Source organism: Flavobacterium panici (genome assembly GCF_903819335.1).
Lineage (GTDB): Bacteria > Bacteroidota > Bacteroidia > Flavobacteriales > Flavobacteriaceae > Flavobacterium > Flavobacterium panici.
On sequence record NZ_CAIJDE010000034.1, the window covers coordinates 288,358 to 346,028 of the forward strand.

Annotated in this window: 50 protein-coding genes and 1 tRNA gene (1 of these 51 running past the window's edge); 27 read left to right on the plus strand and 24 right to left on the minus strand. The window is 33.1% G+C overall.

The window, feature by feature from the left end; genetic code table 11:
* Both FLAPXU55_RS07490 and FLAPXU55_RS07495 read left to right on the plus strand, forming a co-directional pair.
* On the plus strand, nucleotides 1–318 hold the 3' portion of the coding sequence (locus FLAPXU55_RS07490; protein ID WP_180857163.1) for a hypothetical protein. Its footprint begins 234 nt before the window's first position; only the last 318 of its 552 coding nucleotides appear in the window; the start codon falls outside the window, past its left edge; its stop codon occupies nucleotides 316–318.
* 62 nt (nucleotides 319–380) lie between these two features.
* Nucleotides 381–776: a hypothetical protein gene (locus tag FLAPXU55_RS07495; RefSeq protein WP_180857164.1), complete on the plus strand. Its 396-nt coding sequence runs from the start codon at nucleotides 381–383 to the stop codon at nucleotides 774–776.
* Nucleotides 777–823: 47 nt separating this feature from the next.
* Here the strand turns inward: FLAPXU55_RS07495 and FLAPXU55_RS07500 are convergent, their stop codons facing one another.
* Both FLAPXU55_RS07500 and FLAPXU55_RS07505 read right to left on the minus strand, forming a co-directional pair.
* A complete protein-coding gene (locus tag FLAPXU55_RS07500) occupies nucleotides 824–1,177 on the minus strand; it encodes a hypothetical protein (protein ID WP_053471534.1) in 354 nt (117 codons plus the stop codon).
* 41 nt (nucleotides 1,178–1,218) lie between these two features.
* Entirely contained in the window at nucleotides 1,219–2,244 is a 1,026-nt protein-coding gene (locus FLAPXU55_RS07505; protein WP_180857165.1) for a LacI family DNA-binding transcriptional regulator, read from the minus strand.
* Nucleotides 2,245–2,410: 166 nt separating this feature from the next.
* On the opposite strand from FLAPXU55_RS07505, the gene FLAPXU55_RS07510 reads away from it, so the two are divergent.
* The 3 genes from FLAPXU55_RS07510 (at nucleotide 2,411) to FLAPXU55_RS07520 (ending at nucleotide 8,429) form a co-directional block, all read left to right on the plus strand.
* Entirely contained in the window at nucleotides 2,411–5,050 is a 2,640-nt protein-coding gene (locus FLAPXU55_RS07510) for a TonB-dependent receptor (RefSeq protein ID WP_180857166.1), read from the plus strand.
* 300 nt (nucleotides 5,051–5,350) lie between these two features.
* Nucleotides 5,351–6,571, plus strand: coding sequence for an MFS transporter (locus tag FLAPXU55_RS07515; protein ID WP_180857167.1), 1,221 nt, complete (start codon nucleotides 5,351–5,353; stop codon nucleotides 6,569–6,571).
* On the plus strand, nucleotides 6,561–8,429 hold the full coding sequence (locus FLAPXU55_RS07520; protein ID WP_180857168.1) for an alpha,alpha-trehalase: 1,869 nt from the start codon (nucleotides 6,561–6,563) through the stop codon (nucleotides 8,427–8,429). Before FLAPXU55_RS07515 ends, FLAPXU55_RS07520 begins: the two co-directional genes overlap by 11 nt.
* 294 nt (nucleotides 8,430–8,723) lie before the next feature.
* Here the strand turns inward: FLAPXU55_RS07520 and FLAPXU55_RS07525 are convergent, their stop codons facing one another.
* Nucleotides 8,724–9,698, minus strand: coding sequence for a polyprenyl synthetase family protein (locus FLAPXU55_RS07525; protein WP_053471572.1), 975 nt, complete (start codon nucleotides 9,696–9,698; stop codon nucleotides 8,724–8,726).
* A gap of 267 nt (nucleotides 9,699–9,965) precedes the next feature.
* Here FLAPXU55_RS07525 and FLAPXU55_RS07530 point away from each other — a divergent pair, with 267 nt between their 5' ends.
* From FLAPXU55_RS07530 to FLAPXU55_RS07550, 5 genes are all read left to right on the plus strand, one after another.
* Complete coding sequence (locus FLAPXU55_RS07530) at nucleotides 9,966–10,487, plus strand: YceI family protein (RefSeq protein WP_053471529.1); 522 nt, start codon at nucleotides 9,966–9,968, stop codon at nucleotides 10,485–10,487.
* 108 nt (nucleotides 10,488–10,595) lie between these two features.
* Complete coding sequence (locus FLAPXU55_RS07535; RefSeq protein WP_180857169.1) at nucleotides 10,596–11,195, plus strand: TetR/AcrR family transcriptional regulator; 600 nt, start codon at nucleotides 10,596–10,598, stop codon at nucleotides 11,193–11,195.
* A 37-nt stretch (nucleotides 11,196–11,232) separates the two neighbouring features.
* Nucleotides 11,233–12,567 carry a TolC family protein gene (locus FLAPXU55_RS07540; protein ID WP_180857170.1) on the plus strand — a complete coding sequence of 445 codons (1,335 nt, stop codon included), beginning with the start codon at nucleotides 11,233–11,235 and terminating at the stop codon, nucleotides 12,565–12,567.
* A 9-nt stretch (nucleotides 12,568–12,576) separates the two neighbouring features.
* Complete coding sequence (locus FLAPXU55_RS07545; RefSeq protein WP_053471526.1) at nucleotides 12,577–13,644, plus strand: efflux RND transporter periplasmic adaptor subunit; 1,068 nt, start codon at nucleotides 12,577–12,579, stop codon at nucleotides 13,642–13,644.
* Nucleotides 13,645–13,735: 91 nt separating this feature from the next.
* Nucleotides 13,736–16,912, plus strand: a complete 3,177-nt coding sequence (locus FLAPXU55_RS07550; protein WP_180857171.1) for an efflux RND transporter permease subunit — start codon at nucleotides 13,736–13,738, stop codon at nucleotides 16,910–16,912.
* 150 nt (nucleotides 16,913–17,062) lie between these two features.
* Here FLAPXU55_RS07550 and FLAPXU55_RS07555 read toward each other — a convergent pair whose 3' ends face one another.
* The 5 genes from FLAPXU55_RS07555 to FLAPXU55_RS07575 form a co-directional block, all read right to left on the minus strand.
* Nucleotides 17,063–17,500, minus strand: coding sequence for a retropepsin-like aspartic protease (locus FLAPXU55_RS07555; RefSeq protein ID WP_180857172.1), 438 nt, complete (start codon nucleotides 17,498–17,500; stop codon nucleotides 17,063–17,065).
* Nucleotides 17,452–20,112: a CHAT domain-containing protein gene (locus tag FLAPXU55_RS07560; RefSeq protein ID WP_180857173.1), complete on the minus strand. Its 2,661-nt coding sequence runs from the start codon at nucleotides 20,110–20,112 to the stop codon at nucleotides 17,452–17,454. The genes FLAPXU55_RS07555 and FLAPXU55_RS07560 overlap by 49 nt, the downstream gene beginning before the upstream one ends.
* 273 nt (nucleotides 20,113–20,385) lie before the next feature.
* A complete protein-coding gene (locus tag FLAPXU55_RS07565; RefSeq protein WP_180857174.1) occupies nucleotides 20,386–22,338 on the minus strand; it encodes a PKD domain-containing protein in 1,953 nt (650 codons plus the stop codon).
* A 111-nt stretch (nucleotides 22,339–22,449) separates the two neighbouring features.
* Nucleotides 22,450–23,427 carry a hypothetical protein gene (locus tag FLAPXU55_RS07570; RefSeq protein WP_180857175.1) on the minus strand — a complete coding sequence of 326 codons (978 nt, stop codon included), beginning with the start codon at nucleotides 23,425–23,427 and terminating at the stop codon, nucleotides 22,450–22,452.
* 189 nt (nucleotides 23,428–23,616) lie between these two features.
* Entirely contained in the window at nucleotides 23,617–23,916 is a 300-nt protein-coding gene (locus tag FLAPXU55_RS07575) for a hypothetical protein (RefSeq protein WP_053471516.1), read from the minus strand.
* Between the two features lie 129 nt (nucleotides 23,917–24,045).
* Between FLAPXU55_RS07575 and FLAPXU55_RS07580 the strand changes: the two genes are divergently transcribed.
* The 5 genes from FLAPXU55_RS07580 (at nucleotide 24,046) to FLAPXU55_RS07600 (ending at nucleotide 28,557) form a co-directional block, all read left to right on the plus strand.
* A complete protein-coding gene (locus FLAPXU55_RS07580) occupies nucleotides 24,046–24,630 on the plus strand; it encodes an RNA polymerase sigma factor (protein WP_180857176.1) in 585 nt (194 codons plus the stop codon).
* Between the two features lie 2 nt (nucleotides 24,631–24,632).
* Nucleotides 24,633–25,355: a tetratricopeptide repeat protein gene (locus FLAPXU55_RS07585; RefSeq protein ID WP_180857177.1), complete on the plus strand. Its 723-nt coding sequence runs from the start codon at nucleotides 24,633–24,635 to the stop codon at nucleotides 25,353–25,355.
* A gap of 200 nt (nucleotides 25,356–25,555) precedes the next feature.
* Nucleotides 25,556–26,335 carry a TatD family hydrolase gene (locus tag FLAPXU55_RS07590; protein ID WP_180857178.1) on the plus strand — a complete coding sequence of 260 codons (780 nt, stop codon included), beginning with the start codon at nucleotides 25,556–25,558 and terminating at the stop codon, nucleotides 26,333–26,335.
* Between the two features lie 64 nt (nucleotides 26,336–26,399).
* Nucleotides 26,400–27,536, plus strand: a complete 1,137-nt coding sequence (locus tag FLAPXU55_RS07595; RefSeq protein WP_053471512.1) for a 1-acyl-sn-glycerol-3-phosphate acyltransferase — start codon at nucleotides 26,400–26,402, stop codon at nucleotides 27,534–27,536.
* Entirely contained in the window at nucleotides 27,526–28,557 is a 1,032-nt protein-coding gene (locus FLAPXU55_RS07600; protein WP_180857179.1) for an asparaginase, read from the plus strand. Before FLAPXU55_RS07595 ends, FLAPXU55_RS07600 begins: the two co-directional genes overlap by 11 nt.
* Before the next feature lie 188 nt (nucleotides 28,558–28,745).
* Here FLAPXU55_RS07600 and FLAPXU55_RS07605 read toward each other — a convergent pair whose 3' ends face one another.
* Nucleotides 28,746–29,987: an MFS transporter gene (locus FLAPXU55_RS07605; protein WP_180857180.1), complete on the minus strand. Its 1,242-nt coding sequence runs from the start codon at nucleotides 29,985–29,987 to the stop codon at nucleotides 28,746–28,748.
* Between the two features lie 90 nt (nucleotides 29,988–30,077).
* Between FLAPXU55_RS07605 and FLAPXU55_RS07610 the strand changes: the two genes are divergently transcribed.
* From FLAPXU55_RS07610 to FLAPXU55_RS07630, 5 genes are all read left to right on the plus strand, one after another.
* Complete coding sequence (locus FLAPXU55_RS07610) at nucleotides 30,078–30,947, plus strand: LysR substrate-binding domain-containing protein (RefSeq protein WP_053471509.1); 870 nt, start codon at nucleotides 30,078–30,080, stop codon at nucleotides 30,945–30,947.
* Between the two features lie 62 nt (nucleotides 30,948–31,009).
* Nucleotides 31,010–31,096, plus strand: a tRNA-Ser gene (locus FLAPXU55_RS07615).
* 283 nt (nucleotides 31,097–31,379) lie between these two features.
* Entirely contained in the window at nucleotides 31,380–32,579 is a 1,200-nt protein-coding gene (locus tag FLAPXU55_RS07620; RefSeq protein ID WP_180857181.1) for a DUF262 domain-containing protein, read from the plus strand.
* Nucleotides 32,563–33,687, plus strand: a complete 1,125-nt coding sequence (locus tag FLAPXU55_RS07625) for an AAA family ATPase (protein ID WP_180857182.1) — start codon at nucleotides 32,563–32,565, stop codon at nucleotides 33,685–33,687. Before FLAPXU55_RS07620 ends, FLAPXU55_RS07625 begins: the two co-directional genes overlap by 17 nt.
* A gap of 4 nt (nucleotides 33,688–33,691) precedes the next feature.
* Nucleotides 33,692–34,645, plus strand: coding sequence for a hypothetical protein (locus FLAPXU55_RS07630; RefSeq protein ID WP_180857183.1), 954 nt, complete (start codon nucleotides 33,692–33,694; stop codon nucleotides 34,643–34,645).
* Between the two features lie 21 nt (nucleotides 34,646–34,666).
* Here the strand turns inward: FLAPXU55_RS07630 and FLAPXU55_RS07635 are convergent, their stop codons facing one another.
* From FLAPXU55_RS07635 to FLAPXU55_RS07665, 7 genes are all read right to left on the minus strand, one after another.
* Nucleotides 34,667–35,053, minus strand: coding sequence for a GNAT family N-acetyltransferase (locus FLAPXU55_RS07635; RefSeq protein WP_317169647.1), 387 nt, complete (start codon nucleotides 35,051–35,053; stop codon nucleotides 34,667–34,669).
* Nucleotides 35,054–35,246: 193 nt separating this feature from the next.
* Nucleotides 35,247–36,212 carry a nitrilase family protein gene (locus FLAPXU55_RS07640; protein ID WP_180857184.1) on the minus strand — a complete coding sequence of 322 codons (966 nt, stop codon included), beginning with the start codon at nucleotides 36,210–36,212 and terminating at the stop codon, nucleotides 35,247–35,249.
* Between the two features lie 69 nt (nucleotides 36,213–36,281).
* Nucleotides 36,282–37,106, minus strand: coding sequence for an AraC family transcriptional regulator (locus FLAPXU55_RS07645; RefSeq protein WP_180857185.1), 825 nt, complete (start codon nucleotides 37,104–37,106; stop codon nucleotides 36,282–36,284).
* 159 nt (nucleotides 37,107–37,265) lie between these two features.
* Nucleotides 37,266–37,649: a helix-turn-helix domain-containing protein gene (locus FLAPXU55_RS07650; protein ID WP_180857186.1), complete on the minus strand. Its 384-nt coding sequence runs from the start codon at nucleotides 37,647–37,649 to the stop codon at nucleotides 37,266–37,268.
* Nucleotides 37,650–37,938: 289 nt separating this feature from the next.
* Nucleotides 37,939–38,706 (minus strand): SGNH/GDSL hydrolase family protein, encoded by a 768-nt coding sequence (locus FLAPXU55_RS07655; RefSeq protein WP_180857187.1) that lies wholly within the window; start codon nucleotides 38,704–38,706, stop codon nucleotides 37,939–37,941.
* A gap of 64 nt (nucleotides 38,707–38,770) precedes the next feature.
* A complete protein-coding gene (locus FLAPXU55_RS07660; RefSeq protein ID WP_180857188.1) occupies nucleotides 38,771–39,553 on the minus strand; it encodes a DUF3050 domain-containing protein in 783 nt (260 codons plus the stop codon).
* 86 nt (nucleotides 39,554–39,639) lie between these two features.
* Nucleotides 39,640–40,821 carry an acyl-CoA dehydrogenase family protein gene (locus FLAPXU55_RS07665; protein WP_180857189.1) on the minus strand — a complete coding sequence of 394 codons (1,182 nt, stop codon included), beginning with the start codon at nucleotides 40,819–40,821 and terminating at the stop codon, nucleotides 39,640–39,642.
* Between the two features lie 170 nt (nucleotides 40,822–40,991).
* Between FLAPXU55_RS07665 and FLAPXU55_RS07670 the strand changes: the two genes are divergently transcribed.
* A complete protein-coding gene (locus FLAPXU55_RS07670) occupies nucleotides 40,992–42,752 on the plus strand; it encodes an AraC family transcriptional regulator (RefSeq protein WP_180857190.1) in 1,761 nt (586 codons plus the stop codon).
* A gap of 44 nt (nucleotides 42,753–42,796) precedes the next feature.
* On the opposite strand, the gene FLAPXU55_RS07675 is transcribed toward FLAPXU55_RS07670, so the two are convergent.
* A complete protein-coding gene (locus FLAPXU55_RS07675; RefSeq protein WP_180857191.1) occupies nucleotides 42,797–42,934 on the minus strand; it encodes an rSAM-modified peptide in 138 nt (45 codons plus the stop codon).
* A 259-nt stretch (nucleotides 42,935–43,193) separates the two neighbouring features.
* On the opposite strand from FLAPXU55_RS07675, the gene FLAPXU55_RS07680 reads away from it, so the two are divergent.
* From FLAPXU55_RS07680 to FLAPXU55_RS07695, 4 genes are all read left to right on the plus strand, one after another.
* Nucleotides 43,194–44,756: a vitamin K epoxide reductase family protein gene (locus tag FLAPXU55_RS07680; protein WP_053471502.1), complete on the plus strand. Its 1,563-nt coding sequence runs from the start codon at nucleotides 43,194–43,196 to the stop codon at nucleotides 44,754–44,756.
* A gap of 43 nt (nucleotides 44,757–44,799) precedes the next feature.
* Complete coding sequence (locus FLAPXU55_RS07685) at nucleotides 44,800–44,961, plus strand: hypothetical protein (RefSeq protein ID WP_165590685.1); 162 nt, start codon at nucleotides 44,800–44,802, stop codon at nucleotides 44,959–44,961.
* Between the two features lie 472 nt (nucleotides 44,962–45,433).
* The gene (locus tag FLAPXU55_RS07690) at nucleotides 45,434–47,626 is read left to right on the plus strand and encodes a peptidase domain-containing ABC transporter (RefSeq protein WP_180857192.1); all 2,193 of its coding nucleotides are present in this window, start codon (nucleotides 45,434–45,436) and stop codon (nucleotides 47,624–47,626) included.
* A 2-nt stretch (nucleotides 47,627–47,628) separates the two neighbouring features.
* Nucleotides 47,629–48,924 carry an HlyD family secretion protein gene (locus tag FLAPXU55_RS07695; protein ID WP_053471500.1) on the plus strand — a complete coding sequence of 432 codons (1,296 nt, stop codon included), beginning with the start codon at nucleotides 47,629–47,631 and terminating at the stop codon, nucleotides 48,922–48,924.
* Here the strand turns inward: FLAPXU55_RS07695 and FLAPXU55_RS07700 are convergent.
* The 3 genes from FLAPXU55_RS07700 to FLAPXU55_RS07710 form a co-directional block, all read right to left on the minus strand.
* Nucleotides 48,921–49,634, minus strand: a complete 714-nt coding sequence (locus FLAPXU55_RS07700) for a tRNA1(Val) (adenine(37)-N6)-methyltransferase (protein WP_180857193.1) — start codon at nucleotides 49,632–49,634, stop codon at nucleotides 48,921–48,923. The genes FLAPXU55_RS07695 and FLAPXU55_RS07700 overlap by 4 nt on opposite strands.
* 70 nt (nucleotides 49,635–49,704) lie before the next feature.
* A complete protein-coding gene (gene rimM / locus FLAPXU55_RS07705; protein WP_180857194.1) occupies nucleotides 49,705–50,229 on the minus strand; it encodes a ribosome maturation factor RimM in 525 nt (174 codons plus the stop codon).
* 15 nt (nucleotides 50,230–50,244) lie between these two features.
* Nucleotides 50,245–50,817, minus strand: coding sequence for a 30S ribosomal protein S16 (locus FLAPXU55_RS07710; RefSeq protein ID WP_073483667.1), 573 nt, complete (start codon nucleotides 50,815–50,817; stop codon nucleotides 50,245–50,247).
* A gap of 190 nt (nucleotides 50,818–51,007) precedes the next feature.
* On the opposite strand from FLAPXU55_RS07710, the gene FLAPXU55_RS07715 reads away from it, so the two are divergent.
* Together FLAPXU55_RS07715 and FLAPXU55_RS07720 are read left to right on the plus strand one after the other, a co-directional pair.
* Nucleotides 51,008–51,511 (plus strand): DUF6252 family protein, encoded by a 504-nt coding sequence (locus FLAPXU55_RS07715; RefSeq protein WP_180857195.1) that lies wholly within the window; start codon nucleotides 51,008–51,010, stop codon nucleotides 51,509–51,511.
* A 120-nt stretch (nucleotides 51,512–51,631) separates the two neighbouring features.
* Entirely contained in the window at nucleotides 51,632–51,991 is a 360-nt protein-coding gene (locus FLAPXU55_RS07720) for an RNA recognition motif domain-containing protein (protein ID WP_053471494.1), read from the plus strand.
* Between the two features lie 137 nt (nucleotides 51,992–52,128).
* On the opposite strand, the gene leuB is transcribed toward FLAPXU55_RS07720, so the two are convergent.
* The 4 genes from leuB to leuC all read right to left on the minus strand — a co-directional run bounded on the left by leuB (nucleotide 52,129) and on the right by leuC (nucleotide 57,300).
* Nucleotides 52,129–53,190 (minus strand): 3-isopropylmalate dehydrogenase, encoded by a 1,062-nt coding sequence (gene leuB, locus FLAPXU55_RS07725; RefSeq protein WP_053471493.1) that lies wholly within the window; start codon nucleotides 53,188–53,190, stop codon nucleotides 52,129–52,131.
* Between the two features lie 176 nt (nucleotides 53,191–53,366).
* The gene (locus FLAPXU55_RS07730) at nucleotides 53,367–54,887 is read right to left on the minus strand and encodes an alpha-isopropylmalate synthase regulatory domain-containing protein (RefSeq protein ID WP_180857196.1); all 1,521 of its coding nucleotides are present in this window, start codon (nucleotides 54,885–54,887) and stop codon (nucleotides 53,367–53,369) included.
* 256 nt (nucleotides 54,888–55,143) lie between these two features.
* Nucleotides 55,144–55,740 (minus strand): 3-isopropylmalate dehydratase small subunit, encoded by a 597-nt coding sequence (gene leuD, locus FLAPXU55_RS07735; protein WP_053471491.1) that lies wholly within the window; start codon nucleotides 55,738–55,740, stop codon nucleotides 55,144–55,146.
* A 165-nt stretch (nucleotides 55,741–55,905) separates the two neighbouring features.
* Complete coding sequence (leuC, locus tag FLAPXU55_RS07740; protein ID WP_180857197.1) at nucleotides 55,906–57,300, minus strand: 3-isopropylmalate dehydratase large subunit; 1,395 nt, start codon at nucleotides 57,298–57,300, stop codon at nucleotides 55,906–55,908.
* Between the last annotated feature and the right edge of the window lie 371 nt (nucleotides 57,301–57,671).

Below are 57,671 nucleotides of genomic sequence, written 5' to 3' on the forward strand. Positions count from 1 at the left end.
GGTTTACAATTTGGTTACTTAAACTCAAAGGACTATTATGAATCGTATGTTTATGGCGGAAGTTTAATTACGCTTGTAAACCCAATTCCCGAAGTTCAATTATCTGCCGAATTAGAGCAGGTAAGAGTAGATACAAGATATGAAGCCAACATCAACAGACCCGCTTTTTCTGATAGTTATTGGAACACCGCTTTATATCTTGGAGCTGGTTACAGAACCGGAAATGTAACTATTGGCGCCCGTTACGATGTTTTATATGATCCTGATAAAAGTCTTTACGGATCTGGATTTATGCCTTTTGTGAGGGTTTATTTCTAGAAGTTGCTAAGGTTCTGAGATGCTAAGTTTTTAAGTTTTGAATTGCGAATAAAAATACTCAAATGAATCAAGCTTTATATTCTGAAATAACTTTAAAATATTTAAAAAAAAATCACCCTGAATTTTTAGAAAATGTTGATTTCAAAGAAGATCATTCTTTTGATTGTTCTATTAAAAGTGTAAGTGGAAACAGATTTTTGTGGATAGCGACTTACGATTTAGAAATAACAATTGGTTTAGAAAACTATAAAAAAGAATGTGATTGGCATTTTCACATAGGAGCTTCAGGAGGAAATAATCAAACAGAAGAATTAAAAGAATTAACCAAACAGCTGAATGAAATTTTAAATAATGAACAAGTTTTTATTTTAGAAAATGATAAATATATTCCATTTGATAAAAATGATGAGCCAGTTGTAAAAGGTGATGAAAAGTTTTTTATGTGGAATGAAATATAAGTTTCAAAATCTTAGAATCTCAGAACCTTAGCATCTCAGCATCTTTTTTACTTGTAATGATTTCTAAACCAAACCTTCTGCCATTCTCTCTTTAAAATTAAAAAAGCAACCTGTTCAGCTAAAATTACTAAATCCGAACCATCGAGTTTTTTGATTTCGATTTCAGAAACATCAATAATATAAAGAAGGTTCAGATATTCAGCAAATTTGTACTGAATCATTCGGTAAATTTTTTCGTGAAGCTGGATTTTTAGTTCTTCGGGAGAAATGCTAAGCGGAAAATCAATTCCTTCATTGGCCAGATTAAAATCTTTATTGATTTGCTCAATCAGACTTAAATATAAATTTTCTCTTTCGGCATCAGCCAATAAAAAATCGGTATTTTCAGGAATTGGAAACATTGATGCTCTTTAAGAATTGAGGCAAAGTTAAAACTAAAAAATCATTTAACCGTTGATTCTCTTTCAATGATTCTAGTTGGAAGTTCTATAATTTGGTGCACTACAGGTTTATGTTCTTTTATGTCGGCAATTTCATCAATTAAAATAGAAACCGCGGTATGGCCCATTTCAAATCCGGGCTGATCAATTGTCGTTAATTTAGGCGAAATCACCGTACTCATAAACCAATTACTAAAACCAAAAACCGCCACCTGATCCGGCGTTTTTATTCCCGCTTCATTAAAATATTTAATAATCCCGATAGCGACTAAATCTGTAATCGCAAAAATGGCATCGATATCCGGATGTTCGTTCATGATTTTTTGAGCATTTTCGTAACCGTCTTCAAAATCAGTATTATTGTCACAAACATAAACCAATTTCGAATCGTACTCAATTCCGTGAGCTTCGAGTGCGCGTTTATACCCTAAAAAACGATCAATAGAATTTTGAGGAACATACGAACCTCTAAAATGAGCGATTTTTTTATACCCTTTATTAATAAGATATGTAACAGCATCATAAGCTGCTTTGGCATCATTAATAACCACTTTAGAACATTCTACTCTTTTGGCAATTTTATCAAACAAAACAACAGGAGTATTTTTTCGAATCGCTTCATTAATATGAGAGAAATCATCTGTTTCGTTGGAGAGCGACATCAAAACGCCGTCAACCCGCTTTTGGATCAATAAAGCAAGCTGTTTTTTCTCCATTTCATATTTTTCGTTTGATTGCAGAATGATAACTAAATAACCTCTTTTTTCGGCTTCTTCTAAAATGCCATTTAATACGCTCGAAAAAAAGTGATGAACCGTTGCAGGGATAATGACACCAATGGTTTTGGTTTCGTTGGTTCTTAAATTAACCGCTACAGAATTAGGCATATAGTTCATCGTTTCGGCCATTTCGATAACTTTGGCGCGCGTCGATTTGCTAATGTCTGTATATCCTTTTAATGCCTTTGAAACCGTTGTGACTGATATTCCTAAGGCCGAGGCTATATCTATTAATTTTGTATCATTCATGAAATAAATGTACTAAAAAATAAACTTCATTGATAAAAAATATATTTCCGAAAACGTTTTAGGTGATTTCGAAAACGTTTTCGATTTAGAATTGCTAAATTGTGTTTAATTAGTGTTTTAAGTTTACAGTACAAATGAAAAATTTACTAACTAAACCAAAAAAATCATGAAACAGAAACACTCTTATTTAGGTATATTATTTTTGATAATGTGCCTAATTACTGTTCCAAATAATTTATTTGCCCAGGCAAAAAACACGGTGTCTGGAAAAGTATTAGACGAAACTGGACAATCTATTCCGGGAGCAAATGTATCTTTAAAAGACACGGGAAAAAATACGATAACAGATGAAAACGGACGCTATGTTTTCACGGATGTTATTGCCGGAAATTATGTTGTAGAAGCAACAAATGTAGGTTACAAAACATACAGCAAAGAAATTTCGGTAAAAGAAGGAGAATCTGTAGTGGCAGATTTACTTTTAGAAACCGAATCTCAAAGCTTGAAAGAAGTTGTAGTAACAGGTTCATCTGCCCCAAGATCAAAACTTGAATCGAGCGTTGCCATTACCACAATGGGAGCAAAAGCAATCGAAGACAGAGCGCCATCAAGCACGGCGGCTTTATTGCAGACAATTCCGGGATTTGTGGTTGAAGCATCTGGAGGAGAAATTGGAAACAACCTTTTTGCAAGAGGAATTCCGTCTGCGGGAGCTTATGAATATGTACAAATTCAGGAAGACGGATTACCGGTTTTTGAAGATGGTGCGTTACAATTTGCCAACGCCGATACTTTTTACAGATTGGACGAAACGGTGAGTAAAATGGAAGCTGTTCGTGGAGGTTCTGCCTCAATTTTCGCTAACAATGCTCCTGGGGGAATCATCAACTTTATTTCTAAAACAGGTCAAAATGATTTTCAGGGAAGAGCAAAATTCACTACTTCAGATTACGGAATGTTCAGAACTGACCTTAATTTGTCTGGCGCTTTAATTCAGGATAAATTATTTTTTAATGTCGGCGGATTTTACAGAGCTGACAATGGTGTAAGAAATACTGGTTTTACAGCTAATAAAGGCGGACAAATCAAAGGAAATATTACTTATAAATTTGATGACAGCGATTATTTAAGAGTTAACTTCAAACATCTTGACGACAGAAACACATTCTATTTGCCAATTCCTTTAAAAAGCAATAACGGAAAAATCGAAGGTATCGACGGATTTAATCCAAATTACGGAACGTTGACTTCAGTAAATTTCAGTCATTTAAATGTTCCTCAATATGGAGGCGGAACTTTCAGCGCAGATTTAGAAGATGGTTCTCATCCTGTAATCAACTCAATTGGAGCTGAATTCAAAAAGAAAATATCAGATAAAGTAACTTTCAAAAATGCTTTCAAACAAACCAGTATCGATTTAAATTACAATGCGATTTTCCCTAATGGCGGACCGTGGACACAAGATGCTTATGCAACTAGCGTTCAAAACACAACGGCCAGTAATTTGACGTACAGTTATGTAGATAACGGAGCTACTCTTGACCCAAATGCTTTAATCATGAGAGCTGACCTTTGGCATATTGAAAAGAAAATGAACAATTTTGCAAATAATTTCTCTTTTTCTTTTGATTTAGATCCTGTGAAATTAACAGCTGGTTACTACTATTCTAACTGGAAATCAAATCAATACTGGAACTGGAATTCGTATTTAGTAGGCGTTTCAGACAATCCAAGATTGTTAAACGTAAAAGATAATACAACCGGAGTTGACCATACCTGGAATGGTGTAGAAAGAATTACTTGGTTAGAAAGAGATGCACAAACAAAAGGTTTATTGAATGATATTTATGCTGACGCAGAAATTAAAGCGACAGATAATTTGACTTTTAACGCAGGTTTAAGATATAACAAAGACAAATATTCAGGATACAGAGACAACGCTAGATTTTTCTCTGAAGATTTAGGAATTTTAGACAACAACACGGCCGATGATGCAGTAACAACTGTAAAAGGAAATCCGTATACCTATTGGAGATATGATGTAAGCGAATGGTCGTATACTGCCGCTGGAAACTACAAATTCAACGACAATATGGCTTCATACGTTCGTTACAGCCACGGATTTAGATCTCCAATTGAAGAATCATTTTATGATAATGCAGCCAATTTAAGTAAACTGGAAAATACAGAAGTAAATCAGTTTGAATTGGGTTATAAATACTCAAGTTCTTTCTTCTCTGTAAATGCGAATTTATTTCATATGAATTTGAAAAATGTTGCTTTCACGGATATTTTATCTGATGGATCTTCAGAAAATAAATTTGCCGACGTAAACAACATTGGTCTTGAAGTAGAAACTAATGCGAGATATGAATTCGTAAAACTGAACTTTACATTCACGGTTCAAAAACCAGAGTATGATAATTTCACTGGAACAAATGCCGACGGTTCTACTTTTGATTTCAACGGAAATACAGCAAGAAGAATCCCTAAATTTTTCTGTAACCTAAGACCAGAAGTTGATATCACAAAAGATTTTACAGCTTACGTTCAGTTTTCTTATTATGATAAAAAATTCACGAATCAGGATAACAAACAAGTTTTACCAGCTTATAAAGAAGTTGGTGCAGGTTTAAATTACACATACAAAAATCTTCGTTTTGCAGTCGATGCTTCGAATTTATTCAACGAAATTGGTTTAACAGAAGGAGATCCAAGACAAACAACATCTGCAGCAAGCGATGTGTTCATGGCAAGACCTATTTTAGGACGCGCCTTCAGATTTTCTGTAGCCGTTAATTTCTAAATCTAATATACGCAAAGCTACTGTAGAGGCGCACAGCAGTGCGTCTCCACACAGTAACCACAACGAATAAAAAAATATTAAACACATAGAAACATAGATTTTTATACGCTAAAAAAAGAGCAAAAAAGAAACTAGTTTCCACACATAGCTATGTGAATTAATGCAAGTGAAACGCCTTTTGAGTTCAATCTAAGCTATGTTTCAATGTGTTAAATTTAATACACGTACAGTTACTGTAGAGGCGCACAGCAGTGCGTCTCCGTACAGTAACCACAAAGCATAGACAAAACAAACAGAAAAATGAAAAACATAGGAATTAAAATCTCACTTTACCTCAATTATTTTGTCTTCGCTATTTTATTAAACAGCGTAGGAATTGTGATTTTAAAATCGCAAAGAAATTACGGAGTAGATGAAGTTCAGGCGAGTATTTTAGAGGCTTTTAAAGACATGCCAATTGCTATTGTATCCTTTTTTATAGCCTCTTTTTTGCCCCGAATAGGCTATAGAAAAGCGATGTTAATAGGATTGGCTTTGGTCACTTTAGCCTGTATTTCTATGTATTTTGGAAACTCATTTGACAATGCTAAAATCCTTTTTGCAACCGTTGGAGTTTCATTTGCTTTGATAAAAGTTTCGGTTTATTCATTAATAGGAACTGTAACCGAAACCAAAAAAGAACACAACGCTTTAATGAGCAGTATCGAAGGTTTTTTTATGGTAGGAATTGCGCTGGCTTATTTTTTATTTCCGGCTTTTAATAATGAAAATGATCCAAATTCATGGTTAAATGTATATTGGTTATTAGCGGGATTATCGTTTTTATCGTTTCTTTTTTTACTCTTTATAAAATTTGAAGAAACCGAAGTTGCGGCAGGAGCAAACCTCAAAGATGATTTTCTGCAGATGTTCAAATTAATGGCAAAACTGCTGACGGTTATTTTTGTAATCAGTGTGTTTTTATTTGTAATGATTGAACAGGGAATACTTTCGTGGCTGCCAACATTCAATACAAAAGTGCTTCATCTGCCGGAAAATATTAGTATTATGATGGCCAGTATTCTGGCAATTTCACTAGCAATAGGAAGATTGATTGCAGGAATTGTAACCAAAAAAGTAAACTGGATTTATGTTTTAAGTGTCTGTATTATTTCAGCCATGTTGATTGTTGTTTTTGTACTTCCAAAAACAGTTGGATTAGAAGTAAAAAACATTAATACGCTATCAGATATTCCATTAATTGGATTTGCATTTCCTCTAATCGGATTATTTATTGCACCTATTTATCCGTTATTAAATTCGATTGTATTAAGTGCTTTACCAAAGAATTTACAAAGTTCCATGACTGGATTAATTGTAATTTTTTCTGCTCTCGGCGGAACATTAGGATCCAGAATAACAGGTTGGCTTTTTAAAAACGAAGGACCGGAAAAAGCTTTTTATTTTACTTTAATCCCAATGACTTTATTACTGATCTCATTTTTTATTCTTAAAAAAATAACTGCAAAAGATGAAATTTAAATTACATATAACCCAAACCATCGAAAAATTATTGGCTCAGGAAGATACTGATGGCGATAAAAAAATTACGATTGATGATAACGGCCCAAAAAAGTTTTTGCTGTACGATCTAGATGGAAATCCCGCAGATATTAAAGGAACTTATCAGCTTTCGAATTTATTGCAGGAATTGGCTTTGGCTAAAAAAAACAATACTGAATTTGCAGTAATCGATTTAAATGAAATTACCGAAGATCCTGTAAAACGTATTTCAAGAAAAATAAAAGACTTGTACTGGAACGGTCTTACGCGAACAATTGATGCAACGGGCGTAAAGAAAATTCTGGAAGACGATAAAATCGAAAATGAATTTGCATACTTATATGTGCCTTTTGGCGACGAAATTGTTTTTGATTATTTCAAGAAATTAGAAGCCACAATTCCAAAGTTAAAAGTGGTGCAACTGCCTAAAAATATTACTCCGGATTATGTTTTATCGCTGAATAAAAAGCCGGGAATTCTGGCTTTGGCACTTCAAATAAAAAACAACGAAATTTCGGGAGTTCCGTTTGTTGTTCCGGGCGGAAGATTCAACGAAATGTACGGCTGGGACAGTTATTTTATTGCCAAAGGACTTTTGATTGATGATAAAGTTGACCTTGCTTTAGGCATTGCCGAAAACTTCAAATATCAAATTGATCATTACGGAAAAATTCTAAACGCGAACCGAAGCTATTATTTAACTCGCACACAGCCGCCGCTTTATACGTCTTTAATTATGGATGTTTTAGAAAAGTCAAATCCTGATATTTTTTGGATTGAAAGACATTTAAAAACTGCTATAAAAGAATATCTAACGGTTTGGATGGAAGAAGGAAAAAGGCTTACAGCAAATGGTTTAAATCGGTATAAAGCAGAAGGAATTGGGCTTCCATTTGAAGTTGAAGAAGGACATTTTGATGATATTCTGGAACAATATGCACTAAAATATAATCTCTCAACCCGCGAATTCGAAAAGAAATATCTCGAAAGAGAAATTGTCGATACGGAACTCGATAAATATTTTACACACGATCGAAGTATGCGCGAAAGCGGTCATGATACAACACATCGATTGGTTGGAGTCTGTGCTAATTTAAATACCGTCGCAATAAATAGTTTACTTTATAAATACGAAACTGATATTGCTTTTTTGATTAAGAAATACTTTAAAAATGAATTTCAATACTTTGAAGATAAATCTTTTTCAAGCGATTATTGGATTTTAAAAGCATCAGAGAGAAGAGAAAAAATAAACAAATTGTTATGGAATCCTGAAAACGGAATTTATTTCGATTATGATTTTGTAAACGAAAAACAGCACGTTTTTGACGCCGCGACCACTTTTTATCCGCTTTGGGCAAAAATAAGCACACAGGAACAAGCTGATATTTTGGTTAAAAAAACGCTTCCAAAGTTTAAAATGAAAGGCGGAATTGCCGGAAGCACCAAGGAATCAATTGCCGGTTTTGATGATAATTCGCCAACACGACAATGGGATTATCCGTTTGGCTGGGCACCGCATCAAATGCTTTTGTGGGAAGGTCTGCTGAATTATAATTTTAATGAAGAAGCACAGGAAATGGTGTATCGCTGGCTTTGGCTGATTACCCGAAATGCGGTTGATTACAACGGAACCATTCCTGAAAAGTTTGATTTATCAATAAGCTCACATAAAATTTTCGCCGAATACGGAAACGTAGGCACCGAATTTAATTATATAACCGAAGAAGGTTTTGGATGGATGAACGCTTCATATCAATTTGGTTTAACGATTTTAGAAGATGATTTAAAACAAAAATTATCAGATTTGGTTGATCCTGATGAACTTTTTAGTTAAAATAGCCTTCGACTTCGCTCAGGATGACACTCAGTTCTATAATAACGTTTGTCCGGCTGAGCGAAGTCGAAGCCCTTTTAGATGATGCTGTAAATGACAAACCCGACAGGTTTTTAAAACTTGTCGGGTTTACTATGTGTAGATTTTTTCGCCACGAATTACACGAATTTTCACTAATTTAATTACAATGAATAATTCGTGGAAATTAGTGTAATTGCTTCGCCTATTCGCTATCGCTCGGGTCGTGGCAAACAAAAAAAATCTATATAATCCTTTTAATCTGTGGCAAAAAAACTAAACTTTTCTTCCCATTAAATTCTCCCCAAAAGTTCTTAAAATATCTTTCTTTTCAGCGTTAATGTCCATTTTTTCTAAAGTATCAAAAGCCTTAAAAGTATACATTTCAATCGCTTCCTGAGTTGCTTTTGAAGCTCCAGATTCGTTAAAAATAGCTTTTGCAGTTTCTATTTTTTCTGAATTATCTTCTAATTGTAAGCTGAATAATTGCTCTAATTCTGAAGCTTTTTCAGCAGAAGAAAATTCTAAAGCTTTTAAGTATAAATATGTTTTTTTGTTTTCGATAATATCGCCGCCAACCTGTTTTCCAAAAGTTTCCGGATCACCAAAAGCATCTAAATAATCATCTTGTAATTGAAAAGCCAGACCTAAGTTTAATCCGAAATCATAGATTAAATCGCCGTCTTTTTCAGAAGATTTGGCCACAATTGCACCCATTTTCATGGCAGCAGCAACCAAAACAGCAGTTTTATATTCTATCATTTTTAAGTATTCAGGAATCGTAACATCTTTGCGTGTTTCAAAATCAACATCCCATTGTTGTCCTTCACAAACTTCAAGAGCTGTTTTGCTAAAAAGTTTTGCTAAATCTCTAAAAACTGCCGGTTCGTATTGTTCAAAATATTGATACGCCAAAATAAGCATGGTATCACCAGAAAGAATTCCGGTGTTTAAATTCCATTTTTCATGAACCGTAACCTGACCTCTTCGCAAAGGCGCATCATCCATAATATCATCATGAACAAGCGAAAAATTATGAAAAACTTCAACTGCCATTGCCGCCGGAAGTGCCACTTTATAATCAGTATTAAAGACTTCTGCGGCCATTAAAGTAAGTACCGGACGCATGCGTTTTCCGCCAAGCCCTAAAATGTATTCAATAGGTTCGTAAAGATTTTTAGGTTCTTTATGTATGTCTTGTTTATTTAAATATTCAATAAAAAAATCCTGGTACTGACTAATATCGTGCATAAAATGAAATTCTGATTTACGAAGCCCAAAGATACGATTCATAATGAATTATTTCTTTCTTAAAATTAAAAGATAGTTTCCGCTTAAAATTGTCATTAAATCAACTAAATCTTAAGAAGTTAAAATTATTTTGAAAAAAACTTGGAAACTTTTTTGGTGTTTAGAGTTTCCTTTCTATATTTGCGCCATTAAATGGAAACTTAGAACACTAAAAAAGTTTCCGTGAAGAGTTTGAAAAATTTATAAACTCATTAAAATTAGGTATTTATGAAAACAACATGGACTATAGATTCTACTCAATCTGATGTTTTAATCAAAATGAGACATTCTATAATTGCTTATTTAGGAGGAACAACAAATAAATTTGACGGTTATGTGAATATTGAAGACAATGAAATTGAAGATGCATCGGTTGAATTTTCATTGGATATTAATAATAAAAAAGAAAGCTTTCAGCAAATCGATACGAATTTACAGCTTCAGGATTTCTTTGATGTAGACGAACATCCAATTATTAGTTTTAAATCGACTTCATTTCAAAAAATAAACAATAACATCAATTTCTTTAAAGGCGATTTAACGATAAAAGATGTAACAAGAGTGGTAGAACTTGATGCAGAATTTATTGGTGTCAACACTTACAACGGAGAAAAAAAGGTTGCTTTTGAAATTAAAGGAGATATCAAACGTCAGGATTTTGGTCTGGACTACAATTCTTTCCATCATAATGGAGGTTTAGCTCTTGGAAAAGATATTAAACTGATAGCCAATCTGGAATTTAGTATATAAATCTTACATAATGAATAATTTAATGTAAAATTATTACAAAAATGACGGAAACTATTTTTTTGATTTTAGTTTCCTAATTATATTTGTAATGCAATTGGAAAAATTAAAATGAAAGAGAAAATTATATCAAAAGCAAGTGAGTTGTTTTTAAGACTTGGTTTTAAGAGTGTTACAATGGACGATATTGCTGGAGAAATGTGTATCTCAAAAAAAACGATCTATAAATATTTTTGTAATAAAGAAGTTTTGATCGAAGAGAGCACCTCATCAGTTCACAGACAAGTACACGAAGTTATTGATACCATCGTAGCTAAAAACTACAACGCAATTCATGAGAATTTTGAGATTAGAGAAATGTTTCGCGATATGTTTAAAAACAGCACCGACACCTCTCCTTTATACCAGTTAAAAAAGCATTATCCTGAAATTTATCAAAATGTAATGACACACGAAATCGAACAGTGCAACCATTATTTTAGAGATAATATTTTAAAAGGCATTCGTGAAAATTTATATCGACCAGACATCAATATAGATTTGTATGTGAAATTTTATTACACCTTGATTTTTCACATTAATGAAACAACCATTTCTGAAAGAGAAGCGCAAAAAATAGAATTAGAAGCTTTAGAATATCATACCAGAGCGATGGCGACAGAAAAAGGTATAATCGAACTCGAAAAGCAGCTTGAAAAAATTAAAGAATAATCATAATCATCAATCTCTAAATAATATTTAACTACATATGAAACGAATAGTTCTTATATTTTTGTGCACAATTGGTCTGTCGGCCAACGCACAGGTAACCACCTTAACCTTAAAAGACGCCATAAACTACGCGCTTCAAAATAAAGCCGATGCTAAAAAAGCAAAACTGGAGGTTGAAAACAGCGAATATAAAATTCAGGAAGTGCGTTCAAGAGCATTACCTCAAATTAGTGCAAACGGAAATATTACATACAATCCGGTTATTCAAACAACAGTAATTGACGGAGCAGGATTTGGTGCACCAGGAACTACAATCCAGGCAGCATTTGGTCAAAAATGGACTTCAAATGCAGGGCTTTCTTTAACTCAGGCAATCTTTGACCAATCTGTTTTTACAGGTTTAAGAGCTGCAAGATCGACTCGTGAATTTTATCAAATAAACGATCAGTTAACAGAAGAACAAGTTATTGAAAGAGTTGCAAATAACTACTATTCTGTATATGTACAAAAAGAAAGATTGGTTTTGTTAGACAGCAATTATGTAAACACAACAAAAGTTCGTGATATCGTAAAAGGCCAGTTCGATAATGGTTTAGCAAAAAAAATCGACCTGGATCGTATCATTGTAAAAATGTCAAATATTGACACGGAACGTCAGCAGATTAAAAACCAAATTACTTTACAGGAAAATGCATTGAAGTTTTATATGGGAATGCCTATCGAAACTGTAATTGATATGCCAAAAGAAGAATTTGATGTTGTTCCTGCTGCCTTAACAGAACAGCCAAATGTTGAAAACAGAACAGAATATCTGCTTTTGAAAAAGCAAGAAGAGCTTTTAGTATACAACAAAAAAGCAGTTGAAGCAGGATATTATCCTACACTTTCATTAACAGCTGGTTACAATTATATTGGTCAGGGACCTCAATTTCCTTGGTTTGCAAAACCAAAAGATGGAGTGTATTGGTCAGATTACTCTGCAATTGGATTAAACTTACATGTACCAATCTTTACAGGTTTTGGAACTCGTGCCAAAGTAAGACAAGCAGATGTTCAAATCAGATCACTTCAGGAAGACATCAAAGACACTAAACTTTCTCTTGATTTAGATTACAGAAATGCAATTGCTCAAATCGAAAACAATCTTGTAACGATCGAGAATCAAAAAGAAAACATGCGTTTGGCAACTGAAATCTTAAGCAATACAAAAAACAATTACCTTCAGGGGTTAGCATCTTTAACAGATTTGTTAGATGCTGAAAATGCATCACTTGAAGCACAAAATAATTATACAAGAGCAGTTTTAAATTATAAAATTGCCGAAATATCTTTAATCAAATCAAAAGGCGAACTAAAATCTCTTATTAAATAACTAATTACAATGAAGAAAACTATTACAACAATCGTAATCATAATTGCAGCCCTGGGTGTAATTGGATATGTCTTAAATAATAATAAGAAAAAGAACAAGGCAAAAACTGATATCGTAGCAGAGAAAAATGCTGCAGTTTCAGTAAAAATATCTCCGGTAAAAACAGAAGAAGTTTCATTAGATTTCGTTGCAAACGGAAACTTTCAGCCAATTCAGGAGTTAACTTTCTCTGCAGAAAAATCTGGAAAAGTAATCAGCGTTTTAGCTAAAGAAGGGGACTACGTAAGAGTAGGACAGACATTATTAACTGTAAGAGGAGACGTTATTAATGTAAGTGCACAACAAGCTCAGGCAGCTTTTCAAAATGCAAAATCAGATTACAGCAGATACGAAAACGCATTTAAAACAGGCGGTGTTACAAAACAACAATTAGATCAGGCAAAATTAGCTTTAACAAATGCAGAGTCTAATTTAAAACAAGCGAACATCAATGTTGGAGATACTAAAGTAAAAGCGCCAATCAATGGTTTTATCAATAAAAAATACATTGAGCCGGGATCTATTTTAGCAGGAATGCCAGCTACAGCTTTATTTGATATCGTAAACGTTTCTAAATTAAAATTAGTAGTTACAGTAAACGAAAATCAGGTTGCAAGCTTAAAAGTAGGAAACCATATTAATGTAACGGCTAGTGTTTATCCTGATAAAAATTTCTCTGGAAAAATTACGTTTATCGCTTCAAAAGCAGATGAGTCTTTAAATTTCCCGGTTGAAATTGAAATCCAAAACAATGCAAACAACGACCTAAAAGCAGGTATGTACGGAACTGCAAACTTTGCATCAAACCAACAAAAACAAAACCTGATGGTTGTACCTAGAAATGCTTTCGTAGGAAGTGTAAACAGTAACGAAATCTTTGTTGCTGAAAACGGTGTTGCAAAATTAAGAAAAGTTGTTGCTGGAAGAATTTTGGGAGATAAAGTAGAAGTTATCAAAGGATTATCTGATGGTGAAAAAGTAATCGTTACAGGTCAGATTAACTTACAAGACGGAAACACAGTAGAAATTATTAAATAATTATTTGGCTATAAGCCGTAAGCTATAGGCTATAAGCAAATTCAAAGCTTAAAGTCTACTGCCTACTGCCTAAAGCATAAAGAAAAAATATATGAAATTAGCCGAAATATCCATAAAACGTCCGTCGTTGGTAATTGTATTGTTTACAATTCTGACACTTGGTGGATTGTTCAGCTACAGCCAGTTAGGTTATGAGCTGATCCCAAAATTTGAACAGAACGTTATTACAATTTCTACTATTTATCCGGGAGCTTCTCCAAGTGAGGTAGAAAATACAGTGACAAAGAAAATTGAAGATGCGATTGCCTCTTTAGAAAATGTCAAGAAAATCGATTCGAAATCATACGAAAGTTTATCTATTGTTTCGATTACACTGACATCAAATGCAAAAGTCGATTTCTCTTTAAATGATGCACAGCGTAAAATCAACGCGATTATTAGTGATTTGCCAGAAGATGTTAAAACACCGGCATTAACTAAATTCTCGCTGAGTGATTTACCAATTATGACGCTTGGTGCAAACGGAAAAATGGACGAAGCGGAGTTTTATGACTTAATTGACAAAAAAATTGCTCCTATTTTATCTCGTGTACAAGGTGTTGCTCAGGTAAATATTATTGGTGGTTCTGAGCGTGAAATTCAGGTAAATCTTGACGCTGTAAAAATGCAGGGTTACAACTTATCTGTTCCTCAGGTGCAACAAAACATTTTGACTTCGAACTTAGATTTCCCAACAGGAAACATTCAGACTCGTAATCAAAAAATATTAATTCGTTTAGCGGGTAAATATAAAAGTGTTGAAGAATTAAGAAACCTTGTAGTTTCTTCTCAAAACGGAATCCAAATACGTTTAGGTGAAATCGCCGACGTTCAGGATACACAAAAAATTGCCGAGAAAATCTCTCGTGTAGATCAAAAAAGTGCGATTGTTTTACAAATCATCAAACAATCTGATGCTAATGCGGTTGCGGTAAGTGAGCAGTTATTAAAAACAATTGCACAGCTTGAAAAAGATTATAAAGTAAATCAGTTAAAACTTGAAGTTGCAAAAGATAGTACCATTTTTACTCTTGAAGCAGCAGATTCTGTAGTACACGATTTATTGATTGCGGTAATTCTGGTAGCATTTGTAATGTTGTTCTTCCTTCACAGTATTAGAAACTCATTGATTGTAATGGTTTCGATTCCTGCATCGTTGATTGCAACTTTTATCGGGATTTATTTAATGGGATATACATTAAACTTGATGAGTTTATTAGGATTATCTCTGGTAGTAGGTATTCTTGTGGATGACGCGATTGTGGTACTGGAGAATATTTACAGGCACATGGAAATGGGTAAAAGCCGAATTCGTGCATCGTATGACGGTACAGCAGAAATTGGTGGAACGGTAACTTCGATTACATTAGTAATTGTGGTTGTATTCCTTCCAATCGCGATGAGTTCTGGATTGGTATCTAACATCATTACACAATTCTGTGTTACGGTAATTATCTCAACAATGTTGTCACTTTTGGCTTCATTTACAATTATTCCTTGGTTATCTTCTCGTTTCGGAAAATTAGAGCATATTGAAGGAAAGAATTTATTTGGAAGAATCATTCTTGGTTTCGAAAGCTATTTAACACGTTTCACTGACTGGGTTTCTCATTTATTGACTTGGTGTTTAGATCATTATATTAAAACTTTTGTTGTCGTAATTATATTATTCTTTGCTTCAACAATTGGATTAATGGGTGGAGGTTTCATTGGAGGAGAGTTCTTTGCTTCTTCTGATAGTGGAGAGTTCTTAGTTCAAATTGAGATGCCAAAAGATGCTTCGTTAGAGCAAACTAACTTTATGACGCAAAAAGCAGAAGCTTTCTTAAAATCTCAGGAATATGTTCACAGTCAAATTACAACAGTAGGACAAACCAGTGAAGGTTTTGGAGCATCGCAAGCTACGGCTTATAAAGCAGAGATTGACGTAAAAATGATCGAACAAAAAGATCGTACAGATGATGCGAATGTTTATGCAGCAAAAATCAAACGTAAACTTGAAAAAGTATTAGTTGGAGCAAAAGTAAAAACAGTTCCGGTTGGTATTTTAGGAACTGCAGAAGATGCTACATTAGGATTAATCGTAACAGGACCTTCAACAGATGCAGCGATGGCTTTTGCTAAAAAAGCGGAAGCTGAATTACGTACAATTCCTGGAACAACAGAGATTAAATTAACGGTTGAAGACGGAAACCCGGAGATTAACGTAAAAGTAGACCGTGATAAAATGGCTGCTTTAGGATTAACACTTCAAACAGTTGGTTTAACCATGCAGACTGCTTTTAGTGGAAATACAGACGGTAAGTACAGAGCTGGTGAATATGAGTACGATATCAACATTAGATATAATGCTTTTGACAGAAAAAGTATTACCGACGTAAGTAACCTAATTTTTGTAAACTCAGCCGGACAGCAAATTAAATTGTCTCAGTTTGCAGATATTACAGAAGGATCTGGACCTAGCCAGTTAGAGCGTAGAGATAAATCTGCATCTGTAACTGTAAAAGGACAAAATGTTGGGGTACCATCAGGAACAATCGTGCAGCAATGGCAGGCTAAACTTGATAAATTAGATAAGCCAGCCGGAGTAAATTATATTTGGGGAGGTGACCAGGAAAATCAATCTGAAGGATTTGGTACTTTAGGAATCGCTTTACTTGCCGCTATTATTTTGGTTTACCTTGTAATGGTGAGTTTGTATGACAGTTTCGTTCACCCATTCGTAGTATTATTTGCAATTCCGCTTTCGTTTATAGGAGCGATGTTAGCACTGGCATTAACAAACAACTCATTAAACATCTTTACCATTTTAGGTATCATCATGTTGATTGGTCTGGTGTGTAAAAATGCGATCATGCTTGTCGATTATACCAACCAAAGAAGAGCTGCGGGAGAATCAATCAGAACGGCATTAATTCAGGCAAACCACGCTCGTTTACGTCCAATCTTGATGACAACAATTGCGATGGTATTTGGTATGTTCCCAATTGCATTAGCAAAAGGAGCTGGAGCAGAATGGAAAAACGGTTTGGCTTGGGTAATTATCGGAGGATTAATTTCTTCTTTATTCCTAACGTTGATTGTAGTTCCTGTAATTTATAATATCATGGAGAAAATCATTCATAAATTCTCTAAAGGAGAAAAAATCGATTACGAAGCTGAAATGGTTGCTGATTATGAGCACACAGAATTAAGCGAGGACGGTTTTAACCCTAAACATACCCATTAATTTTTGATTTAATTTTAGACGAAAAAATCCCAAATTCCGAAAGGAGTTTGGGATTTTTTAATTTTAGATTTATGAGTTTAGATTTTAGATTTTTTTATTCCGTTTGGAATTTGGAATTTGGAATTTGGAATTTGGAATTTGGAATTTTCCTTATTTAAGGTACAAATAATGATTATAATAATCAATAATAGCCTTTCCTTGAAGCAAAACATCAGCACCAATAATACCATGAACAGGCTTAGCTTTATAGGATTGTAAAGCCTCATTTACATGCGAAAGATCAAAAATTACGATAGTGAAACCTTTGTTTTTCCAGCTTCCTAATTGTAAAGTATTCTGTGAAGATATCTGGGTTAACATTCCCGTTCCGCCCGCTCCGGAAGCTTTTGTTTTAGATTTTTTTGCAGATAATTCAAAACGCTCGATGCTTTCAAAACCAATGCAGGTATTTGATGCGCCCGTATCTAAAATAAAATTTCCCGAAACGCCGTTTATTTTTGCTTTTATAGAAAGATGCTGTGTTTTTGTAACCTTGAATTTTATTTTTTTGTATTTCTCTTTTTTGAGAACCTCGTGAAGATTTTCCATTTTCGATAGGGATTGAATATCAAAAATAAACCAATTACAATCAAAAAGCTAATTACATAATAGATATAATTTCCGGATTTTTCTTCTGCCGAAATCGAGCCATAATACACAAATGAACTCCAATAATAAGGTGATTTCTTAGCATTAGGAATTGATTTATCGTTTAAATATTCTAATTTGGCGTTTGAATTCGCCTCAAAATAAGAAACATCATTTTTGATATTTTTATAAAAATCAGACATAAAAACCGAAGTCGTAAAATCGTTTACTTTCCATAATGAAAACAATAAATTCTGCGCGCCCGCAAACTGAAAACCTCTCGCAATACTCATCGCACCTTCGGCTTTATATAATTTCGCAATTCCGGTTTCGCAGGCACTTAAAACCACTAAATCAGGATTTATATGCAGATTATACAATTCAGAATATAAGATTTCCTGATCGTAAAATTTAATACTTGCCGGAGTTTCAATATCGCCCGATGACGCGTGTGTACTCAAATGCAAAACAGAATAATGGGAAGCATTATTTTTAAAATTAGAAAAACTCGCACTCGAATTTTCTAAATATTTGCCGCTAAAATTACTCCGAATCGATTCTAATTCTTTCTTAGAATAACTCAATTCAAAAGCCGTCTTTTCGAAAACCGGAAAAACTCCTAAAACCGTTTTCTCTGATTTTGAAACAGGTCTTGAATTCAGATAAATATTGGCTGAGGTATTATAAGCAATCCTGAAATCGTTCAATAAATAATGCATTTTAGCAAAATTCGTTGTTTTTGATTCCTGAGTAATTAATGCTTCAAAAGGAAGGAAATTTAAAATTCCGTCAGGAACAATTATTAGATTTTGATAAACCGAATTAGTTGGCAGGCTTAATAAATCGTAAGCCGCTTTTCCAGAACGATTATATCCTGTAATATCGTTTGTAATTGAACTGGCGTCATTAAAATAATTTATAAAAAAAAGAATATTCACTATTTTTCCATCTCCAATAGGAACTTGATTTAATGAAATTCGATTGTGTTGTAAAGTAAAATAATACAATTTTTCAGAACCCATAAAATAATAAACCATCATCGCTTTATCATTTTCTAATTTTGAAAACATAGCTTTTAAATCGCAATTCTCCGAAAGATAATTTTGATTTTCAGACTGAATTTTTTTCAGCGAAAGCATCAATTCATTTTGCTTTTTTATAAGATTATTTATTTCTGAAATATCCGCTAAATCTCCTTTTTGCTGTTCTTTTAAAATCGCATTATTTAGATTTTGAAGTTTTTGTAAAAGTTGTTTTTCTTCCGCGGATGCGTTTTTAATATTCGAACGATAACGTTGCAAAATTCCCGATTTTGTTCTTTCAGATAATTGAAAAGCTTCTTCCAGATATTGAACTTTTCTTTCCGTTTCATATAAATTACTGTAAATCGAAATACATTTTTCGGTACGATTACGAGATCGTAATTGAGAGATGATTTTTGAGTTTTCATAAATCAATGAATTCATCAATAAATCTTCAATATAAAAAGAAAGGTCAAAAGCCTTTAAAGCTTTTTTAGGCTGCTTCAACTGCAGAATTTCTGCTTGCAAATCAATTGCGTCGATTAAAACGGTTTCGGCATACAATTGGTTTTGATTTGGAAGAATATCTTCAGAATTGAAATTTGGAATCAGGATTTTAAAAACATCAGAAATCTGCTTTGTACTTTCATCATATTTTCTTTCATCAAAAAGCAGCAACGCTTTTTCATAATACAATTTTGCCAATTTTCTAGGTTGCTGATTTTTTGTTTGCAGAAGAAGTTTTTCGGCTTTGTCTAAATAAGATTTTGCTTCTTTGAAATTATATCCTTTACGATTAAATGTGGCAAGACTTCTATAAGAATTTGATAAAGTTTCTGATTGACCTTTTTCATTTTCAAGGTATTTTACTGCTGACTTAAATGCGTTTTCAGTTTTTTTATATGTTTCAGGAATCAATAAATTTCCTCCAGAACTTAGTAAATAATTATTCCCCAAATTATTCCATAAAATTCCCTTTTGCAAATTGGATAATTTTTCCGTTTTTAAAGTGTTTTCTAAAAGTTCAATGGCCAAAGAAATTTTCCCCGAACTTTGATAAACATTAGATAAATTCAGAATCGCAGCAAATTTTTGCTTTTGCGCATCAGGATAATTTTTAGAAGTATTTACAATAAAAAAGTATTGTTTAATAGTATTTTCGGCACTATCATAATCGCCCAAAACCGTATATAAATTCCCCAAAGGTTTTAAGCAGAATTCAATAATATCGTAATTGCTGAGTTTCTGTTTTTGATAAATCTGCCAGGCTTTTTCGTAACTTGAAATCGCATTTTGTGTCTGCCCAAATTGATTTTCATAATACGCTTTATTGCAGTTTAAAACCACAATTGCCAATAATTCGTCTTTTGTTTTAGATTTAGGATTTCTCCAAAAATCAGCTTCTGCAGCGTTTAAATTTTGTAACGCTTTCGCGGAAGGATGAGCAACAAAACTATCAACAGCATTATATATTTTATCTTCCTGATTCTGCCCAAAAACATTCAGAGTTAGGAAAAGAAAGATTAAACCATATAAGTTATATAAGTTCATATTAATTTGTTGTGGATAGTTTTTAAGTTAAACTTTATAAGTGATATAAGTTCGTATTGAAGTTGTTTCTATTAATGTCACCCTGAGCGAAGTCGAAGACCTTTTTCGTTATAAAGCCTTCGACTTCGCTCAGGATGACATTGGTGTTTCAATTTTTTTTTGCCACGAATTTCCACTAATTATTTCAGCATTGATTCGTGAAAATTAGTGCAATTTGTGGCAAACTTCTTCGTGTATCTCTGTGCATCCTTTGTGTGTCTTTGTGGAATAACCTTAAAACTTCCATATTCCATAAACCTGAAAGTAATTAAAATTCTGTTCAAAATTAATTACGTAACGTGCGCCCAAACTCGGACCAATTCTCGCGAAACCTGCCGTTAAATCAAATAAAAGCCCCGTTTTAATATCAGTAAAAGAAGTTTTCATATTGTTGGTTTCTGTTTTTGTGCCAATTAAAAAACTTTCCTTATCGCCTTCATAAGTATCAATGGTTAAATTCTGATTTTGTTCTTGCGAGACATTTATATTCGCCTGAATTCCGGCACCAATTCCGATATAATTATTAATGTTGTACCGAATCAAAACAGGAACTTCCCAATTAATATTTTTATTTTCGGTTGCTGTAGTTGTGCGTATCAATTGTCTTACGCCGTTTGCATTCGTATTTATTTGATCAACAACCGTAACCGCACTGTTATATTGGTTTAATGCATTTACCCATTCAACCTGCCAGTAAAAACGATACGATTTAAAAGGCGAAATTGTCGCGCCCAAAAAATAACTTGTCGATTTATCTAAATCTGGATAAAAGTTGTAACCCGCTTTTACGCCAATTGAAATTCCAGGAAGGAATCGGGTAGTGGCATAATTGGTAATAATAGGTTCATTTTTATCGAAAATAATCGAAGTTCGGCTTTTGGTTTTTACCTTATGAAAGTCTTCTCCAAACTTCATCGAATATTTTACAAAACCTTTTGTGCTGTCTTTTTCGTGAACATTTTTTTGTTCCGTTCCCGGAAGATAAATATTCTTAAACGTAAAAATAATTTGCTTTTGTTTGATAATCGTATCGAGACAGCTCACGGTTGGTTCTTCGCCTTTTGGACAAATCGGACATTCGGGATACATGCTTTCGATCTGGAAAGTTTTCTTGTCAAACATATCCGGAATATCGGTTTCTAAACGAATTTTTCTCGCCGGACCTTCACCGTTATTTTGAAAACGGGTTTTAAAATTTACCCTTTTAAAACGCACTAATCTGTAATTCATAAAACTTCCGTTGGAACCCATTTTATTGGGATCGTGTGACGTTACGATTTCCATTTCCAGATTTTTAATCTTATGGTTTTTATAACTACGATTCGGAACAAAAATACCACGCATCGTAACCGTTGCGCTCGTATCTTTTATCATTTCGGGCGTTGTTTTAAACGTATAAAAAACATTACGTGTTTCTCCCGGATTGGCATCATCAAATTCTAAAACCGAAACATTATGATACGTTTTATGAGCGTCTAAAAGCGAAGCATCAAGATCTTCTTCTGTAGTTGTATTTCGGTATTTTTTAAGTTTGAAACTATTTTCGGCGGAAGCCACAAAATTATTCGAATCGTCAAGATCATTTACAGAAGCAACTAAGTTTTCTTTTATTTCACGTTCGTTTGCATACGTTCTAAAATCACTTAATTCGAAGTTATTATGTTTGAATTGCTTTTCATTATAAAATAAATAAAGCTTTCCGCTGGAAACATAATTCTCTAAGTTTTGATAACTTACTACGACTACCATTTCCTGCTCCGGAATTGGATCACAATTTTTGAGAATCGCAAAACCATTTTGATCAGCAATAGAAGCAATGTCTTTATAATTAGTATCTGTAATATCATTTACAGCCACTTTTTTCGGGCGTGTTGCAGGAGGTTTTCCGTTGTCGTAATTGTTGGTTACGGCAAGCCTTGTTGTATAAGTTCCTTTGTTCTTATAGACATGTTTTGGCTCTGCTTCTTTACTATAATGTCCGTCGCCGAGTTCCCATAAATAAGAATAACTTGGCTTTGGCGCACCTGCAATTGGAATCAACGGCGGTGTTTCGGGTTTAAAAGAAACGGCATTTCCGTTTTGGATAAATCCAATATTGGCTCTTCGGGTTATGGTGTCTTTTACTTTGGTTTGTCCTATTGAGAAAATTGAAAATAGAATAAAGAAAATAGACAGTTGTGGTTTCATAACTAGACAGTTTTTAGTCTTAAAATCATCAGAATCAATTTTAAAACAGGATTAAATGTAAAAAAAAGTGATGAGCAAATCATCACTTTCTCTTAAAAAAGCATTTATAAGTTACTGTATGGCATTAATTGCAGCAACAAGTTGAGCTTCGGTACCGACTGTTGTTTCGGCTAGTGTAAAGGTGTAAACAGCATTTGCAGTTGTTGTCACTCCTTTTATGGCATATCTCCAGTTTCCATTATCTTCTGTTGCGAAAATAATGTGACAAGCAAGACCAATAGGAATTTGTCCGTAGTGTTCGCTGAACAATCCTTCGGCAGTATACGTATCCAGTTTTGCAAGAGCATTTGTACCTTCACCATCATAAGAAAGATATACAGCACTGTTTGTATTGTTGTATCCGTCTGGAACATCAACTAAAATAGTGGTTTTAGGTCTTGGATCACTGTAAAAACGGTCAACATTTGTCCATCCAAAGTTTCCAAAAGTTACATAATAACTGTTTCCTTCGCCCTGAACGCCGCCTTTTCCGTCAGCGCCTCTCGCATCTTTCCAGGCTAAATCACCGTCTTCTTCAATTACACCAGTCCACAATGTCATGGCATTGTCATAACCGTCAGTCAGCGCAGTTGGAACCACTAAACTCAAATAACAAGAAGTTTGTAATTCAACACCGCCTTGAGTTGCTTTAATAAAGAATTCTCCGCCCGAAATTAAAAGGTTTTTCTTTCCGTCTGGCGTAATTCCCATTGTTGGTTTGTTGGTAACCAGCATGTTTCCTTTATCAAAAAGTTCGATATATTCGATCTTAACTTCTCCAGTTACAGGATTTCCGTTTTTAGTAAGGCAGTTTCCGTTGATATGTAATTTTACACCTTTTGCAGACGTAAGTGTTACCATACCATCTCCGGCCGTAATTGTAAAGTTTTGTGTATTTCTTTTTACTCCTTTTTCGCTGATACTTTTAAAAGCTGCTGATGTTGGAGGCAAAATAACGTTGCCTGTATCATCGCCATCGTTGGTGTCGCAGCTTACAAAAGAAACTAATAATAGAAATAAAAGTCCGATAGTTTTAAAATTTGTGTTCATAATTTCTAGTTTTTATAAATCTGTCTTGATCGTCAAGTGGTTTTCAGATTCTGGTTATTAATTACAATCTTATATCAATTAGGGTTTGATATTGTTACCCCTGTTTTTCAAAAAATATTTTTATTGTGCTTATAGGGTTATATCAACTTGTGGTTTTATTTGTTACCCCTGTTTTGATTTTTTTTTGATTTATGCCGAAAGACATTTGTCTTCAAAGAGATTTCCGTCTTCATCAACAGCCACAAGAATGTTTTGCTTCCGCGAAAGCGTAACAATTAAATAAATCCAGACAATCGACCAAATCCCGAAAGTGAGACAGGTAAGAAATAAGTGCAGAAAATGTTTGATAACTTTTTTTTCTCTGCATAAAACAACATAGGGTAGTTTCTCGTTATGTTCTACGATTACAAAGCCATTACGGGTCTTGGCAGAGATCATTTTGTAAAATTGATCTAAAGTCTTGTCGTTGGTAAATTGATAAGTTTCCATTTTCTCTTAATTTTTAACTCTTTTAAAAGATTTTTGTTTCCTTATATCAACTGCAATTGTTAATTGTTACCCTTTTATTTGAAATTTTTTGAGATTCTTTTTTAACTTTATCTGATTAAAAGTTTTTTTATGAGTAAAACTAAAGTGCATGCTGACCAAAAGTATATTGACGGGCTTGCTGCAAACGATTCGTTAGTGATTCAATCCATATATAAAAAGTATGTTCCTAAAGTCATAATGTTTATTATGAACAATTCTGGCGACAGAGACCACGCTCAGGACATTGTTCAGGAAGTATTGATTTTGCTTTTTAATCAGGCCAAAGCGAATTCGCTGCAATTAACCTGCCCGTTTGATGCGTACTTTTTTCTTTTGTGTAAAAGAAAATGGCTCAACGAATTGAAAAAAACATCCAATAAAGGGGTAACAATTATTGAAGATGCAGTATCTATGAATGAATCTGCATTAGAGCTGATTGGACAAACAGAAGAATTTGATGAAAAACAACAGCTTTTTGACACCATGTTTCAGAGATTAGGAGACAAATGCAAAGAGTTATTAAGGTTGAGTTTTGAAATTAAATCAATGGAAGAAGTGGCCGAAAAACTAAACGTAACATACGGTTATGTTCGTAAAAAAAAGTCGCTTTGTGTTGGCCAGTTAACGCAATGGATTCAGGAAGCAAAAAACTTTAATTCTTTAAAAAACGATTAGTCATGAACGAAGAACGCTATATATTATTTGATGAATATCTTCAAGGCGAATTAACGATTGAGGCAAAAAATGATTTTGAAAAACAATTGTTAGAAGATCCTGAATTTGCTTCACAGTTTGAGACTTTTAAAAACATACAATTTCAATTGAACAATAAATTTGGATTTGAACAGGAAAGACAAGCGTTTAAAAATAACCTGAGTCAAATTGCTGAGAAACATTTTGATAATAAACCAAAAGTTATTGGCTTAAAACCTTGGTATTTGGCAGTTGCAGCTTCGGTTGCCGTTTTATTCGGATTGTTCTTTTTTAATTACAACCAAAATCCTGTTTATGGAGATTACAATAATCCGGAACACGCTTCTTTTACCGAAAGATCTACTGCCGATGAAACTTTAAAAGAGGCAGAAAAAGCATTTAATCATAAAACATATAATAAAGCAATTCCGCTTTTTGAAACGATTTTACAAAAAAACAAAACAGCAGAAATTCAGTTTTTTTATGGAGTTTCTCTTTTAGAAGAAAGCCATTATATAAAAGCCGAAGCTATTTTTAACGAATTAAAAGCTGGAGGTTCTGCCTATAAAGACAAAGCAGTTTGGTATTTAGCTTTATCTAAATTAAAGCAAAAAGATTACGAAGGATGTAAAAAAATCCTTGAAACCATTTCAGAAGATTATGAAGGTTACGATCAGGTGGAAGAGCTTTTGCATCAATTGGATTAGTTATTTCACAAAGAAACACAAAGATTTTATACAGAGATTCGCAAAGTTTAAAAAGCTTTGCGATTTTTCTTTCTATAAGATCAACAAAAATCCGCTTTCATCCGCACTTTCACGAAGTGAATTCGTAAAATCCGTGTCTCAACAAGCAATTGCTATTCTTTTAATATTGTCGTAATTTTGACAACTTTAAAATTAGACCATTGAATTCAACACCTATTATTACCGATACACACACGCACTTATATTCTGAAGAATTTGATCAGGATCGTGACGAAATGATTCAACGCGCCATTAATGCCGGAATTACCCGCTTTTTTATTCCAGCAATTGACGCTGCTGCGACACAATCAATGTATGATTTAGAGAAAAATTATCCGGAGAATATTTTCCTGATGATGGGTTTACATCCCACTTATGTAAAAGATAATTATGAGGAAGAATTAGCGCATGTAGAAACCGAATTATCAAAGCGAAAATTCTACGCTGTGGGCGAAATAGGAATCGATTTGTATTGGGATAAAACGCATTTAATAGAACAGCAAATAGCTTTTAAAAGACAAATTCAGCTGGCAAAACAATACAAATTACCTATCGTAATTCATTGTCGCGAAGCCTTTGATGAAATCTTTGAAATTTTAGAAGAAGAAAAATCTGAAGATTTATTTGGGATTTTTCATTGTTTTTCCGGAACTTTAGTACAAGCACAGCAAGCGATTTCTTACAATATGAAATTAGGAATTGGAGGCGTGGTAACATTCAAGAACGGAAAAATCGACCAGTTTTTAAATCAAATCGATTTAAAACATATTGTATTGGAGACAGATTCGCCTTATTTGGCGCCAATTCCATACAGAGGGAAAAGAAATGAGAGCAGTTATTTAGTTAATGTAATTTCAAAGCTGGCAGACTTATATGATGTGTCTGAAGAAGAGATTGCAGCAATAACAACTCAAAATTCAAAAGACGTTTTTGGGATTTAACCAAAGCCTTACAAAACTTTAATTTTTTTTTTGTTCTTTTGCCCACTTAAAACCAATATAAATAATGCAGAAATTTGATGCCATTCGACCGTTTTATGATTCCGAAATAAATGAAGCACTTCATGATGTTGTAAATCACCCTATGATGAAAACCATGATGAACTTTACTTTTCCGGAACTAGAAGATGAGGTTTGGAAAGATCAATTAAGGAAAACACATTCGATTCGTGATTTTCAGTGCAATTTTATTTATAACACCATACAAAAGGTTTTAGAGAAAAGTTCTGAAGGCTTAACAACTTCGGGGTTTGAGAAACTGGAACCAAATACTTCTTATCTATTTATCTCCAATCACAGAGATATTTTATTAGATACAACTTTATTAAATGTTTGTTTGTTCGAACATGGTTTGGTAATGACAGCGTCTGCAATTGGAGACAATCTGGTTAAAAAAGCTTTCCTGGCAACTTTAGCGAAATTAAACAGAAACTTTTTGGTTTTAAGAGGATTAACACCTCGTGAAATGCTGCAAAGTTCTAAACTGCTTGCCGAATATATGGGACAGTTATTGCTTCGTGAAAATCGTTCGGTTTGGATTGCGCAAAGAGAAGGAAGAACAAAAGACGGAAATGACGAAACCAATCCCGGCGTTTTAAAAATGATTGGAATGGGTTCTGACGAAGAAAACTTAATGGATTATTTTAAGAAATTAAAAATCGTTCCGGTTTCTATTTCTTATGAATATGATCCTACAGATGTTTTGAAAATGCCGCAATTAATGGCAGAATCAAAAAACGAAGTTTACGTTAAAGATAAAAACGAAGATTTCATGACCATTTTAAGTGGTATCATGGGAACTAAAAAAAGAATACATATTTCTGTTGGCGATGTTTTAGATACTGAAATTGATAAAATTGTTGCCGAAAATGACAACGTAAACAAACAAGTTCAGGCTTTGGCACAAGTTATTGATGATACCATTTTGACAAATTATCAATTATGGCCGACTAATTTTATTGCTTACGATATTTTAAACGAAACAACAAGATTCGCTCATTTGTATAAAGAAAGTGAAAAATCACTTTTTGAGCGTCGTTTAGAAATGCGTATCGGAAGCGATAATCCTGTTACAAGACAAGGATTTCTGGCAATGTATGCTAATCCGGTTGTCAATAAATTAAAATACCAAGATGTCATCTAAAGCAAAAATACTTTTGATTTATACCGGAGGAACTATCGGTATGAGCAAAGACTTTGAAACTGGCGCGCTTAAAGCATTCAACTTTAGTAAACTAATACAGAAGATTCCAGAGATCAAACAATTAGATTGTGAGATCGAATCGGTTTCATTTGAAAATCCGATAGATTCATCGAACATGAATCCGAAAATGTGGACAAAAATTGCCACAATTATCGAGGAAAATTATGCTTCTTATGATGGGTTTGTCGTATTGCACGGTTCAGATACTATGTCATATTCAGCTTCGGCATTGAGTTTTATGCTGGAGAATTTAGCAAAACCAGTTGTTTTTACGGGATCGCAGTTACCAATTGGAGATTTGCGTACCGATGCTAAAGAAAATCTGATTACAGCTATTCAAATTGCTTCATTACAGGAAAATGGAAAACCTGTTATCAATGAAGTTTCTTTGTATTTTGAATATAAATTATATCGCGGAAACAGAACTTCAAAAGTAAATGCGGAACATTTTAGAGCTTTTACAGCGCCAAATTATCCTGAATTGGTAGAATCTGGCGTACATTTAAAATTGAACTCGCATTTATTTCTTCCGATAAAAGAAGGTGCAGATTTGATTGTTCACAAAAACCTAGACAATCATGTAGCAATTATCAAAATGTTTCCGGGAATGAGTGAAATAGTTTTGGCTTCAATCCTGTCAACTCCGGATTTACGTGGAATTGTTTTAGAAACTTACGGTTCAGGAAATGCTCCAACCGAAGAGTGGTTTTTAAACTTAATTGAAAAAGCAATTAAATCAGGAATGCACATTGTAAACGTAACGCAATGTTCTGGCGGAAGCGTAAACATGGGACAATACGAAACCAGTACAGCCTTAAAATCTCTTGGTGTTATTTCTGGAAAAGATATTACTACAGAAGCCGCGATTACAAAATTGATGTATTTGCTTGGTCATAATATTCCGCAAAATGAATTTAAAGATGTCTTTGAAACTGCTTTGCGAGGGGAAATTTCGTTATAAAATTCCAAATTTTTAAATTCCAAATTCCAAAACTGATAGATGTTTGTCATTTCGAGGAACGAGAAATCGCACTAGAAATTCGACAAAGATTGACGCTTTTAGGAACGGAGTTACTTGTGCGATTTCTCGTTCCTGGAAATGACAAGATTGTATACAATTGGAATTTGGAATTTTTTTATTGGAATTTATTAAAATTCTGAATCTTTATAAGGAACCGGACAAGTCTCTAAATCTTCTTGAGAACTGCGATTTTTATAATACACATAAACGATCACAGAAAGAATACAAATAATTCCCTGAATAGCAACCGTATGTCTGGTTCCGATAATGTGCGAAACGTATCCAATAATTAAACTTCCCACAGGAATCATTCCTTGGTAAGCCATTAAATAATAACTAATACTTCTTGATCGCATATTTACAGTGCTTTGTGTCTGCACATAAATGTTTATAGATGAAGTTTGCGCCATCATTCCTATACCGCTCAGAGCCATACAAATAAGCGCCACAGTCAAATTATTTGAATAAGCCAGTATAATGATGCTAAAGCCTAATAATAAGCTCGCAGCGATCATTATTTTACTCATATGATCTGATTTTTTAAGATTTGCCAAATAAATGGCAGATAAAATAGAACCAATTCCGGCGGCGCTTTCAAACCAGCTGAAAGTTTGTGCGTTTCCGCTAAAAATATCTTTGGCAAAAACCGGCATCAGCGTATTAAAAGAAATTACAAATAAACTGCTGCACATTAACATTAAAAGCATTTTAGCCATTTCGGCTTCTTTTTTTACGTAATCAAAACCTTCAATGAAATCTTCGAGCATTTTAAATTTATCAACAGCTTTTATGTGCGGCGTGATTTTCATCATTAAAAGCGAAATTAAAACCGGAATATAACTAAGGAAATTTCCAATAAAGCAAATGTCTTCACCATAATTGTGCAGAATAATTCCGGCTAGTGCAGGACCCGCAATTCGGGCAAAATTATTTAAAGTTGAATTTAGTGCAACGGCATTTGGGAGATCTTCTTTGTTATCAACAATATCAATCATCATCGTTTGTCTGCAAGTCATGTCAAACGCATTTATAATTCCCTGAATAAGGCTTAAAGCGAGGATAAAGTTAATATTGTAAATTTTAAAATAAATTAAAATTGCCAAAGCTCCGGCTTGAAGCATCGCTAAAGATTGTAATAAAAGCATTGCTTTGTGTCTGTCGTAACGTCCAATAATACTTCCTGCTAAAGGTGCCAGAAACAAAGACGGAATCATACTTAAAAAAGTAGTCAAGCCTAATAAAAATACAGATCCCGTTATGCTGTAAACCATCCAGCTTATGGCAGTTTTCTGCATCCATGTTCCAATAACTGAAACCGATTGCCCGTAGAAGAATAACTTGAAATTTTTAGATTTTAACGCTTTAAACATGATCTTAAATATTTAATACAAAGGTCGGGATTATGATTTCATTAGAAAAATTAATAATTTTACTGATAATAAGTATTAAAACTTATCAATATGGAAATTTATCAACTCGAATACTTTATTAAAACGGCTGAGGTTCTTCATTTTACAAAAGCTGCAGAATTGTGTTTTGTAACGCAGTCCGGGCTTTCGCAGCAAATAAAAAAACTGGAGGAAGAACTCGGACTTCCTTTATTCAAGCGGATTGGAAAGAAAGTACAGCTTACAGAAGCGGGCTCTGTTTTTTTAATTCACGCCAAAAAAGTGGTAGAAAATGTTGAAAATGGAAAGCAGGCAATTGAAGATTTAAACGAAATGATTGGCGGCGAATTGCGAATTGGTGTGACTTATGTTTTTGGTTTATTGATTCTTCCCATCGTTAATACATTTGCTAAACAGTACCAAAATCTGAAAATTGTTGTTGAATACGGAACTACAGAAGCTTTAGAACAAAAACTTCTTGATAATCAATTAGATGTTGTTTTGGTTGTTTCATCGCACGAAATTGAACTGCCAATTCAAAAAGTGCCTTTGTTTACTTCTTATATGGTTTTGGCAGTTTCCAAAAACCACGCTTTAGCAGATTTAGATAAAATAGCTTTTAAGAAAATAGAACAAATTCCGTTGGTATTGCCCGGAAAAGGATCGAATTCGAGAGAATTTGTAGAAGAGTTATTTCAAAAGTTTAATATGAAACCCAAAATCTCAATAGAACTGCATTCTATACACGCTTTATTGCAAATGGTAGAGAACAGTGACTGGGCAACGATCGTGGCTGAAAAGGCTTTAAAAGGCTGGGATCAGCTCAAAGCAATACAAATTACCGGCGTTGCAACCAAAAGAGAATCTTTTATGCTAACAATTGGCGGTTATCAAAAAAAAGCAGTAAAAATATTCATGGAAGAATTTAAAAAAAGCATTTAAAAGTAATCTTAGATTTTATTTTTGAAACTCGATTTTTTTTGTGTTCTTTGCAGACCAATAATAGAAAGGTGTCCGAGTGGTTTAAGGAGCTAGCCTGGAAAGCTAGTATATGGGTAACTGTATCGAGGGTTCGAATCCCTTCCTTTCTGCGAAAGCCTTTTGTGAATTTCACAAAAGGCTTTTCTATTTTAGTTATAGCTCACTTAAAACTTTTCTTTTCAAATCTTAGATGTTTTTTAATTAAAAAAAACTTAATTGAAGATCGGATACGTTTTACTATAAACTAATGGATAATTTTTGTTACTCTTTAATGGTTGTTTGTTTATATTTGCTTGATAACTTATGAGGTAAATTTTACTGCCTAAACTTTGTGTTTTAGTTTAAATATATTTTCCTTACAGAAAAATCCTTATTTCAAAGAATTTCATAATTATGTTAGAAAAGTCAGATTATAAGAAGAAGTCAGAGCTTAAATATGACCCAGAAGATGTTAATATAAGAATTCAACGTTTTCGCATACTTAATATTTTAGAAATGCTTGATGGAGATGCAATCGATGTCTTTGATAAGGATTTAGATGAAACAAATTTCTGGAAAAATAAAGACAATCATTTTTTCGATGATGAGTTAAAAAATGATTTTGAAATTGATATTGATGAAGTAGATGATCTTCAGCGAAATACTGGACTTTGGAATATTGAGCAAAAAAGTAAATTTATAGAATCTTTAATGATTAGAATTCCGATACCGGCTTTTTATTTTGATGGAAGTCAAAAACCTTGGAGGGTTATTGATGGGTTACAGAGATTGCACACTATAAGAGGTTTTGTTAAAAATGAGTTTAAGTTGTCTGGATTAGAATATTTACAAGATGATTGTGGGGGACTTACATATGGTGATGGCAAGTTGCCCGCATATTTAAAAAGGCGTATATTAGACACTGAAATTATAGCTTATATAATCAACCCAGGAACCCCAAATAATGTTAAATATAATATCTTTAAAAGAATAAATACTGGTGGTCTCCAGCTTAATGGTCAAGAGATAAGAAATGCATTTTTTCCTGAAAGACCAGCTGAATTTATAAAAAAACTGTCAATTTTGAATGAATTTAAAGAAGCAAGTAATAATAAAGTTTCTACAAGAAGAATGGTTGACAGAGAGTATGTTACCAGATTTGTTGCTTTTCAAGTATTTAATTACAATGATTATAATGGTAAAATGGATTTTTTTTTATCAGAAGCTATGAATGATCTTTATAGCCGTTCTGATTTCGATCTTAATAATTTAGAAACTATCTTTAGTAAAACTATGAAAAGAGCATATGAGTTATTAGATTCTTATGCATTTTATAGACCATTAAAAGATCATGAAAAGGCTTGGGGACGTTTACCTAATAAAGCCCTTTTTGATACTCTTTCTTATAATTTAAGTATAATTAGTGAAGCGGATTTTAATGTTATATTGAATAACAAAAATGAATTCAAAAAAAGTTATAAAGAATTTATGATAAGCGATGAAATAATGTTCAAATCAATCAATGATACTACTGGATCTAAAACTGCAGTAACTAATAGAATAAATGGATTGTATAAATTTATAAGAGATTTCATAGATGATAACAAATGTTGAATTAACAAACTTTAAATGTTTTGAGAAAGAATCATTTGATTTATATCCATTGACATTGCTTACAGGTATTAATGGAATGGGGAAATCAAGTTTAATCCAGTCTTTACTTTTGCTTAAGCAAAATTATGAGAATGGTTATTTGCAGAATCAAGATAGGTTAAAGCTTGATAATAATAGTTACATTGATTTGGAGAATTGCGAGGAGCTTTGTTATCGTAAAGCCGCAGAACAGAATGTTTGTGTCGATTTTACAAATAAAAAGGGGGTTAAATATAAATGGATAATAGATGCTTCCATACCTGATGAAAAAGATCCTCTATTTAAGTTTGAAGGAAATGAATCGTATAATGAGGAGCCTCTTTTCTCTGGAGATTTTATTTATTTAAATGCTGAAAGATTGGGACCTCGGAAGAGTTATAGTTTATTTTCACAAAATAGAAATTATAATACAAAATTAGGTATACAAGGTGAATTGACTCCAGCATATATTCAGCAGGCTGCTACTAAAAATCAGGAAATTTATATAGAAGATTATATTCATCCCACAATTAAGGAAAAAGTATCTATATCAGATATTGAAAAAAAATCATTTTATCTGAATATGAATGCATGGTTAACTGATATTTTAGGGAGAAGAATTTCCGCTGATATTGACACAATTGACAAAGATAATGTTAAGTTGTCTTTTACGTTACGAGGGAGTGCTAGCGGTAAATTTTCTGCTATGCAAGTAGGTTTTGGTTTTAGCTTTAGTTTACCTGTTATTGTTGCGATTTTAGGAGCTAAATCTGGAGACTTACTAATTATTGAAAACCCTGAAGCTCACCTTCATCCTTCTGCTCAGGCAAAAATAGGAGAATTGTTAGCAATAGCGGCAAATGCAGGAGTTCAAGTTATAGTGGAAACTCATAGCGATCATATACTTAATGGGATAAGGTTATCTGTAAAAAAGAAATTAATTTCTTCTGATGCGGTAAAAATATTTTTTTGGGGAGATGAAGAAAATGGTTCGAAGAAAGAGCCTAGAATTGATATTAATGGAAGAATTACTGAATGGCCTTCCAAATTTTTTGATACATGGGAAAATACTTTAATGGATTTATTATAAAAGTATGTTGGAGTTATCATTTAATGAACTAAGTACATTAAGTAATGCAGAATCTAAGGGACATGCATTAAGTATCTATAAGGAGTTTATGTCTGTAGTGGATGAAATTCAGAATCTTAAAATAGCACCAGTAAGAATTAGAACTTGCATTGATTTGTCAAATTATTCAATTTCTAGCGAGGGCGCTTATTTTACTCTTAAAGATTGGCTTAAGACTCTTAATAGTGAGGATCGCCAAAGATATCTTGGATATATAGCGCAAGAGTCTTTTTTAATTGAAGAATCTTATTACTATTTTAACGAAGTTGAAGCAAAAGGTTTTGGATATGCTCATTTAAATGATTTAATTTCTATTAGTTATAATAATCAAGGTTCTTGGGGAAATGATAGTTATAAAGTGATGAGAATAACTCAAAAAGAGATTGAAGAAGATGCTGAAATAGACGAAGTAACGGTGTATCATTGTTCATATAATAATGGAAATGTTTCACATGCCAAATGGTTAGAGGAAACATTTAAATTGAAACAAGCTAAAATTTTAGAGGGAATTCATGATATTGATGATTTTTTAATAAAAACATCAAATTTATTTAAATATTTAGATTTTGGAACAGAAGTCTCTAATCAGATAAAGGGCTTTGAAAGTTTGAATAATTCAGAATTAAAAAAGGCTATTAGTTACTTGTTAAGATTAGACAAGCATTTGGAAAAAGTTAATTTGGGGAGAGATACTTTTGATAACTATCCTGGAGATGTGAGTAATGATGGAGAGGCTACATTAAAAAAATATGGTGAAGAAAGAAAATTGCCTACGCATGAAGGTAAGATATTTCAATATTCTTTGCATGCAAAATTAGGAGGAAATTTACGGATATACATGAAGCCTCTAGAGGAAACTTCAAGGGTAATTATTGGTTATATTGGTTCTCATATGAGAACAAAAAAGTTTAGTAAGTAGTTTAATGCTATGCTTTTGCATTTAAAGTTTAATCTCAAACAAACTAAAAGAACCTTCTTTATAATGTTTCGGTAATTCATTTTTCCATTCAATCGTGCTTATTCCTTTATAATCGAAACCGCAACTGGTATAATATTTATTTATTCTTTCGTTACCGCTGTGAGTATCAAGCCGAATGTATTTTTTACCATTTTCTTTGGCGTATTCCTTAACCCATTCTACTATTTTTTTGACGTAGGACTGCCCTCTAAATTTTGGATTTGTAGCTATACGATGCAGATAAACTGCCGGATTTTTGCTAGCTTCTTTCCAAATAATTAAATCATTAAAAGTAAGTGCAAATGTACAAGCGACTTCATTTTCTTCTTTGATTATAAAATGACGATTCTCGGCAATTTCTTTTTCTATTAATGCTCTTTCAAAACCCCTCCAGCTTTTATTGTTTACTGTTTTTTGATAAGATGTAGCTTATTATAAATATCGAAAACGGCATCGATATCTTGGATTGTAGTTTTAAAAAATTCCATTTTTTGGGCTTTATTCTGTAAATTAATAAATCTTCAAAGATAAATCTTTCAGCAGCTTTAAGGAGGCTAAACGCTTAATTTATACTTTTTTTATCAGAGTTTAACCAAACTACATTTTGTTCTGACTCATGATTTTGGCCAATAATATATTTGTACAATTCTGGTCTTCTAGCTTTTATGTAACGACTTCCTCCTGCTTGAATGCATTTTTCTGAGGTAAGTACAGCCGCTGCAAAAGAATCGTCAAAAGTTCGGCATTCTGCCAGAATATCTCCAAAAGGATCAATAATCATAGAACAGCCGTTTTTTAACTGATCGTCGTCCATGCCAATTGGGTTTGAAAATATCGCATAAATTGCGTTGTCATAAGCTCTTGCCGGAAGCCATTTCATTAACCAGCTGCGGCCTTTCATTCCGTCAAATTCTAATCGTAAAGAAGTTGGATCATCTTCACGGTTTTCCCAAAGCTGCGGCGCGACAAAACCAGCGCCAGGTCTTGTAGAAGGTGTACACATTGTTACGTGTGGCATAAAAATAATATCGGCCCCTAAAAGCTTTACAGCGCGAACATTTTCTATAATATTATTGTCGTAACAAATTAAAATGCTGCATTTCCAACCGTTGATTTCAAAAATACAGTAGCTGTCACCAGCCGTTAAATAAGGATTTATAAATGGATGTAGTTTTCGGTATTTAGCCACTAAACCATTTTTGTCAACGCAAACATGTGCTTTGAATAGATTGTTGTTTTCATCCTTTTCAAAAAGTCCGGCTAAAATTATGATGTCATTTTTTTTCGCAATTTCAGTCAGTTTTATAATGCTTTCTCCACTAGGAATAATTTCTGCCAAATCCAGCATTTGTTCTTTTGATAAATGCATTGCAAATGTATATCCGGTTATAGAAAATTCATGAAACGAAATTACATCGCAGCCTTCGGCAGATGCTTTTTGAGAAAGTTTTTCAATTACAGATAAATTATAGTTTTTATCGCCGCTTTTGTTTTCAAACTGAGCAGTAGCAATTTTTAAATTTTTCATATTGTATGCTATTAATTTTAGTCAAAAATAGCATGGGCAATATTTTATAAATTGTATAAAACCGACATTTTAGAATGATGAAGAAGGAAATCTTTTTATAAGATTATTGGTTAATTTTCCGGTATTGTATATATATTCGGTTGGAGTTATGCCGGTATGTTTTTTAAAATCTTTTATTAAATGTGATTGATCTGAAAATCCGGCATCGTAACAAATTGTTGTTAGATTACTGTTTTCAGGTTTTTCTTTTAATAATTTTAGGAAATGATGCAGTCTTACAACATTCCCAAATTTCTTCGGATTTAATCCGATGCATTCTTGGAATTTTCTTTCTAAATGTCTTTCGGTATATCCGGTATATTGAACTAATTGTTTTATTGAGAAATCACCTCTTTTGTCAATAATAAAGTTTAATGAATGATCTATTATGAACGGACTTGAAAAAGGTTTTGTAACAATCATTGATTTAAAAAAATGATTTAAAAGCTCAATTCGAGTTTGATTATTTTGTTGAGATAATTTTTCCTGAAGCGCTTTAATTTTTTGATCAAATATATCTTCAACAGGAATAATAGAATCATGAAATTCACTGGCAGGAATTCCTAATAATTGATTTATTCCGCTGGGTTGAAAAACAACAATTATTAGTGTTATTTCATTTTCAGAGTAAAGATCTTTAAAACCATTAAGTTGTCCGTATAAAAAAGAAGCGGGTAGATATTCTTTGACTTCGTATTTATTAATTCCAGAAATGAGTTTGCTTTTTACCGAGAAAACAAGCCCGGTATTTCCATCAGAAAACAGGCGGAATTTTTGCACAGCAGTTTCGGTATTATCTAAAAACAGATAATGCTTTATATATTGTGATAACTCTTTTGATGGTGAGGCTTGCATGGTTAAGCAAAATTAAATATATTTTTTCTTAGAAAATGAAAATCCTTTTTTTAACTCAATAAAGATGAAGTAGTAAATAGAAGATAGAATTATAAAGCAAAAAAGAGGTCTCAAATTTTGAGACCTCTTTTTGTAATAGATTATATTTTATAAAAGAATTTATTTCTCTTTTAATAATTTCTCCAAATATTCATTTTTATCCTTTTCTGCCTGCATCAAACGTTCATAAAGCTCAACAATTTTGTCAAGAGGATTAAAAGTGCAATGCTGATTATGATTGAAAACTCCCTGATCGTAAATATTATTAAAATAATTAAATACAGCTTCTTCCGAAAAGTTTTTAATGGCTTCAACACTAACTCCAAGAGCTTTTGCAACTTCTTTCAGTTTTTCTTCATCTATAGTTTCGCTGTTTTCTATATTCGAAACAGATTGCTGAGTTATACCTAAAGCCTCTGCAAGTGCTTCTTGTTTCATGTCTCTAAGTTCACGAATACGGCTAATTTTTCGCCCTATATGATATGGTTTTGTTGCTGTGCTCATGAATCAAAGGTATTTAAAAATTTTTAAAGAAAAATAGATTTTAGTAAAAAACAGTTTCGGTTTTGTAAGATACGGTTTTCATTATTTATGTAAATCTGTTGGAGAGTTTTATCTGAAAATTTAAACTGCAAGGCAAAAGGTCTTAAAAGAAATAAATTTGTAGCCTAGCCCCGATAGAAACGGTATCCTTTTGCGGGCTCGTTTCTTTAACGAGACCACAAAAGATAAAGTGTATAGCGGGACAATTGGTTTTTTGAAAATTAAATTTCTGCTTCTTTAAAAGAAAAAATTAATCCTGCAAAGCCATTTTTACCTTTGGTAAAATACGCTCCACAAACATCGCATAAGCAGATTCTGAAGGATGTAAACCATCACTCGCAACAAGGCTAGTATTGATTAATCCGTTTCTGGTAATGTCTGTAATAGAAACAAATGTTATGTTATTAATCATGCAGTAATTTTCGGCAAAGGTGTTGTATTTATTAATTTCTTCGGTGATTTTCATTCTGCCGTCGGTTCCAAACATCATTCCGAAAGAAGTGTAAGCGTAATCAGGAATAGAAAGTACAACCACATTTTTTTTGTCGCCTTTGGCCAATGCAATTGCTTTTGTAACTAATTCGGGAAATTCTTTTTCGTATATAGAAAAATCTCTTCCCTGATATTGATTGTTTACACCAATTAATAAAGTTACCAAATCATAATTTGAGTCTGGATTTTGCTCTTTTATCGCAGTAAGTAAATTATTAGTGGTCCAGCCTGTTGTAGCGATTACCTTTAATGAAAAACTGGTTTCAGGATAAATTGCCTTTAAACTGGTTTTGAGCTGTTCTGGATATCTACAGGTTTCGCAAACGCTTTGACCAATGGTATAACTGTCTCCTAAAGCCAGATAATTTACGGATTTAGAGATAGGCGTTGTGGGAATTTGTGTTGTTGGAGGAGGAGTTACAGGTTTTGGCGAAACAGGAGTTTCTGAAGAAGATTCTTCTGGACTGCAGCTTAATAGAAATGCTGAAAGAATAACGGTAACTATTTGTTTGAATTGCGGTTTCATAATTTGTTTAAATTAATTTGGCTGGTTTAAACAAATAGTTACGTTAAATATGTTGTTATGGTTTTTAGACCATTTCTGTTTTCATTAGAATTTGTTCTTCAATGGCATTCCAAAGTCCGATGCGTTTTTCCAGAGCAAGAATAGAAACTTCTTCAACTTCTTTCCACTTTTGTGCATCGTCTTCACATAAATCAGTAATCATTTGCATTGCCATTGGCCCGTGCTCATCGGCATCCAATTCAATATGTCTTTCAAAATAATAAAGCAATTTGCTTAAATCTGTATCTGGAAGATTTTTTTGAAAGTTGCCTAGGATTTCGGTAAACATACTCGGAATCAAGTCTTCTCTTCCAAAAGTAAATGCTGCAGCAATTTGATGCGGTTTTCCTTCTTCGATAACTCTAAAAGTAAAATCAAGGAAAGCTTTAATTTCTGGATGAAGTGAACTTTGTTTAATAGCAACAAAAATGTTGTGAAGTGAATTTACTGAAGCTAAAAATTTATTAATTTCTGTAGTGTCTGCGCCGCAATCTTCCATTGCTTCAAGATACATTTCATAATGACTTTGCCTTCTTCCGTCGATGCTTAAATCTGTTTCTTCGGCAAGAACAATTTCGTTGATTAAATATCTTGTTTCAGGGTTTTTAGTAGCAAACCAAGGTGTTGTAGTACAAGTAAGTTTGGCTTGTAAAGCTTTTAATAACGACATAAAATCCCAAACTGCAAAAACGTGATTTTCTACAAAGCTGTGTAAGTCATCAATCGTTTGGATTTTATTGTATAATGAATGTTTTAAAAGCTGTTCTTTTTGAGGTTGAATGCTATTGTTTATAGTTTCAATATTCATTTATGTAAATTTTGGGGCAAATATAAAAAGCTTCTCGGTTAGAAGAAGCTTTTTTATATTGTTTTTATATATATTTTAATAGATGTTTATGATTTAAATGCTGGAATTCCAGTTACATCCATTCCGGTAATCAATAAATGAATATCGTGAGTTCCTTCGTAAGTTATAACACTTTCCAGGTTCATCATATGGCGCATAATTGAATATTCACCTGTAATTCCCATTCCGCCTAACATTTGTCTGGCTTCACGTGCAATTTGAATCGCCATATTGACATTATTACGTTTTGCCATCGAGATTTGAGCTGTTGTAGCTTTTCCTTCGTTTCTCAAAACGCCTAAACGCCAGGTTAATAATTGTGCTTTTGTGATTTCAGTAATCATTTCGGCTAATTTTTTTTGCTGTAATTGAGTTCCTCCAATTGGTTTTCCAAACTGAATTCTTTCTTTAGCATATCTTAAAGCTGTATCGTAACAATCCATTGCTGCTCCAATTGCTCCCCAGGCAATTCCGTATCGTGCTGAATCTAAACAGCCAAGCGGAGCTCCTAAACCAGATTTATTTGGTAAAAGGTTTTCTTTTGGAACTTTTACATTATCAAAAATTAATTCTCCGGTTGAAGAGGCGCGAAGCGACCATTTATTATGAGTTTCTGGAGTTGTAAAACCTTCCATGCCGCGTTCTACAATTAAACCGTGAATTCTTCCTTCTTCATTTTTTGCCCAAACAACAGCAATATCCGCAAAAGGAGCATTTGAAATCCACATTTTGGCACCATTTAAAAGATAATGATCTCCCATGTCTTTAAAATTGGTAATCATACTTCCAGGATCAGAACCGTGATCTGGTTCTGTTAATCCAAAACATCCTATATATTCACCAGTAGCCAGTTTTGGTAAATACTTTATACGTTGTTCTTCGTTTCCGTATTTCCAAATTGGGTACATTACTAAAGAAGATTGTACTGATGAAGTTGATCTTATACCAGAATCTCCTCTTTCAATTTCCTGCATAATTAAGCCGTAAGAAATTTGATCTAAACCGGCACCGCCATATTCAACAGGAATATACGGCCCGAATCCGCCAATTTCTCCAAGTCCTTTTATAATTTGCTTAGGAAATTCTGCTTTTTGAGCATATTCTTCAATAATAGGAGAAACTTCTCTTTTAACCCACGCACGTGCAGATTCTCGAACTAATTTATGTTCGTCTGTTAACAAATCGTCAAGGTTGTAATAATCTGGAGCTTGAAATAAGTCTGGTTTCATTTTTGAGTAATTTTACAAAACAAATTTACGCAATAAAAATATAACAAAACAAAGTTAAATTGTTATATTTTTATACATTAGTTAAAAAATAATCACAAATAAGGTAAATTAATTTTAGTTTATTGATAATTTATAACCTAATTTTGAGATTCCAAAAAAACATAAATTGAATGAGGCTGATCATCTCTTTTGTACTTTTTTTTGTTATTAATACTGCATTTGCACAACACATAAATGCACTGACTGAAGAGGAGTATCTTATATTGCAGGATAAAATTCGACTAAACTTTAATGCAAATGTCGATAGCGCCCTTGTATACGCTAATCAATTAGCACGATCTAATAATAATAAACATTTAGCTTTTGCAAATGCAGCGATATCAAGCCTGCTGCAAATGAAAGGAGATGTAAAACAATCTCAGGAAAAATATAAAAAAGCATTTTTTTACTTAGAAAAAATGCCTGAATCCCGAGATAAAACACAACTAAAGTCCTATATATACAATTATGGAGGCTTATCTGAATGGAAAAGAGGGAATTTTAGCAAAGCTCTTGAAATTTATCAGCAGGGAATTAAGCTTTCTATGCAGATTAATGATGTCAAACAGATATTTAAATTCAAAGCTAATATTGCATTAATTAATGAAGGAGTTGGGAATTATCAACTGGCCATCAGGAATTTAAAGCAGCTTAATGATTTTATTGACCAAAATGAAAGTGTTTTTACCAAAGAACAGCTGTTGAATTATAAAAGTAATGTCAATACTGGTTTAGGAAGCTCTTATGAAAGCTACTACATGAAAAATGTAAGTAAAAAACACTTGCTGGATTCTGCAGAATATTTTTATAAAAAATCTATAAATTACTCCCAAAATTTTGCTGAAAATAAAATAAAGGCAAAATTGAGCCTAGGTAATATCTATAATTGGAAAGGAGATTACAAAAACGCAGAAAAAACTTATTATGATGTTGTGTTTTTGTCGAATCAAAACAATCAAAAAGACATTTTATGCGTTGCAAATTATAATCTGGGAGATGTTTATTTTACTACAAAAAAGTATGATAAAGCACTTGTTTTCTTTAAAAAATGCGATTCACTTTCAGAAATAACAAAAGTTAATGAAATAGATTATCTCAAATCTAATTTTTATCAGGCCAAAATTTATAACATTCAGAAAAAACCGGAACTTGCTTATAAGCATTCGAGAATTTATCTGGATAATTATGAAAAATTTGAAGCAAAGTTAAATACAGAAGCCCTTGAAGTTAACTATAAGCAAGGTGTTGATGATTTAACAGATGAAATGATTAGTATAGAGAAAAAATATAAAAATGAAGTTTTTCTAAGCAGAGGTTTAAAAGTTTTTTATGTCTTATTATTTGTGGCAATTGTCTTTTTATTAATTAAAAATATAAGGGATAAAAACAAAGCACATAAAAAAATGAATGCTTTAATAGAAGAATTTAAAGCAAATATTGAAAAGAAAAACAATTCTGAGATTCTGCCGGAAGAAATACTTGAAGAGGAAATGTTTGAGCTGGAAGAAATTCATCTCAAAAAAGAGAATGTTACGCTAAGTATTGATGAGGCAAAAGAGAATAAAATAGTAGAAAAACTATTAGCTCTTGAAAATAAACTAGAATACTTAAATGCCGATTTTACGCTGTCGTATGTTGCAAAAAAGATAAAAACAAATACAACCTATTTATCTTATGTTGTAAATAAGAGATTTGGTAAATCATTTGGGGAATATTCAAATGAATTAAAAATCAATTATGTGATTAATGAGATGATCACAAACCATATGTATCGAAAATATTCAACACAGGCTATTGCCGAAAGTGTGGGTTTTAAAAATGCAGTATCTTTTGCTAAGTCATTTCGCAAAAGAACTGGAGTATCTCCAGCTCAATTTGCGAATAACATTTAGAATTTATTTATTAGTGATTTACACTTAATAATAAGGTACGAATTTTATGTAGTACCACTTCCTCCACCTTTTCCAGGATCAACTGGTCCCGGTATTGGATCTCCTCCTACTACCATTTTTTGTTGATTTTTTGATAACTTTTCTGTCTCAAAATCTTCGAAATTTAATTTAATATTTGCCATCTTTTTACATGTTACGGTTACTGATTTATCAAAACTAAAGAAAATGCAAACCTCTTGATCGAGAATTGGGTTTTGAACTCTTTTTTGAAACTAATAAAAGATTAATTAATTGTAAATCAGTTATTTATGATTAGATTATAACTACTATAATTTATAAATTGTATGTAGTATAATATATAAAATGTGTGCTTTGAGCAATTTTTTTCGAATAAAAACAGCAATATTTGTACTGTAATTCGATTTAAAACAGGTTTCAAAGATGCTAAAACTTATCCAAAAATTTCTACAAATAAACAGATATTCGGATGTAAAAAACGAGTTTAAAGACTTGTTTCTTTCACACCCTAATTATCCAAGTTTATTTGCGATAACAGATTCGTTTGATTTGTTGTCGATAGAGAATGCTGCAATAAGAGTTCCAAAGGAACAAATAGTTGATTTACCAACAAACTTTTTAGCTTATTTTAAGGAGGAATTAATCTTAGTTGAAAAGGCAAAAGATTTTGTTAGAATTAATACAATTAAAAAAGGTGTTCAAAAAATTTCATACGAGAAATTTCTTTTAGACTGGAATGGAGTAATTGTTGCAATAGAACCGAATAATGTAGTAGCAAGAGAAAATTTAAAAGTTGAATTAAACTGGTTAAAATATCTTATACCTTTTATACTAGTAGCAGGATTATCATTTTTTTACAGTTCATACAGTATTTTTAGCACTGTGTTTTTGCTGACATCAGCCTTAGGATTAATTGTGAGTATTTTAATTGTTCAGGAAAAACTTGGTTTTAAGAACAATCTTATTACAAACTTTTGCAATTTAAGTACAAATTCTTCTTGTAACTCTGTTTTGAGTTTTAGCGAGAATTATGAAAATAGATGGATTAGTTTTTCAGACTTACCGCTTTTGTTTTTTGGAGCAAGTTTTATTTCAATATTAGTACAACCTGCTAACTCGTCAATTTTTGTTGGATTTTTAAGTCTATTAGCGATTCCAATAATTGTATCGTCAATTTGGATTCAAAAATTTGAACTTCAAAGATGGTGCGTAATGTGTTTAATGGTTTCCTTTTTAATATTTACACAAAGTATAATTTGGTTTTCATCGGACTTGTTTACGTTAAGTTTTAGTTTCAGTACCATTTTTCCGTTTTTGTTTTCTTTGATTCTTTTAATACCAATTGCATTTGTTGTAAAATCAATTGCTAAAGATGTTCTAAATAATGAAAACTCTTTAAAGGAGCTTAAAAAGTTCAAAAGAAACTATTCACTGTTAAACTTTTTATCTAAAAAAGTTTCTCATCAAAATGGATTTGAAGATTTAAGAGGATTAAATTTTGGAAACAGAAGTGCTGTTGTAAAACTGGCCATAATTATAAGTCCGAGTTGTGTTCATTGTCATAAAACGTTTCAGGAAGCTTTTGACTTAGTTTTAAAATTTCCGGATAAAATATATTTAAGTGTTTTATTCAACATTAATCCTGAAAATGCAGACAATCCATATAAAGCAGTTGTTGAAAGACTTTTAACAATAAACAGATCAACTCCGGGAAAAACAGTTGAAGCCATTTCAGACTGGCATATTAAAAAAATGAGTTTGAAAAAATGGTTAAAAAAATGGAATGTTGATAATGTCAGCATGATGATAAATCAGGAAATAAACAAACAATATGAGTGGTGTTCTAAAAACAACTTTAATTACACTCCGATAAAAATTGTTAACGAAAGATTGTTTCCTAATGAATACGAATTAAGCGAATTGAAATACTTTTTAAACGATTTTGTCGAGGAAAAAGAAACAACAGTACTAGAAAGAATTGCCTAGTTTGACATTTGATAAATTCTCTAACAATTAAAAAATTACAGTTATGCTAAAAAATATATTAAACCTGGAAGGCACACAAGAAATAAGTGCTAGTGAGCAAAAAACTATCATTGATATCTTTAGTAAAGAAATATCATCTAAATGTGATGCAAATTCGATAATAGTTTATGATGATTGTACAGAGTTTTTTTCAGAATTGAATTAAAACAGTACGGTTATTGTTAGAGTAGAATTCAGCAAAGAATTTAATTGACTTTGCTGCCAATTTTTTAAATTATTTAAAGTAATATACAATAAAGCCTTTTTAAAATTTAGTCATGTTTTTTTTAATTTGTAGGCGCTCGATCGTGGAACATTGAGCAATTTATCCCAACATTGATGATTGGTGTCGGGATTCTCAGGATAATTGGTCACTTGGATCGGTTTTATTTGGTTAGGGCTGATCAAGTGCCATCTCCTAGAGAAATTGGTATTACTAAAATATAATTGAATATTAAGAGAGAAGAAATTCTCTCTTTTTTTTTGTCGTCAACATAAGACTGCGAAAAAACAAACCTTTCTTATTTTGTATCAGACTTAATTGTAAAAAACCTTAATTATCCTATTTAATTAAACCTTCATTTATATTTTTAAGAAATTTTGTATAATATTGCTATGAATAAACCCAAATATCAGAATTGAAAAAATTCATCAATTATAAGCAGGCAGATTTTAAAGATTGCGGACCTACATGTTTAAAGATTATTGCCAAACATTATGGTAAAACAATCAATATTCAGGAGTTGCGCGACAGCAGCGAGACAACTCGTGAGGGAAGTAATTTGCTTTTTTTAAGCGATGCTGCCGAGAAAATTGGTTTTAGGACTCTGGGTGTAAAGTTAAATGCAGAAAGACTCGAAGAAGCACCTCTGCCATGTATTCTGCATTGGAACAAAAATCATTACGTTGTACTTTATAAAATAAAAAAAGGAACTTACTATATTTCAGATCCTGGTTTTGGATTAATTGAATATAATAAAAAAGATTTTCTTAAATTCTGGATTGGAAACAATGCCGATGATTCTACTAAAGAAGGCATTGCTTTACTTATAGAAGCCACACCAAAATTCTTTCAGTCAGAATTTGATAAAGAAGATAATAAAGGTTTAGGTTTTGGAATGTTGTCTCAATACGTACTTCGGTATAAATCCTTTTTAATTCAGCTGAGTATTGGACTTTTGGCGAGTAGTTTACTGCAGCTTATTTTTCCGTTTTTGACCCAGAGTATTGTCGATGTGGGAATTCAAAATCAGAACATCCATTTTATTTATTTAATTCTTTTTGCGCAGCTGTTTCTCTTTGCCGGAAGAACTGGTCTCGAGCTTATCAGAGGCTGGATATTACTGCATCTTTCAACCAGAATAAATATCTCTCTAATTTCAGATTTCTTTATTAAACTAATGAATCTGCCTATTTCGTTTTTTGATGTGAGGATGACAGGAGATATCATGCAGCGTATCAACGATCATCGCAGAATCGAAAAAATACTGACCACATCATCTTTAAATGTGCTGTTCTCTGTAATCAATATGTTTGTTTTGGGTGGTGTTTTGGCCTACTTTAATTTAAAGATATTCTTAGTATTTTTTGCGGGCAGTATTCTTTATTTTGGATGGATTACACTGTTTTTAAAACGACGAGAAGTTTTAGATTATAAACGTTTTGCTGAAGTTTCTCAGGAACAAAGCAAAGTAATGGAACTCATTAACGGTATGCAGGAAATAAAACTCCATAATGCCGAAAAACAAAAACGCTGGGGCTGGGAATATGTACAGGCAAGATTATTTCGAGTTTCGATAAAAGGATTGGTTTTAGAGCAGACACAATCTATAGGATCTTCCGTAATTAACGAGTTAAAAAATATCTTTATCATTTTTTTATCTGCAAAATTGGTAATCGACGGCTCGATAACGTTAGGGATGATGCTGGCTATAAGTTCAATAGTAGGAAGTTTAAATGGCCCAATTACACAGCTTATTGAATTTGTGCGAGAATTGCAGGATGCTAAAATATCTCTGGCAAGATTATCTGAAATTCATGAAAAGGAAGATGAAACCCAGCAGGAAATTCATCAAACAAATGATGTTCCGTATGATTCTAATATTGAAATTAAAAACCTTTCATATCGTTATTTAGGATCGGATATTCCGGTTTTAGATGATTTAAGCCTTGTGATTCCAGCCAATAAAGTAACCGCAATAGTGGGTGTGAGTGGAAGCGGAAAAACTACTTTAATGAAATTGCTTCTTAAGTTTTATGAACCTGAAAAAGGAGAAATTAATATTGGCAGCTCACAGTTGAAAAACATTTCGCAGAAAGCCTGGCGATCCAATATTGGAGCTGTGATGCAGGAAGGTTATATTTTTAGTGATACAATCGCTAATAATATCGCTTTTGGAGTAGATAAAGTGGATAAAGAACGATTGGTGTATGCTGCAGATGTTGCCAATATTAAAGAATATATTAGCGAACTTCCTCTTGGGTACAATACTAAAATTGGAGCAGAAGGAACCGGAATGAGTACCGGACAAAAACAACGATTATTAATTGCGAGAGCAGTTTACAAAAACCCGGAAATATTATTTTTTGACGAAGCCACATCGGCTCTGGATGCCAATAATGAAAAAGAGATTATGCGGAAACTGGATATTTTCTTTAAAGACAAAACTGTAATTGTAATTGCGCACCGCTTAAGTACTGTTATGAATGCAGATCAGATTGTGGTTTTACAAAAAGGGAAAATTATCGAAATAGGCTCGCATTCCTCATTGGTGGAACAGAAAGGAAATTATTTTGAATTGGTTAAAAATCAATTGCAGTTAGGAAATTAATCATGGAAGAAGATAATAGTACATTCGAATTAAGAAGTGAGGAAGTTCAGGACATTCTCACCAAAGTGCCGCACTGGATGATCCGCTGGGGAACGGTTTTGATTTTCGTAATCATACTGATGCTCTTTTTTGTTTCCTGGTTTATAAAATACCCGGATGTTGTCAATACCGAAATTGTGATTACAACTAATATTCCGCCAGAGAAAATTGTTGCTAAATCATCTGGACGTATTGAAGCTATTTTAGTTAAAAATAAATCGATTGTATCTAAAAACAGTACACTCGCAATTATAGAAAATACGGCAAATTACAACGATGTTTTTCTTTTGAAAAGTATCGTTGATAATTATAATATTAATGACCCAAAAGCAGAATTTCCGTTTTCAAAATTAAAAAATACACAGCTGGGAGAAATAGAAAGTGCCTATGCTGTTTTTCAAAAAGATTATCAGGCACAGGAATTAAATCATGACCTGCAGCCTTTTGCAATTGAAAACAGAGCGCAGATCTCTGAAAAAATCCAAATAAAAGAAAGATTAGAAATTTTGCAGCAACAAAAAACACTTAACGAAAGTGAACTCCAGCTTCAAAAGAATGAAGTGGCCCGTTTTGAAATATTATTCAATAAAGGCATCATTTCGGCTCAGGAAATGGAAGTTAAAAAACTAAGTTTTCTTCAAGCACAAAAGAGTTATAGAGGCTTATTATCCTCGATTTCTCAATTGAGGTCTTCTCTTATAGATAATACAAAATCAAGTCAGAGTTCGCAGGCAAACAGTACTAAAGAAGAGGTTAATCTGGGGAGAAACATGGCGCAGTCGTTTTATCAGCTAAAAAAAGTGATAAAAGACTGGGAACTGGCTTATGCCTTAAAATCTTCCATTAGCGGGAAGGTTACTTTTTTACAGGTTTGGACAGAAAACCAAACCATAAATTTGGGTGATAATGTCTTTTCTATTATTCCCGATGCTAAAAATGGTTTTATAGGAAAAGTAAAAGCTCCGGCTTTAAACTCAGGAAAAATAAAAACAGGGCAGAGAGTCAATATTCGTCTGGCTAATTTTCCAGACAGGGAATTTGGGGTTTTAAAAGGAAAGATTCAGAATATTTCTTTAGTACCGGACAAAGATGGAAATCTACTGATAGATGTTGCTCTGCCAGACGGATTAAAAACTTCTTATAACAAACAAATTCTGTTTCAGCAGGAAATGAAGGGAAGTGCCGAAATCGTAACCGAAGATTTACGCTTAATAGAAAGAATTTTGTATCAGTTTAAAAGTATTTTTGAACAAGTTTAGAATTTCAAATAAAAATCCTTCGTCAACTCAATATATGCTGGTGTATAAACATGTCTGTCAATTTCGATTGTTAATTCGTCGATTTCGATTTTAGCAGTTTCATTTCGGCTAAAAGCCAATAGGCTTCTTTTAATTGATGAAGTTGGAGTTCCTTTTACGTGTGTAATTTTTATAGGATACAATTCAGCTTCTTTTGCTAAAGCGATAAATTTTTCTTCTTCTTTGTAAGGAAGAATTATAGCTAAAATTCCGTTTTCAGATAAAAGCAAATCAGCAGCTTCGACGATTTCTTCAAAAGGCATTGCATCCTGAAAACGTGCTAAATCTCGCTGCTCGTTTTCTGTTTTATAATCTTCCGCATAAAAAGGCGGATTTGAAACGATCAAATCATATTCATCTTCCGGTTCTTCAATGAATTCATCTAATCCGGCATGAAAGCAAAATAAACGATCACCCCAAGGTGAATTTTCGAAATTTTCTACAGCTTGTTCGTATGCATCTTCATCAATTTCAAGCGCATCAATTTGTTCGGCATGAGTTCGCTGTGCAAGCATTAAAGCAATAATGCCAGTTCCTGCACCAATATCTAATATGCTGAAAGGATTATGTTGAATGGGAGTCCAAGCACCAAGTAAAACGCCGTCGGTGCCTACTTTCATAGCTGTTTTGTCTTGTTTAATAGAAAATTGTTTGAAGCTAAATAAAGACATTTCTAAAAAATTAAAAATAAATTGCGAAAGGCAGTGACTGAATACTAAAAACTGTAAACTGAATACTTTTTTAAAGGTACATCTCAACCAATCCTTCAGGAAGGTTCATGATAACCTTTTTATTTTCTCGGTCAATCTTAACCAGGAAATGGTCGATCATTGGAACTAAGATTTCTACTTCACCATTTAAAACTTCGAAAAGAGGCTGAGCAGAAGAATCATTAATTGAAGTAATTTTCCCGAAAACACCTAAACGCTGGTCTTCGATTTCGAAGCCAATAACTTCGTGGAAATAAAATTTGTTGCCGGAAAGTTTTGGCAGCATTGATAAAGGAAGATAAATAGCATTGCCAACAAGTGCATCAGCTTCTTCCTCATTATTTACATCTTCAAAACGAACTCTAAGAAAGTCGTTTTTATGTAATGAACTTGTTTCAATAAAAAAAGGAACCAAGTGTTTGTTGTGTTCAACAAACACTGATTCCAGATTTTCGTATAACTCAGGTTCGTCTGTGTCTAAATAGATCAGAACTTCACCTTTGAAACTAAATTTTTTAGCGATTTTACCTAAATAAAAACATTCTTCTTTACGCATTATCGCCAAGTAAAATTATGCTTCAGTTGTTTCGTTATTCTCTTCAGCAGCCGGAGCTTCTTCAGTAGCAGCTTCTGCTTCTACTTCAGCAACTTCTTCTTCAACTGCAGGAGTTGCAGCAGCGATAGCATCAGCTTCAGCCTGAGCTGCAGCAGCTAAACGTTTAGCGTTAACTTCTTTTTCTGCTTTTAAAGCTTTTGCTTTAGCATCAGCTTGTGCTTTTGATAAACCATCTTTTTTAGCATCAACTTTTCCAGATTTTGCCTCTAACCAAGCAGCTAATTTAGCATCAGCTTGTTCTTGAGTTAAAGCTCCTTTACGGATACCTCCATCAAGGTGGTGTTTCAATAAAGCACCTTTGTAAGAAAGGATTGCTCTAGCAGTATCAGTTGGTTGTGCACCATTGTGTAACCATTTAACTGCGCTGTCAAGGTTTAACTCAACAGTTGCTGGGTTTGTGTTTGGATTGTAAGTACCGATTTTCTCTAAGTATTTACCATCTCTTTTTGAGCGTGCATCTGCAGCTACAACCCAGTAAAAAGGTTTTCCTTTTTTACCGTGTCTTTGTAATCTAATTTTTACTGACATAATCTTATGATTAAATTTTGAGGTACTCGACCTCTGTTAATTAAGGGCGCAAAGATATAATTTTTTTATCAATTATCCGTTTCAAAAAGTATTAAATATATTTAAGACAGATTTTTAGCTTTTTTTTGACTTTAAAATTTAAATATTTACCTCATAATGCGATACTTTTGCATTAAATTCATCTTAATATATGAAAAAATATTTTTACTTCTTATCTTTTTTAGTACTGCTTACATCTTGTACAGAAGATATAAAATTCAATAATCCTGCTTTTCAAACGCTGAAAAATAATGTTTTCTGGAGAGCTCAAACTTATAAAGCTTATTTTGGTGCAAACGGGACTGTTGTTATTGAAGGATCTTTAGGATATGAAAATGTTATTTTGCAAACGTCTTCTTCTGCAGAACAAACTTTTATTTTAGGAGTTAATGAAACTTCAAAAGCATCTTACGAAAATACGCTGCCGGCTGAATTGTCTTCATTTTCTACAGGAACAAACATTGGTAACGGACAAATTGTTATTACAGAGTACGATACGGACAATAATACTATTTCGGGAACATTTAAATTTACGGCAATAAATGAAGATGAAAGCGATACCGAGAATCCGAAAATTAACTTTACAGAAGGTGTTTTTTATAAAGTTCCAATTGAAGCAGCTGGTCTTTTTCAAGATGATGTTGTAGAAAATTAGTAAATACGATGTTTTTACCAGCTGATTTTCAAAATCAAAATAAAAACATAAATAAACTAATATATAGTAGATTACAGAAAAATAAGACTACATTTGCTACATTATTATAAATAAGTACATATGAACATTTTTGTTGGAAGCCTTCCATTCAGTATTGAGGAAGCAGATTTAAGAGAGTCTTTCGAGGCTTACGGAGCAGTAGATTCAGTTAAAATTATCACTGATAAATTTACTGGAAGAAGCAAAGGTTTTGGTTTTGTTGAGATGCCAAACGATGCTGAAGCTCAAAAAGCAATTGATGAATTGAACGGAGCTACTGTTCAAGGTCGTTCAATTGTAGTTAATAAATCTGAACCAAAACCTGAAGGTGAAAGAAGAAGCTTCAACAATAACAGCCGTGGTGGAGATTCACGCGGAGGTTATGGTGGAGGAAACAGCCGTGGTGGAAATGACCGTGGTGGTAACAGAGGAGGATATTAATATTTTTTTCTAAATATATAAAAGGGATCAACGAAAGTTGATCCCTTTTTTTTATGCGCATTTTTTGTAGAGACGCACAGCAGTGCGTCTAACATACCGAGAAGACGAACTGCTGTGCGTCTCTACGATTAACATTATTACAAATTAGCAACTAACCAGTCACCAACTTCGCTTGTTTTGTAAGCTTTTGATCCTTTTGAGGCTAAATCTTCGGTAACAACTCCTTGTTCTAAAGATTTGTTTACAACAGCGCGAATAGCTTCAGCTTCTTCTTTTAGTCCGAATGCATCTTCGAACATCATAGCTGCAGATAAAATTGTAGCTAATGGATTAGCAATATTTAATCCAGTTGCCTGTGGATAAGATCCGTGGATTGGTTCGTATAAAGAAGTATGCTCTCCAACAGAAGCAGAAGGCATTAATCCCATTGAACCTGAAATTACAGAAGCTTCGTCAGTTAAGATATCTCCAAATAAATTCTCAGTAATTAATACGTCATAAGAGTTTGGCCATTGAACCAAACGCATTGCAACAGCATCAACAAATTCGTAAGAAACCGTAACCTCTGGATAATCTTTTTCCATAGCCTGAACTGTTTCTCTCCATAAACGTGAAGTTTCCAAAACGTTTGCTTTATCAACGCAACATAATTTTTTGCTACGCGTCATAGCTAATTCAAAACCTTTTTTAGCTAAACGCTGTACTTCTGCACGTGTGTAAACACAATTGTCAAAAGCAGTATCTCCGTTATCTTTTCTTCCTTTTTCTCCAAAGTAAATTCCGCCAGTTAATTCTCTTAAGAAAACTAAATCAGTTCCTTCGATTCTTTCTCTTTTTAAAGGTGAATTATCAATTAAAGAAGGAAAAGTAAAAGTTGGACGTACATTAGCAAATAAACCTAATTTTTTACGCATCAACAATAAACCTTGTTCTGGACGAACCGGCGCACTTGGATCATTGTCGTATTTTGGGTGACCAATTGCTCCAAATAAAACGGCATCAGCTTTCATACAAACTTCGTGCGTTTCATCTGGATAAGGAACTCCAACTGCGTCAATTGCGCAAGCTCCGGTCAAAGCAGGAGTCCAGGTTATTTCGTGATTGAATTTTTTTGCAATAGCATCAGATACTTTTACAGCTTCATTTATTACCTCAGGACCAATTCCGTCTCCTGCTAAAAGGGCTATGTTAAATTTCATTTTTTAAGTATTTATTATTTTAAGGTTCTAAGGTTCTGAGTTGCTAAGATTCTAAGTTTTTTTTCTTAGTATGTTAGTAACTTGGTGTTGATTTTTTTTAAGATTCTGAGTTTTTAAGGTTCTAAGCTCAAAGAAAAAAAAATCTCAGCAACTTAGAATCTTAGCAACTTAGTACCTTAGGCTATTACATTCAACATTTTTTGTGTTGCGATAATCGCGGCAACAGTTTGATCTGAATCTAATCCTCTTGTTTTAAATTCTTTTCCGTTGTTTACCCAGGTGATAATAGTTTCGCACAAGGCATCAGAACTACTTCCGGGCGGGATTCTTACTGCGTAATCAATTAATTTAGGAAGCGTAAGTTTTTTACTTTTATAAATCTTTGATAAAGCATTCATAAAAGCATCAAACTGACCATCGCCCTGCGCATTTTCTTCGATGATTTCACTGCCAAATTTTAAGCATAAGGTCGTTGACGGACGCATTCCTTTTGAGTGTACTAATATATAGGACTCGATTTTTATTTTTTCTTCGTAAGTATGACTGTCCAAAACATCAGAAATAATGTATGGAAGATCTTCCTTCGTAACAGTTTCTTTTTTATCGCCTAATTCGATGATTCTTTGGGTAACCAATTTCAAATCTTCCTGATTTAGTTTTAAACCTAATTCCTGAAGATTTTTTTCAATATTAGCTTTTCCCGAAGTTTTTCCTAAAGCGTATTTTCTTTTTCTTCCAAAACGTTCCGGAAGTAAGTCATTAAAATATAAGTTGTTTTTGTTGTCACCATCAGCGTGGATTCCGGCAGTTTGCGTGAAGACATTATCGCCCACAATTGGTTTGTTCGCAGGAATTCTGTATCCGGTAAACGTTTCCACTAATTTGCTTACCGTATATAAAGAAGTTTCTTTAATATTGATGCTTACTTCTGGCAGATAATCGTTTATAACAGCAACCGTACTTTCAAGCGGTGCATTTCCGGCACGTTCTCCCATTCCGTTTACCGTAACGTGAAGTCCGTTTATACCCGCTTTAATAGCTTCCATAACATTGGCAACACTTAAATCGTAATCGTTATGAGCGTGAAAGTCAAAATGGATGTTTGGATATTTTGCTCTGATTTTAGAAATAAATTCAAAAGCCAAAGACGGAATTAAAACTCCTAAAGTATCCGGAAGTAAAATTCTTTTTATTGGCTGCGTAGATAAGAAATCCAGGAATTGAAACACGTATTCAGGAGAATTTCGCATTCCGTTGCTCCAGTCTTCTAAATAAACATTCGTTTCAATATTGTTTTCTTTTGCTAAAGCAATGATTTGAGCAATTTCAGAAAAATGCTGTTCTGGCGTTTTTTTTAACTGATGTGTTAAGTGGTTCATTGAACCTTTGGTCAACAAATTCTGCACTTTTGCACCGGCTTTTTTCATCCAATCAATCGAAACTCCGCCGTCTACAAACGAAAGCACTTCAATTCGGTTAATATAGCCGCGTTCTTCGGCCCAAGAAGTAATGCCTTTTACGGCTTGAAATTCTCCTTCGCTTACACGTGCCGAAGCAATTTCGATTCTATCAATATTTAATTCCTCCAGCAATAATTGCGCAATGGTTAGTTTTTCTGCAGCAGAAAATGAAACTCCTGAGGTTTGTTCACCATCGCGGAGTGTCGTATCCATTATTTCAATTTTTCTTTTTTCCATATTGATATTGTAATTTCTAACGTTGGATTTTTATTGATATCCATGTTTAATTTTGACGCTGATTTTACGGATTCGCTTTGCGAAGTCGCTGATAAAAACGGATTTTTAGTATTAAGTAAAATAAAAATCCGCGTTAACCTGCGTTTTTGCGATAGCAAATCTGTTTCATCCGCGTTCTATTTTTTCTCATTTAATTTAGAAAGACCCGACTGGTTTTTGAAACCTGTCGGGTCTAATATCCTGAATGAGATTTCTATTAGTAAGGAAGTTTATCGGCGAAAGCCACAATCTCTTCTTTAATATTTTGTAAATAATCAATGTCGTCAAAACCATTAATCATATTGTTCTTTTTGTAACCGTTGATAGCAAAAGATTCTTGCTGACCAGTTGACAATAAAGTAATAGTTTGGTTTGGCAAGTTGATTTCTAATTCTGTTTTAGGATCAGCTTCGATTGCTTTGAAAATAGTTTCAGCAAATTCCGGGCTGATTTGTACTGGCAAAACTCCAATATTCAAACAGTTTCCTTTGAAGATATCAGCAAAGAAACTAGAAACTACAGCTCTAAATCCGTAATCGTAAACTGCCCAAGCAGCGTGCTCTCTTGAAGATCCAGAACCGAAGTTTTTTCCTCCAACAAGAATTTTCCCAGAATAAGTAGAATCGTTTAAAACGAAATCAGCTTTTGGAGTATCGTCTCCGTTATATCTCCAGTCTCTAAAAAGGTTATCTCCAAAACCTTCACGTTTTGTAGCTTTTAAGAAACGAGCCGGAATGATTTGATCTGTATCAACGTTTTCAATTGGCAGTGGCACTGCACTGCTGGTAAGTATAGTAAATTTATCGTATGCCATTTTTTGGAATTTTAGATTTTAGATTTTAGATTTTAGATTTTCTGTGAAAACTTAAAAATTAGAACCTAAAAATGTTTTGTATTAAATAATGTTGATCAATTTTATTTGAAGAAATTTAGATGAAGATTTCACAAAGCGAGAAATCTAAAATCTAAACTCTGCAATCTAAAATAATTCACGCGGGTCTGTTAGTTTTCCTGTAACAGCGGCGGCAGCAGCCATAATTGGACTTGCTAATAAAGTTCTTGAACCAGGACCTTGACGACCTTCAAAGTTTCTGTTTGAAGTACTTACCGCATATTTTCCTGCAGGAACTTTATCGTCGTTCATTGCTAAACAAGCAGAACAACCCGGCTGACGTAATACGAAACCAGCTTCAGTCAAAATATCTAAAATACCTTCTTCTTTAATTTGAGCTTCAACAACGTGAGAACCCGGAACTAACCAAGCGGTAACATTATCTGCTTTTTTTCTTCCTTTTACAATTTCGGCGAAAGCCCTAAAATCTTCAATACGTCCGTTTGTACAACTTCCTAAGAAAACATAATCAATTTGTTTTCCAATCATTACGTCGTCTTCGTGGAAGCCCATGTAAGCCAAAGATTTTTTGTAAGTTTCCTCACCACCTTCAACTTCTTTTGCACTTGGGATATGTTTTGTGATACCAATTCCCATTCCAGGGTTAGTACCATAAGTAATCATTGGTTCGATATCTTCAGCTTTGATGTTTAATTCAGCATCAAAAACAGCATCTGCATCCGTTTTTAGAGTTTTCCAGTATTCAACAGCTTTTGTCCAAGCTTCACCTTTTGGAGCGTATAATCTTCCTTCAAGGAAATCGAAAGTAGTTTGGTCAGGAGCAATCATTCCTCCACGAGCACCCATTTCGATACTTAAATTACAAACTGTCATACGACCTTCCATAGTCATGTTTTCAAAAACATCACCAGCATATTCAACAAAATATCCTGTTCCTCCAGAAGTAGTTAACTGAGCAATAATATAAAGCGCAACGTCTTTTGGACCAACACCTTTGCTCAATTGACCATTTACGTTAATACGCATTTTCTTAGGTTTAGGTTGCATAATACATTGAGTAGAAAGCACCATTTCAACCTCAGAAGTTCCGATACCAAAAGCAATTGCTCCAAAAGCACCGTGAGTAGACGTATGTGAATCACCACATACAATAGTAGCACCTGGCAAAGTAATTCCGTTTTCAGGACCAACCACGTGTACAATACCATTTTTTTGATGACCTAATCCCCAGTGTGAGATTCCGTATTCATTAGCATTGTCTTCAAGAGCCTGAAGCTGATTTGCTGATAAAGGATCCTGAACTGGTAAATGTTGGTTTATAGTTGGGGTATTGTGATCTGCAGTTGCAAAAGTACGTTGTGGGTATAAAACGTTAACGCCTCTTGATTTTAATCCTAAAAAAGCAACAGGACTCGTAACTTCATGAATGAAATGGCGGTCAATAAAAAACACATCTGGTCCATCTTCAATTTTACGCACTACATGTGAATCCCATACTTTGTCAAATAATGTCTTACTCATTTTTTATTTTTTTTAATTGTAATTTCTATAACCACAGCAATTTCCTGTTCATTATAATAGCAAAACAAAAGTAAAAAAAGATACAAAAGCGTCAATTTCGATATTTCATTATATACGATACCCAAACTAAAATACAAATTGCTAAACCGCTTTTGCGGCTTCAATTTTGGCAGAAAAATGATTTACAAAATGACTTTGTTTTTCTTTTTCGACTTTGTTTTTCTTTGATTGTTTTTTGTTTTAATAGTTTGCAAATTTATTTCAAAATCACTATAAAATATAAGAATTTAATTGAAAAAATCTAACAAAATGAATAAAAATAGTAATAATTGTTAGTTTTGATTTCTTTGCAAAAAGAATGCTTTGTTGGT

What these genes read in the sequence shown, in the direction of transcription:
- FLAPXU55_RS07495 (WP_180857164.1), top strand. Translation starts at nt 381, where the DNA reads ATGAATCAAGCTTTATATTCTGAAATAACTTTAAAATATTTAAAAAAA.
- FLAPXU55_RS07500 (WP_053471534.1), bottom strand. Translation starts at nt 1,177, where the DNA reads ATGTTTCCAATTCCTGAAAATACCGATTTTTTATTGGCTGATGCCGAA.
- FLAPXU55_RS07505 (WP_180857165.1), bottom strand. Translation starts at nt 2,244, where the DNA reads ATGAATGATACAAAATTAATAGATATAGCCTCGGCCTTAGGAATATCA.
- FLAPXU55_RS07510 (WP_180857166.1), top strand. Translation starts at nt 2,411, where the DNA reads ATGAAACAGAAACACTCTTATTTAGGTATATTATTTTTGATAATGTGC.
- FLAPXU55_RS07515 (WP_180857167.1), top strand. Translation starts at nt 5,351, where the DNA reads ATGAAAAACATAGGAATTAAAATCTCACTTTACCTCAATTATTTTGTC.
- FLAPXU55_RS07520 (WP_180857168.1), top strand. Translation starts at nt 6,561, where the DNA reads ATGAAATTTAAATTACATATAACCCAAACCATCGAAAAATTATTGGCT.
- FLAPXU55_RS07525 (WP_053471572.1), bottom strand. Translation starts at nt 9,698, where the DNA reads ATGCACGATATTAGTCAGTACCAGGATTTTTTTATTGAATATTTAAAT.
- FLAPXU55_RS07530 (WP_053471529.1), top strand. Translation starts at nt 9,966, where the DNA reads ATGAAAACAACATGGACTATAGATTCTACTCAATCTGATGTTTTAATC.
- FLAPXU55_RS07535 (WP_180857169.1), top strand. Translation starts at nt 10,596, where the DNA reads ATGAAAGAGAAAATTATATCAAAAGCAAGTGAGTTGTTTTTAAGACTT.
- FLAPXU55_RS07540 (WP_180857170.1), top strand. Translation starts at nt 11,233, where the DNA reads ATGAAACGAATAGTTCTTATATTTTTGTGCACAATTGGTCTGTCGGCC.
- FLAPXU55_RS07545 (WP_053471526.1), top strand. Translation starts at nt 12,577, where the DNA reads ATGAAGAAAACTATTACAACAATCGTAATCATAATTGCAGCCCTGGGT.
- FLAPXU55_RS07550 (WP_180857171.1), top strand. Translation starts at nt 13,736, where the DNA reads ATGAAATTAGCCGAAATATCCATAAAACGTCCGTCGTTGGTAATTGTA.
- FLAPXU55_RS07555 (WP_180857172.1), bottom strand. Translation starts at nt 17,500, where the DNA reads ATGGAAAATCTTCACGAGGTTCTCAAAAAAGAGAAATACAAAAAAATA.
- FLAPXU55_RS07560 (WP_180857173.1), bottom strand. Translation starts at nt 20,112, where the DNA reads ATGAACTTATATAACTTATATGGTTTAATCTTTCTTTTCCTAACTCTG.
- FLAPXU55_RS07565 (WP_180857174.1), bottom strand. Translation starts at nt 22,338, where the DNA reads ATGAAACCACAACTGTCTATTTTCTTTATTCTATTTTCAATTTTCTCA.
- FLAPXU55_RS07570 (WP_180857175.1), bottom strand. Translation starts at nt 23,427, where the DNA reads ATGAACACAAATTTTAAAACTATCGGACTTTTATTTCTATTATTAGTT.
- FLAPXU55_RS07575 (WP_053471516.1), bottom strand. Translation starts at nt 23,916, where the DNA reads ATGGAAACTTATCAATTTACCAACGACAAGACTTTAGATCAATTTTAC.
- FLAPXU55_RS07580 (WP_180857176.1), top strand. Translation starts at nt 24,046, where the DNA reads ATGAGTAAAACTAAAGTGCATGCTGACCAAAAGTATATTGACGGGCTT.
- FLAPXU55_RS07585 (WP_180857177.1), top strand. Translation starts at nt 24,633, where the DNA reads ATGAACGAAGAACGCTATATATTATTTGATGAATATCTTCAAGGCGAA.
- FLAPXU55_RS07595 (WP_053471512.1), top strand. Translation starts at nt 26,400, where the DNA reads ATGCAGAAATTTGATGCCATTCGACCGTTTTATGATTCCGAAATAAAT.
- FLAPXU55_RS07600 (WP_180857179.1), top strand. Translation starts at nt 27,526, where the DNA reads ATGTCATCTAAAGCAAAAATACTTTTGATTTATACCGGAGGAACTATC.
- FLAPXU55_RS07605 (WP_180857180.1), bottom strand. Translation starts at nt 29,987, where the DNA reads ATGTTTAAAGCGTTAAAATCTAAAAATTTCAAGTTATTCTTCTACGGG.
- FLAPXU55_RS07610 (WP_053471509.1), top strand. Translation starts at nt 30,078, where the DNA reads ATGGAAATTTATCAACTCGAATACTTTATTAAAACGGCTGAGGTTCTT.
- FLAPXU55_RS07620 (WP_180857181.1), top strand. Translation starts at nt 31,380, where the DNA reads ATGTTAGAAAAGTCAGATTATAAGAAGAAGTCAGAGCTTAAATATGAC.
- FLAPXU55_RS07625 (WP_180857182.1), top strand. Translation starts at nt 32,563, where the DNA reads ATGATAACAAATGTTGAATTAACAAACTTTAAATGTTTTGAGAAAGAA.
- FLAPXU55_RS07630 (WP_180857183.1), top strand. Translation starts at nt 33,692, where the DNA reads ATGTTGGAGTTATCATTTAATGAACTAAGTACATTAAGTAATGCAGAA.
- FLAPXU55_RS07640 (WP_180857184.1), bottom strand. Translation starts at nt 36,212, where the DNA reads ATGAAAAATTTAAAAATTGCTACTGCTCAGTTTGAAAACAAAAGCGGC.
- FLAPXU55_RS07645 (WP_180857185.1), bottom strand. Translation starts at nt 37,106, where the DNA reads ATGCAAGCCTCACCATCAAAAGAGTTATCACAATATATAAAGCATTAT.
- FLAPXU55_RS07650 (WP_180857186.1), bottom strand. Translation starts at nt 37,649, where the DNA reads ATGAGCACAGCAACAAAACCATATCATATAGGGCGAAAAATTAGCCGT.
- FLAPXU55_RS07655 (WP_180857187.1), bottom strand. Translation starts at nt 38,706, where the DNA reads ATGAAACCGCAATTCAAACAAATAGTTACCGTTATTCTTTCAGCATTT.
- FLAPXU55_RS07660 (WP_180857188.1), bottom strand. Translation starts at nt 39,553, where the DNA reads ATGAATATTGAAACTATAAACAATAGCATTCAACCTCAAAAAGAACAG.
- FLAPXU55_RS07665 (WP_180857189.1), bottom strand. Translation starts at nt 40,821, where the DNA reads ATGAAACCAGACTTATTTCAAGCTCCAGATTATTACAACCTTGACGAT.
- FLAPXU55_RS07670 (WP_180857190.1), top strand. Translation starts at nt 40,992, where the DNA reads ATGAGGCTGATCATCTCTTTTGTACTTTTTTTTGTTATTAATACTGCA.
- FLAPXU55_RS07675 (WP_180857191.1), bottom strand. Translation starts at nt 42,934, where the DNA reads ATGGCAAATATTAAATTAAATTTCGAAGATTTTGAGACAGAAAAGTTA.
- FLAPXU55_RS07680 (WP_053471502.1), top strand. Translation starts at nt 43,194, where the DNA reads ATGCTAAAACTTATCCAAAAATTTCTACAAATAAACAGATATTCGGAT.
- FLAPXU55_RS07685 (WP_165590685.1), top strand. Translation starts at nt 44,800, where the DNA reads ATGCTAAAAAATATATTAAACCTGGAAGGCACACAAGAAATAAGTGCT.
- FLAPXU55_RS07695 (WP_053471500.1), top strand. Translation starts at nt 47,629, where the DNA reads ATGGAAGAAGATAATAGTACATTCGAATTAAGAAGTGAGGAAGTTCAG.
- FLAPXU55_RS07700 (WP_180857193.1), bottom strand. Translation starts at nt 49,634, where the DNA reads ATGTCTTTATTTAGCTTCAAACAATTTTCTATTAAACAAGACAAAACA.
- rimM (WP_180857194.1), bottom strand. Translation starts at nt 50,229, where the DNA reads ATGCGTAAAGAAGAATGTTTTTATTTAGGTAAAATCGCTAAAAAATTT.
- FLAPXU55_RS07710 (WP_073483667.1), bottom strand. Translation starts at nt 50,817, where the DNA reads ATGTCAGTAAAAATTAGATTACAAAGACACGGTAAAAAAGGAAAACCT.
- FLAPXU55_RS07715 (WP_180857195.1), top strand. Translation starts at nt 51,008, where the DNA reads ATGAAAAAATATTTTTACTTCTTATCTTTTTTAGTACTGCTTACATCT.
- FLAPXU55_RS07720 (WP_053471494.1), top strand. Translation starts at nt 51,632, where the DNA reads ATGAACATTTTTGTTGGAAGCCTTCCATTCAGTATTGAGGAAGCAGAT.
- leuB (WP_053471493.1), bottom strand. Translation starts at nt 53,190, where the DNA reads ATGAAATTTAACATAGCCCTTTTAGCAGGAGACGGAATTGGTCCTGAG.
- FLAPXU55_RS07730 (WP_180857196.1), bottom strand. Translation starts at nt 54,887, where the DNA reads ATGGAAAAAAGAAAAATTGAAATAATGGATACGACACTCCGCGATGGT.
- leuD (WP_053471491.1), bottom strand. Translation starts at nt 55,740, where the DNA reads ATGGCATACGATAAATTTACTATACTTACCAGCAGTGCAGTGCCACTG.
- leuC (WP_180857197.1), bottom strand. Translation starts at nt 57,300, where the DNA reads ATGAGTAAGACATTATTTGACAAAGTATGGGATTCACATGTAGTGCGT.